Raw genomic sequence first — 56,933 nt, 5'->3', positions numbered from 1 at the left:
TCGCCGCCAGGTCGAGGACCGGGCGCACCTGGTCGGTCTCGTACATGTTGTCGACGCCCTGCTTGATGAACGCGATGCGCTCCAGGCCCATGCCGGTGTCGATGTTCTTCGCCGGCAGTTCGCCGACGATGTCGAAGTCGTACTTCGACCGCACGTTCGTGATCTCGTACTGCATGAACACGAGGTTCCAGATCTCGACGTAGCGGTCGTCGTCGGTCGCCGGTCCCCCGTCGATGCCGTAGGCGGGGCCGCGGTCGAAGAAGATCTCGGAGCACGGACCCGCGGGGCCCGGGAGCCCGGTCGACCAGTAGTTGGTGTCCTTGCCGAGACGCTGGATGCGCTCCTCGGGCAGGTCGGTGAGGCGCAGCCACAGGTCGTGCGCCTCGTCGTCCTCTTCGTAGACGGTGACCCACAGGTCCTTCGGGTCGAAGCCCAGGCCGCCCTCGGCATCCGGGGTCGTCAGCAGCTCCCAGGCGTAGCGGATCGCGTCTTCCTTGAAGTAGTCGCCGAACGACCAGTTGCCCAGCATCTGGAAGAAGGTGCCGTGGCGCGGGGTCTTGCCGACCTCTTCGATGTCGTTCGTGCGGATGCACTTCTGCACGTCCGCCGCGCGCGGGTAGGGCGGGGGCACGACGCCGCTCAGGTACGGGATGAACGGCACCATGCCGGCGACGGTGAAGAGGAGCGCCGGGTCGTCGGTGACGAGCGAGGCCGACGGCACGATGGTGTGGTTCTTCTTCTCGAAGTAGTCGAGGAAGCGCTGAGCGATCTCGGCGGTTTTCATGTGGGGTCTTTCCGTGGGCGTGCGGATCCGCCCCGTCGAGCGGGGCGGGATGCCGGGAGGTCAGTCGGTGGGGGCGGCCTTCTTCGCCGCGTCGGCGACCGTACCTGCGGCGTCGGCGGTCGCATCGACGGCGGCGGCCGCGACACCCTTGGCGTCGTCGAGGATGTCGGAGAGCCGCGTCTCCTGCTCGTGGTACGCGACGCTCATGCGGTCGGCGAACTCGCTGATGCGCGCATCGACCTGGGCGAGGAGCTCCTGGCCGCGGGGGTCCTTGTTGACCAGGTGCGCGGCGACGAAGCCTCCGGCGATGCCCAATACGAACCAGACGAGGCTTCTCACGATCACCACTTCTTCCTCGAGCGAGCGCCGCGGGCGCGGCATCCCTTCATCGTAGGCGACAGGGTCGCGCGAGCGCGCGCCCGGAGGGATGGATGCCACGCCCCCGGCATCCTTGCGCCCGCCCGTGCCGCATCCCTACCGGGTCTCCCGTCGTACACAGCGAAGGAGATCCGCGGCCGGAGAGAGCCGTGAACGCGGACGACTTCGCGCAGCGGCGGCCGGATTTCCTTCGTTGTGTCCCCGACGCTCGCCCGGGCGCGCAGCAATAGCGCCGGGTTGCGCGAGAGCGCGACCGCTAACAGCACTGGGCCGCGTGAGAGCGCGACCGCGAAACACACCGGGCCGCGCGAGAGCGCGACCGGCAATGACGAAGGGCGCCGGGAGAACCCGGCGCCCTTCGGCTCGTGAGTCGGGGACTCAGCGAGCGGCGTAGTACTCGACGACGAGCTGCACGTCACACGTGACGGGCACCTCGGCACGCTTCGGGCGACGCACGAGGCGCGCCTGCAGCGTCGAGAGGTCGACCTCGAGGTAGCCCGGAACCGGGGGCAGAACCTCGGCGTGTCCGCCGGCGGCCGCGACCTGGAAGGGCTCGAGGCCCTCGCTCTTGGGCTTGACGTGCACGAGCTGACCCGGCTTCACGCGGAAGGACGGGCGGTCCACGAGCTGGCCGTCGACCAGGATGTGGCGGTGCACGACGAGCTGACGGGCCTGGGCGGTGGTACGGGCGAAGCCCGAACGGACGACCAGGGCGTCCAGACGCATTTCGAGGAGCTCGACCAGGTTCTCACCGGTCAGGCCCTCGGTGCGGCGGGCCTCGTTGAACGCGATGCGCAGCTGCTTCTCGCGGATGCCGTACTGCTCGCGCAGACGCTGCTTCTCACGCAGACGCACGGCGTAGTCGCTGTCGGCCTTGCGCTTGGTGCGGCCGTGCTCGCCGGGAGCGTAGGGACGCTTCTCGAGGTAGCGGGCGGCCTTCGGGGTGAGCGCGACGCCGAGGGCGCGCGACAGACGGACCTTGCGGCGGTCCTGGGACTTCGTTGCCACGAAGTACTCCTTCCGATGACGTGGCCGCGCCTTTCGCGGCTCACGGACGTATCGCCCCCTTCCGCCCGATCCGAAGCGCACGCCGGGGCGCACCGGAAGGTGATCACAGGAAGGAGGGGATGCCCGAAAACCCTGTTTCGAGCCGATTCATGTTACCAGAGGCGGTCCCGCCGCCGTTTCAGCCGCCATCGAGGATGCGGCGAATCTTCTCCAACCGCGCGGAGACCTCGCGTTCTGCCCCGTGGGACGTCGGTTGGTAGTACTGCTTCCCTCGCAGTTCGTCGGGCAGATACTGCTGCGCGACGATGCCGATCTCGCTGTCGTGGGCGTACTTGTAGCCCTTGCCGTGCCCGAGGCGCTTGGCTCCGGGGTAGTGGGCGTCGCGGAGGTGCATAGGCACGCGGCCGAACCCGCCGACCCGGACATCGGCGATCGCGGCGTTGATCGCGTTGTACGCGGCGTTCGACTTCGCCGTCGTGGCGAGGTAGACGGTGGCCTCGGCGAGGGGGATGCGGCCCTCCGGCATGCCGATGAAGGCGACGGCGTCCGCCGCGGCGACCGCGATCTGCAGGGCCTGCGGGTCGGCGAGACCGATGTCCTCCGCGGCCGAGATCACCAGGCGCCGGGCGATGAACCGCGGATCTTCCCCGGCCTCGATCATGCGCGCGAGGTAGTGGATCGCGGCATCCGCGTCGGAACCGCGGATCGACTTGATGAACGCGCTGATGACGTCGTAGTGCTCGTCGCCCTGCCGGTCGTAGCGCAGCAGCGCGCGGTCGACGGCCTGCGCGATGTGGTCGCCGGTGATGACGGGGCGGGGGTCGTCGGCATCCGTATCGTCGTCGTCTTCGTCGTCCCCGGGTTCATCTTCGTCGTCGCGGGCCGCGTCGTCGGCGGCCACGGAAGCGGCGGCTTCGAGGGCGGTCAGGGCGCGGCGCGCGTCGCCGGAGGCCAGGCGCACGAGAGCCGCGCGCGCCTCGTCGCTGAGCACCACGCGGTCGGCGAGGCCCCGCGGATCGGTCACCGCGCGGTCGACCAACGCCCCGAGGTCGTCGTCGCCGAGCGGCCGCAGCGTGAGCAGGAGCGAACGCGACAGCAGCGGCGAGATGACGGAGAACGACGGGTTCTCGGTCGTCGCCGCGATGAGCACCACCCACCCGTTCTCGACGCCCGGGAGGAGCGCATCCTGCTGCGCCTTCGTGAAGCGGTGGATCTCGTCGAGGAACAGGATCGTCGACTGCCCGTACAGGTCGCGCTGGGTGAGAGCCTCCTGCATGACCTCGCGCACGTCCTTCACCCCGGCGGTGATCGCCGACAGCTCGACGAACCGGCGCCCCGACGAGCGCGCGATGGCCTGAGCGAGCGTCGTCTTGCCCGTGCCCGGCGGCCCCCACAGGATCACCGAGACGGCGGAACCGGATGCCGAGGACTCGGTGCCCGCGAGCGTGACCAGGGGGGAACCGGGGCGCAGCAGGTGACCCTGGCCGGCGACCTCGTCGAGGCTCGTCGGGCGCATCCGCACCGCGAGCGGGGTCTGGCCCTGGAAGAGGGCGGAAGCACTGGTCACCGACCCAGGCTAATCGCGACCCCCGACACCGGATCGAGCGGCTTTGTGGCCTCATCGCCTCGATGCGTAGGATCGGGGCGGTCCGCACGGTGAGAAGAGGTCGATGTGGCGACGGGTGGCAAGGATCGGCAGAGCCGCGAGCAGCGTGAGCGTGCGCGGGCGTATCAGATCCGGCAGGAGATCCACCGTCGTCAGGGACAGCGCCGCCGACGCGACAACGTCCTCGCCCTGGTCGTGGGCCTCCTTGTGATCGCCGGTGCCGCGGCGCTGCAGACCGTGTACTTCGTGAGCGGCCCCGGTGCCCCCGCGCCCGCCCCGACGGTGACCGACACCCCCGCGCCGAGTTCCACGTCGATCGACCCGCTGCTGCCCGACCCGAGCGCCAGCGATTCGACGTCCACCGACCCGCTCGCCCCCGTCCCGGACACCTCGCCCACGCCGTGAACCTGTGGCGACGGCATCCGTCGTACTAGGCTCGGGACCGTCCTTCTCCCCCAGGCGGCCCTGCCGCGATGAGGTGCTTCCCGTGACTTCCCTTCCCTCCTCCGACTCCCCCGACACCACCCCCGCCGTCGCCGACGACGTCGAGACGCCCGACGAGACCGTCGAGACCCCCGCCGACGAGGCGGTCGAAACCGCTGCGGATGCGGCTCCCGTGACCGATGAGCCCGTGGCGGAGACCGCCGCGGACGACTCTCCGGCGGCGGAGGAGACTCCCTCCACCGAAGCGGCCGATGAGGCCGGAGAGCCCGATGCCCCGGCCGCGGATGCCGAGGAGTCCGAGGCTTCCGCTACGGCCGAGGAGCCCGAGGAGTCCGAGGCTTCCCCGACGGCCGAGGAGCCCGAGGAGTCCGAGGCTTCCCCGACGGCCGAGGAGCCCGAAGCCCCGGTGGCAGCCCCGAAGGCTACGCCCGCCCCCGGTCCCCGTCCTGGGCCGCGTCCGGGTGCCCGCGTCGCCGCTCCCGTGGAGCCGTGGGGGCGTGTCGACGAGGACGGCACCGTCTCGGTGCGTGAGGGTGCCGAGTGGCGCGTCGTCGGGCAGTACCCCGACGGCACGCCCGACGAAGCCCTGGCGTACTACACGCGCAAGTTCGCCGACCTCGCGGGTGAGGTGACGCTCCTCGAGGTGCGTCACCGTCGTGGCGGCGCATCGGCGTCCGACCTGCGTTCCACCGCCGCGACCGTCCGCGCGAAGGTCGACGGCGCCGCGGCGGTCGGCGACCTCGCCGCCCTGCTCGAGCGCCTCGACGCCCTGACCGCAGAGCTGGCCGAGGCGACCGAGACCGAGGCCGCGGCGGCCAAGGAAGCCGTGGACGACGCCGTGCGCGAGCGCACCGAGATCGTCGAGCAGGCCGAGGCCCTCGCGGCGCGCGACCCGCAGTCGGTGCAGTGGAAGCAGATGACCACCGACATGTCGGCCCTGTTCGACCGGTGGCAGGCCCACCAGCAGAACGGCCCGCGTCTGCCGAAGTCGACCGCCCAGCAGCTGTGGCGCCGCTTCCGCGACGCTCGCGCGACGGTCGACCGTCACCGCCGCGAGTTCTTCTCCGCGCTCGACGAGACCCACAAGTCCGCCCGCGACGCCAAGACGCGTCTCGTGGAGCGGGCCGAGGCGCTCGCGCCGCGCGGGGAGGACGGCATCCCGGCGTACCGTGATCTGCTCGACGAGTGGAAGGCCTCCGGTCGCGCCGGCCGCAAGGTCGACGACGCCCTCTGGGCGCGTTTCAAGGCCGCGGGCGACGCGCTGTACGGTGCGCGGATCGAGCGCGAGACGGCGGATGCCGAGGCATCCAAGGAGAAGATCGAGCAGAAGCGCGCGCTCCTCGCCGAGGCCGCGCCGATCGTCGACGAGAAGAACCTCGCCACCGCGCGTCAGAAGCTGACCGCGATCCAGCGCCAGTGGGACGAGATCGGCCGCATCTTCCCGCGCGACAAGGAGCGCACCCTCGACGACGAGCTCCGTAAGATCGAGCAGAGCGTCCGCGCCCGCGAGGATGCCGACTGGAAGCGCAACGACCCCGAGCAGAAGGCGCGCGCCAATGACATGACGCGCCAGCTGACCGACGCGATCGAGAAGCTCGAGGCCGAGCTCGCCGCGGCCCAGGCCAAGGGCGACAAGCGCGCCGCGGCGCAGGCCTCCGAGGCCCTCGAGGCACGCCGCACCTGGCTGCGCGCGCTCGGCGGCTGAGCGTTCTCCACAGCCCGGCGTCTGCGGACGCGCGAGGGGAGATCATCCCGGCACACTGACGGGATGGTCTCCCCTTTCCTGTACTTCCCGGGCGAACGGCTCTCGCTGGCGGAGCTCACCGCCGCGTGTTTGGACGGCCTGCTCGCGCCGATCGGCGAGGGGTTCATGCCCGCGGATGCCGTGGAGACCGCCTGGATGCGCGCGCGAAGCCTCGCACCGCTCGTCGGCGACCGCTGGGCGGCGGTCCGCGTCAGTGCCGCGTGGGTGCACGGCGGCATCGACGCCGAGCCGCTCCGCCATCATGTGCAGCGGGCGGCTGCCGAGCGGCTGCGTCCGCTCCGGGAGCTGAGCGTCATCGCCCACGACGTGCGCATCCCGACGGACGACCTCGTCACGATCGCCGGCGTCCGCGTGTCGAGCCCGGCGCGGACGCTGGTCGATCTCGCCCGATCTCCGGATGCCGTCGACCTCGACGTCGCTCGGTCCTGGGCGCACGCCGCTCCCGACGCCCTCGCCGAAGCGCGGGCGTGGCTCGCGCGGCATCCGCGGTATCCGTACGGACGGCGGGCCGGGGACGTCCTGGGCGCCGTGGCGACGGAGTGAGCTGCGCGGGATCAGGACGAGGTGACGCGGTACACGTCGTAGACGGCGTCGATGCGCCGCACGGCGTTGAGGACGCGGTCGAGGTGGACGGTGTCGCCCATCTCGAACACGAACTTGCTCAGCGCCAGACGGTCGTTGGTCGTCGAGACCGTCGCCGACAGGATGTTGACGTGGTGCTCGCTCAGGACGCGGGTGACGTCGCTCAGCAGCCCGGAGCGGTCGAGCGCCTCGACCTGGATCTGCACGAGGAACACGCTCTTGGTCGTCGGCGCCCACTCGACGTCGATGAGACGCTCGGGGTCTTCCCGCAGCGACTTCACGTTGGTGCAGTCCGCGCGGTGCACCGAGACGCCGCTGCCACGCGTGACGAAGCCGACGATCTCGTCGCCCGGCACCGGCGTGCAGCACTTCGCGAGCTTGACCAGGATGTCGGGGGCGCCGCGGACCAGCACGCCGGAGTCGCCGCCGCGCGGAGCGCGACTGCGGCCGACCTGCGGGAGATCGATCGGTCCGGTCGACGTGTCGTCGGCGCTCACGAGGGCGGTGACCTTCTCGATCACCGACTGCGTCGAGACGTGGCCCTCGCCGACTGCGGCGTAGAGGGCGGAGACGTCCTCGTAGTGGAAGCCGCGGGCGACCTCGGCGAACGAGTCCTGGTTCATCAGGCGCTGGAGCGGCAGGTTCTGCCGGCGCATCGCCCGGGCGATGGAATCCTTGCCCTGCTCGATCGCCTCTTCGCGGCGCTCCTTCGTGAACCAGCCGCGGATCTTGTTGCGCGCGCGGGTGCTCTTGACGAAGCCGAGCCAGTCCTGGCTCGGGCCGGCGTCCGGGTTCTTCGAGGTGAAGACCTCGACGACGTCGCCCGACTGCAGCTCGGTCTCGAGCGGCACGAGGCGGCCGTTGACCTTGGCGCCCATCGTGCGGTGGCCGATCTCGGTGTGCACGGCGTACGCGAAGTCGACCGGGGTCGCGCCCTTCGGCAGGCCGATCACCCGGCCCTTGGGCGTGAAGACGTAGACCTCTTTCGCGCCGATCTCGAAGCGCAGCGAGTCGAGGAACTCCCCCGGGTCGGCGGTCTCGGCCTGCCAGTCCGAGATGCGCGCGATCCACGCCATGTCGGTGTCGGAGGCCTTGGCATCCGTCTTCCCGCCGGCCATCCGCTCTTTGTACTTCCAGTGCGCGGCGACACCGAACTCCGCCTGCTGGTGCATCTCGTGCGTGCGGATCTGGATCTCGACCGTCCGGCCGCTCGGACCGATCACGGTCGTGTGCAGCGACTGGTACAGGTTGAACTTCGGCGTGGCGATGTAGTCCTTGAAGCGCCCCGGCAGCGGCGTCCACCTCGCGTGGATCGCGCCGAGCACGGCGTAGCAGTCGCGCACCGTGCCGACGAGGATCCGGATGCCGATGAGGTCGTAGATGTCGTCGAACTCGCGGCCCCGCACGACCATCTTCTGGTACACGGAGTACAGCTGCTTCGGACGGCCCATGACGCGTCCACGGACACGGAGCTCGCGCAGGTCGGCGTCGATCGCGTCGATCACCGTCTGGACGTACTGCTCGCGCTGCGGCGTGCGCTGCCGGACGAGGCTCTCGATCTCGGCGTAGAGCTTGGGGTGCAGAACGGCGAACGAGAGGTCTTCCAGCTCGCTCTTGATCGCCTGGATGCCGAGCCGGTGGGCCAACGGCGCGTAGATCTCGAGCGTCTCGGTGGCCTTCTTCGCGGCCTTGTGCGGCGGGACGAACCCCCACGTGCGCGCGTTGTGCAGCCGGTCGGCGAGCTTGATGAGGAGCACGCGGATGTCGCGCGACATCGCCACGATCATCTTGCGGACGGTCTCGGCCTGCGCGCTCTCGCCGTACTTGACCTTGTCGAGCTTGGTGACGCCGTCGACGAGCATCGCCACCTCGTCGCCGAAGTCGGCGGCGAGCTGGTCGAGCGGGTAGTCGGTGTCTTCGACGGTGTCGTGCAGCAGCGCCGCGGCGATGGCTTTGGGGCCGAGGCCGAGCTCGGCGAGGATCTGCGCGACGGCGAGCGGGTGCGTGATGTACGGCTCGCCGCTCTGGCGCTTCTGACCGTCGTGGGCCTTGTCGGCCACCGCGTACGCGCGCTCGATGATGCCGAGGTCACCCTTGGGGTGGTGCGTACGGACGGTGCGCAGCAGCTTGTCGACGTCGTCGCGCCGGGCCGCGCGCGAGAAGATGCGCGGAACCAGGCGTCGGAGCGACGACGGCGGCGGCGCGGGGGACGTGGTCTCGGTCATCGATCCCCTCCCCCGGGTACTGCGATCAGTCTTCCCATCCTACGCCGCGTGGGACCGGTGCCCGCCGTCAGGCGGGAACACCGGCCTTCGCGCGCGCGGACACCACGCGGGCGTCCCGCGACTTGATCGCGGGCTCGCCCTCGCGCAGCAGCGCGTAGAGCGGAACGGCCACGAACAGCGTCGAGTAGGCGGCCACGATCGTGCCGACGAAGATCGACAGCGAGATGTCGCTGAGCGTGCGGGCGCCCAGCGGGACACCGATGAAGAGGATCGCGCCGACCGGCAGGATCGCGACCACGGTGGTGTTGATCGAGCGGATGAGCGTCTGGTTCGCGGCGAGGTTGACCGACTCCGCGAAGGTCCGGCCGGAGAGCTCGCCGTCCTGCCTCGTGTTCTCGCGCACCTTGTCGAAGACGACGGTGGTGTCGTACAGGGCGTAGGACAGGATCGTCAGGAAGCCGATGACCGCGGCCGGCGAGATCTCGAAACCGAACACGGCGTACACGCCGATGGTGATGACGAGCACGTCGACGAGACCGATGATCGCGGCGACCGACATCTTCCAGGTGCGGAAGTACAGGGCCAGGATGACGAAGGTCAGCGCGAGGAAGATCGCCAGGCCCCAGAGCGACTGGCGCGTGACGTCGGCACCCCACGTGGGTCCGATGAAGGAGTTCGTGACCTCGCTCGTCGGAACGCCGTAGCCCTGCGCGAGGGCGGCGGAGACGGCCTGTGTCTGCTGGTCGTCGAGCTGGTCGGTCTGCACGCGGACCGCCTGATCGCTGATGGTCGTGACGCGCGTCGTGGCCGCCGGGACCACCGAGGTCACGGCGTTCGTCGCGATCGCCTGGTCGAACGAGGTGGGGTTCGAGACGGTGAACTGCGAGCCGCCGGTGAACTCGATCGAGAACTGGACCGGGCGGAAGAGCGGCACCAGGGCCGCGCCGATGACGAGGACCGCGGCGATGATGAACCACAGGCGCCGACGCTGCACGAACGGGAAGGAGGTCTTCCCGGAGTAGAGGTCGTTGCCGAGCTGCGACATGGAGCGCATCAGTCGTCTCCCTCCTTCGTGGGGCGCGTACTGCCCTGGGCGGCGGCCAGCTCGGCGCGCTTGCGCTCGGCGATCGTCTGCCGGCGCTGGGCCTCGCCGCGAGAGCGGTTGGCGCGGCCTGTGGTGGCCGCGACCGGGGCGCGGAACTGCGCGCGACCGCGGTACACCGCGCCGAGCGCCTCGGGGTCCATGCCGGACAGCGGGTGGCCGGAGCCGAAGAAACGCGTCCGCGCGAGCAGCTGCATCACCGGGTGCGTGAACAGGATGAAGATCAGGACGTCGATCGCGGTCGTGAGGCCGAGCGTGAACGCGAAGCCCTTCACGGTGGCATCCGCGAGGATGTAGAGCACGACCGCGGCGAGGACGTTGATCGACTTCGAGATGTAGATCGTGCGCTTGGCGCGTGACCAGCCGTCCTCGACGGCGGCGGTGATCGACTTCCCGTCGCGCAGCTCGTCTCGGATGCGTTCGAAGTAGACGATGAACGAGTCCGCCGTGAAGCCGATCGTCACGATGAGGCCCGCGACACCGGCGAGCGACAGGCGGAAGCCCATGCGCCAGGCCAGGATGCACAGCGTGACGTAGGTCAGCACCGCCATGACCCCGAGCGAGGCGATGATCACCGTGCCCAGTGCGCGATAGACGATCAGCGAGTAGATCGCGACGAGACCGAGACCGATGAGGCCCGCGATGAAGCCGACCTGCAGCTGCTGCGATCCGAGCGTCGCCGAGACCGTGTCCGAGCTCACGACCGTGAAGCTCAACGGCAGCGCGCCGTACTTGAGCTGGTCGGCGAGGGCCTTCGACGTCGCCTGGGTGAAGCTGCCCGTGATGCTGGGGCGGCCGTCGACGATGATGCCGTTCATCGACGGGGCCGACAGCACCGAACCGTCGAGCACGAACGCGAACTGGTTCAGCGGAGCCTGCGCACCGTAGAGGCGCTGGCTGATCTCGGCGAACTTCTGCGTGCCCTGGTCGTTGAACACGAGGTTGACGGCCCACTGGCCGGTGTTCTGCTCCTGGCCGTTGGTGGCGTTGCTGATGTCGGTGCCGTCGAGCTCGACGGGGCCGAGGATGTACTTCACGGAACCGCTGTCGTCACAGGTGATGAGCGGCTGGTCGGCCGGTGCCTGAGCGGGGTTGTTGGCGGGGTTCGCGCAGTCGTACGCCAGGAACTGCGCCTGCAGGGCGGGCGTGATCCAGGACAGGTCGCTGCCGTTGGTCGGCGACGCGGTGGGCGTGGACGGAAGCGACGGGTCGGGGGTCGGGTACGGCGTGTTCTGGCCGTCCTGGCCGACGAACGAGGTCGCGGGCGAGCCGGTGTAGAGCACCGCGCGCAGCTGCAGCTGGGCCGAGCTCTGGATGCGCTGACGCGTCGCTTCGTCGGCCTGGCCCGGGATCTGCACGACGATGTTGCGGCCGCCCTCGGTCGCGACATCGGCCTCGCCGACGCCCGAGGCGTCGACGCGCTGGCGGATGATCGTCACGGCCTGCTGCATCTGATCGGTGTCGGGGTTGGCCCCGTCCGTCGTCTGTGCCGCGAGGATGATCTGCGTGCCGCCCTGCAGGTCGAGGGCGAGGTCGGGAGTCCAGGAGCTGGCCTGGAAGGCGTACACGCCGAGCGCGTTGATGCCGAACAGCACGCCGGTGATGGCGAGCAGTCCGGTCAGTACGCGCCAGGCGTGGCGGACGGGAGTCGAGGGCGCCACGGAGTCGGCTTTCTGTGCGGCGGTGAACGGAAGAGGCGGAGGCGTCAGGCCTGGGGGCGGTCCTTGTCGTCCCGGTCGGCTTCGGTCTGCTCGGCCTGGCGGGCGGCGCGGTGGTCGTCGCTGATCGAGGTGATGTCACCGTCGGCGACACCGGCGGCGTACTCGGCCTCGGACTCCTCGGCGGCGATGAACTCGTCCTCGGTCACAAAGCCCTGCGTGGGCTCCACGACCCGCAGCACGGCCTGGCTGTGCACCTTGATGACGACGCCCGGGGCGATCTCCACCTGGGCGGGCTTGTCGAGGTCTTCCGCGTCGTACTCGACGATCGTGCCGTAGAGGCCGCCCTGCAGCAGCACCTCGGCGCCGGCCACGGTCTGGCGCGCCTTCTCCTCCTGCTCGAGCTTCTGCTTCTGCATGCGGCGGCGCGAGCTGTAGAACATGAAGACCAACAGGCCGATCAGCAGGATGATCAGGCCGTACTGGCTGAAGAAGCTCGCGAAATCCATGGAGGCGGTGCACCTTTCGATTCAGGCGCGCCGTGCGGCACTGCCTAAGGGGTCGGGGAATCCCTCGCCGAGTATAGGTCATCCCCCTTGACTGAAACGGAGCAGCCCGTCGGGGTGGGGAGCGCCGAGGTGGTCGTACGCCTCGGGGGTGGCGACGCGGCCCCGCGGGGTGCGCCCCATGAAGCCGATGCGCACGAGATACGGCTCGACGACCGACTCGATCGTCTCGGGCTCCTCACCCACGGCCACGGCGAGCGTGCTGAGCCCCACGGGCCCGCCGCGGAATCTCCGCACGAGCGCGTCGAGCACCGCCCGGTCCAGGCGGTCTAGGCCGATGGCATCCACGTCGTACAGGTCGAGGGCGGCGTCGACGGTGCGGACGTCGGCGTCGCCGGCATCCGTCCCGCTGGAGGGGCCGTGGACGACGAGGTAGTCGCGCACGCGACGGAGCAGGCGGTTGGCGATGCGCGGCGTGCCGCGCGAGCGGCGGGCTATCTCGGCGCGCGCGGTGCCCGGAAGGCCGACGTCGAGCATGGATGCCGAGCGCGAGACGACTCGCTCGAGCTCTTCCGGCTCGTAGTACTCGAGGTGCGCCGTGAACCCGAAGCGGTCGCGCAGCGGGTTCGGCAGGAGCCCCGCGCGCGTCGTCGCGCCGACGAGCGTGAAGGGGGCGAGGTCGAGGGGGATGCTCGTCGCCCCGGCGCCCTTGCCGACCATGATGTCGATGCGGAAGTCCTCCATCGCGAGGTACAGCATCTCTTCCGCCGAGCGCGCCATGCGGTGGATCTCGTCGATGAACAGCACTTCGCCCGGGGTGAGCGAGGACAGCAGTGCGGCGAGGTCGCCCGCGTGCTGGATCGCGGGGCCGCTCGACAGGCGCAGGGGGCGGCCGCTCTCGTGCGCCACGATCATCGCGAGCGTCGTCTTGCCGAGGCCGGGAGGGCCCGAGAGCAGGATGTGATCGGGCGAGCGCTGCTGGATGCGCGCGGCGTCGAGCAGGAGCTGCAATTGGCCGCGCACCTTCTGCTGGCCGACGAACTCGCTGAGCGACGTGGGACGCAACGCCCCTTCGATCGCGAGCTCGGTCTCGTCGTCGGGCGTTCCGGCGTCGCGGACGACGTCATCCACCGACGGGCTCCTTCCGCGCGGGACCGAGCAGCGCGAGCGTGAGGCGCAGCAGCGCCTGCACCGAGGCCCGGTCGGACTCGGCGGCGTTCTCGGCGACGGACGCCACGGCCTCCGCCGCGACGCGCTCGCTCCACCCGAGCCCGATGAGGGCCTGGGTGACCTGCAGCGGGACCTGGCCGTGCGTGGCGACCGCGGCGGGAGCCTGCGCGGCGGGGACGGCGAGCTTGCCGGCGAGCTGCACGACGATGAGCTTCGCGGTCTTCGGCCCGATGCCCGAGACGCGCTTGAACGGGGCGTCGTCGTCGTCGGTGACCGCCTGCGCGATCTGCGGCACCGTCAGCGACGACAGCACTCCCATCGCCGACTTGGGTCCGACACCCGTGACGCCGATGAGTTGGGTGAAGACCGTCAGCTCTTCACGCGTCTCGAAACCGAAGAGCGAGAGAGCGTCCTCGCGCACCACGAGGTGCGTGTGCAGGTGCACCTGGTCGCCGACGTGAGTGGTCCGCGCCACCTGGGGCGTCACCGCGACAGACAGGCCCACTCCCCCGACGACCACGACGAGCGCATCGTCGCCGACGTGCGCGGCGACACCCTGCAGCGAAGAGATCATGCGACGAGCCTACGCGCCGGTTCGGACCTTTGTTCGAGCGACACGCGTCGCTGTGGATGGCTGCCGCTTCTCGGCATCCCGCCACGCCTTCTGGGCGGGAGTCAGCGCGCCTCCGGTCGGGGCTGTCGCCGCTCCCCCGCGCCACGCGTGGCACAGGGCGAGAGCGAGCGCGTCCGCGGCGTCGGCCGGTTGCGGGAGTGCGTCGAGCCGGAGCACGCGCGCGACCATCGTCTGCACCTGCAGCTTGTCGGCGGAGCCGTAGCCGGTGATCGCGGCCTTGACCTCGCTGGGCGTGTGCGTGGCGGCGGGGATGCCGTGCTCGGCCGCGAGGAGCAACGCGATGCCACTCGCCTGCGCGGTGCCCATCACCGAGTGCCGGTTGTTCTGCGCGAACACGCGCTCGACCGCGACCACGTGCGGATCGTGCGCGGCGAGGACCGAGCGGATGCCGGCCGCGATCGTCGCGAGGCGCTTCTCGATCGGATCCGTGACAGCCGAGCGGACCACCCCGACATGGACGAGGGATGCCGTGCGGTCGGGCGACACGTCGACCACGCCGATGCCGCAGCGCGTCAGGCCCGGGTCGATGCCGAGGACACGCAGAGAACGAGACACGGCCCCCACGCTAAGCGCGAGGGCCGTGTTCCGGCGAAGGGCGCGCCCTTACTCGTCGTTCTCGAGTTCGGCCGCCACCTCGGGGCTCATGTCGAAGTTCGTGTAGACGTTCTGCACGTCGTCGCTGTCTTCGAGCGCATCGATGAGGCGGAACACCTTGCGCGCGGTGTCGGCGTCGACCTCGACCTTGAGCGAGGGGACGAATTCCACGTCGGCCGAGTCGTACTCGATGCCGGCGTCCTGCAGCGCGGAGCGGACCGTCACCAGGTCGCTCGCCTCGGTGATGACACCGAAGCCGTCGCCGTGCGGCTCGACCTCTTCGGCACCGGCCTCGAGGACCGCGAGCATGACGTCGTCCTCGGTCGTGCCCTCGGACGGGACCACGATGACGCCCTTGCGGCTGAAGTTGTAGGCGACGCTGCCGGGGTCGGCGAGCGTCCCGCCGTTACGGCTGAGCGCGGTGCGCACCTCGGCCGCGGCACGGTTCTTGTTGTCGGTCAGACATTCGATGAGGAACGCCACGCCGTTCGGGCCGTAGCCCTCGTACATGATCGAGGCGTACTCGACGGCCTCGCCGCCGATACCCGCGCCGCGCTTGATCGCGCGGTCGATGTTGTCTTTGGGGACCGAGGTCTTCTTGGCCTTGAGCACCGCGTCGAAGAGCGTCGGGTTGCCCTGGAGGTCCGCCCCACCGAGCTTGGCGGCGACCTCGATGTTCTTGATGAGCTTGGCCCACGACTTGGCGCGGCGGGCGTCGACGACCGCCTTCTTGTGCTTGGTCGTGGCCCATTTGGAGTGTCCGGACATGCCTTCCAGTCTAGAGCGAGGGCGCCGCGGCCCCGGCGCGCGTGCGGACGCGGTCGAGGAACCGCGCGTGGAAGCGCGTCTCCCCCGTGGATTCGGGGTGGAAGGCGAGCCCGAGGAGGTTGTCCTGCTCCACCGCCACAACCCGTCCGTCGGGCAGAGTCGCCAGGGGGGTGGCATCCGGGCCCGTCTCGGTCACCACGGGCGCCCGGATGAACACGGCGTGCACCGGCGGATCCCCCAGGACGGGGACGGCGAGGTCGGTCTCGAACGACTGCGTCTGGGAACCGAAGGCGTTGCGCTGGACCCGGACGTCGAGGCCGCCGAAGGTCCGCTGACCGGCGATCGCGCCGTCGATCCGATCGGCGAGGAGGATCAGCCCCGCGCACGTGCCGAGGACGGGGAGACCGTCGGCGATGGCCGCGCGGATGGGGTCGAACAAGTCGAACGCGCGCGCGAGCTTGTCGATGACGCTCGACTCGCCGCCGGGGAGGACGAGTCCGTCCATCTCGGCGAGCTCCGACGCGCGCCGGACGGGCTGGGCATCGGCGCCCAGGTCCGCGAGCACGCGCAGGTGCTCGCGGACATCGCCCTGCAGGGCGAGGACGCCGACGCGGGGGCTGTTACCAGCCACGCTCGGCCAGGCGGTGCGGCGCGGGGAGGTCGGCGACGTTGATACCGACCATGGCCTCGCCGAGACCGCGCGAAGCCTCGGCCACGATCTTGGGGTCGTCGTGGAACGTGGTCGCCTTGACGATCGCGGCGGCGCGCTGCGCGGGGTTGCCCGACTTGAAGATGCCCGAACCGACGAAGACGCCGTCGGCGCCGAGCTGCATCATCATCGCCGCGTCGGCCGGGGTCGCCACGCCGCCCGCGGTGAAGAGGACCACGGGGAGCTTGCCGGTGTCGGCGATCTCGGCGACAAGCTCGTACGGGGCCTGGAGCTCCTTGGCCGCGACGTACAGTTCGTCCTTGGTCTTGGCGCGGAGCGCGTTGATCTCACCCGTGATCGTGCGGATGTGCTTGGTCGCCTCGGAGACGTCGCCGGTGCCGGCCTCACCCTTCGAGCGGATCATCGCGGCACCCTCGGTGATGCGGCGGAGCGCCTCGCCGAGGTTCGTGGCACCGCACACGAACGGCACGGTGAAGTTCCACTTGTCGATGTGGTTCACGTAGTCGGCGGGCGAGAGCACCTCGGACTCGTCGATGTAGTCGACGCCGAGCTCCTGCAGGATCTGCGCCTCCACGAAGTGGCCGATGCGGGCCTTCGCCATCACGGGGATCGAGACCGACGCGATGATGTCGTCGATGAGGTCGGGGTCGCTCATGCGGGCGACGCCGCCCTGCGCGCGGATGTCGGCGGGCACGCGCTCGAGCGCCATGACGGCGACGGCGCCGGCATCCTCGGCGATGCGGGCCTGCTCGGCGGTGACGACGTCCATGATGACGCCGCCCTTGAGCATCTCGGCGAGTCCGCGCTTGACGCGGGAGGTTCCGGTGTCGGTCATTACGATTCCCTTCGCGCTTCGGGGCGCTTCTTTTGGCTTAGGCCAAACCGTAGCATGACGCAGGACATAGGCTGGAGCGAGCGAGAGGGGGCGTATGTCGGTCGACATCACCGGGCGCTCGGCATCCGAGATCGCCGCGGACCTGCGGGAGCGCATCGAGCGCGGACAGCTGCAGCCGGGCGACGCACTTGCCCCCGTGCGCACCCTCGCCGCCGAGCTCGGCGTCAACCGCAACACCGTCGTCGCCGCCTACCGCCTGCTCGCGCAGGCCGGGCTCGTCGTCGCGCGGGGGCGCGGCGGCACCCGGGTCGCCGGCCTCGCGCCCGTGGCGCAGGAGGGGTACGCGGCCGGAACGGTGCTGCGCGACGTCGGCACGGGCAACCCCGACCCGACGCTCATCCCGGACCCCGCCGCCGCCCTCGCGCGGTCGGGTCGCCCGGTGCTGTATGGCGAGCCGGTCGTCGACCCGGGGCTGGAGGCGTGGGCCCGGGCCTGGATGTCCGAGCAGCTTCCCCACGCCGACCCCCGCATCACTGTGACGAGCGGCGCGAGCGACGCGATCGAGCGCCTGCTCGCCCAGGCGCTGCAGCGCGACGACGCCGTGGCGCTCGAGGACCCCTGCTTCCTCTCCGCGCTGCACACCGTGCGTCAGGGCGGCTACCGGGCGGTGCCGGTGGCGGTGGATGCCGAGGGGATGACGGTCGACGGACTCCGGGCCGCGCTGGCCGACGGCGTCCGGGCGGTCATCTGCACGCCGCGCGCCCACAACCCCACCGGCGCGAGCCTCACCGAGGAGCGCGCGGCGCGGTTGCGCGAGGTCCTCGCGGACCACCCGTACGTCCTCGTGATCGAGGACGACCATTTCTCGCTGCTGTCCCGCGTGCCGTTGCGCACCGTCATCGGTCCGGCGCAGCAGCGGTGGGCGCGCATCCGCTCGGTGTCGAAGTTCCTCGGACCCGACATGTGCCTCGCCGTCGTGGCATCCGATGACGAGACCGCCGACCGGCTCGCCCTACGACTCACCCCGGGGACGACCTGGGTGAGCCACATCCTCCAGCGGCTCACCCTCGCGCTCGTCACCGACCCCGAGGTGCGCAAGCGGATCGACGCAGCCGCGACGCACTACGCCGCGCGCAACGACGCGTTCGCCGCGTCCCTGGCCGCACACGGTCTGCCGACGCCCGTCGGCGACGGACTGAACCTGTGGGTGCCGCTCCCCGCACCCGCGGCGCGCGTCCGCGAAGACCTCATGCGCCGCGGGTGGCTCGTCCGCGACGGCGACCACTTCTTCCTCTCCCCCGACACCGCCGGCGACTACCTCCGGCTTACGGTGCACCAGCTCTCGGACGCGGAGGCGGTCGCGCTCGCCGACGACATCGCCAGCGCCGTCGCCGCGCTCCGGCCCGTGCCGCGAGGTGGGAGGATCGAAGGATGAAGGTCCTCTCGATCCAGTCGGCCGTGGCGTACGGCCACGTCGGAAACTCGGCCGCCGTCTTCCCGCTGCAGCGCATCGGCGTCGAGGTGCTGCCCGTCTACACGGTCAACTTCTCGAACCACACCGGCTACGGAGCGTGGCGCGGGCCGCTCATCTCCCCCGCCGACGTCGCCGACGTCATCACCGGGATCGAGGAGCGCGGGGTCCTCGGCGAGATCGACGTGGTCCTGTCCGGATACCAGGGCGGCGAGGGGATCGCCGACGTCATCATCGACGCCGTCGCGCGGGTGAAGAAGGCGAATCCGGATGCCGTCTACGCGTGCGACCCGGTCATGGGCAACGCCAAGTCCGGCTGCTTCGTGGCCCCGGCGATCCCCGACCTCCTGCGCGAGCGCGTGATCCCCGTCGCGGACATCATCACGCCCAACCAGTTCGAGCTGGGCTTCCTCACGGGCACGGAGCCGGGCAGCATCGAGTCCACGCTCGAATCCGCCGACCTCGCGCGTGCCCGCGGACCCCGCACCGTCCTCGTCACGAGCGTGGAACGACCCGACCGCGAGCCCGACACCATCGAGATGATGGTCGTCGACGACTCCGGCGCGTGGATCGTGCAGACGCCGCTCATCCCGATGAAGGCCAACGGCTCGGGAGATGTCACCGCGGCGCTCTTCACGGCCCACTATCGGCGGACCAAGGATGCCGCGGACGCGCTCGCGCGCACGGCATCCAGCGTCTTCGACCTGCTGTCGAACACCTACCAGGCGGGTTCGCGTGAGCTGCTGCTCATCGAGTCGCAGGAGGCGTACGCGCACCCGCGCCTGCAGTTCGCGGCACGGCAGGTGCGCTGACGCGAGCAGTCCGCGCCGGGTCTCGGCGTCAGCCGCCGTAGACGTCGGTGTAGGCGGCGAGCCACGCGTCGGCATCGTCGGGGCAGAGGAACGACGTGCCGTAGACCATCAGGCTCGCGATGGGCGCCTCGGCGTTCGCGCGCTCCGTCCCCTGCAGGTCGGCGGGGACGAGCTGGGCGAAGATCGGTGAAGTGGCCACGTGGGCCTGCAGGGTCGTGGCATCCACGTGGTGGTGGCTCAGAATGGCGGTCTCGCACGCGTCGGCGACCAGCGCGAGCGACAGGCTCTCGTCGCGATCCGTCCACTCGATGCCCTGCTGGGCCGCGTAGTCCTTCTGCTCCGCGACGAACTGCTTCTGCGCCGGAGTCACGGCGACGAGCGGCGTTCCGTCCAGCGGCAGTTGCTGCTCCTCGAAGAAGCGCTCCCGCTCCGCGAAGGCGGCATCCACGTCGTCGCCGGTGAGGGGATCCGCGGAATCATCCGGGGTGGCGAAGGGCGTCGGGGCAGCGGACTCGCCCGGAGCCGTCAGCGGTGCCCCCATCCCGTCGGGTCCGAGCGGGCTCGGCAGGCGGATGCACCCGGTCGTGGTACCGAGCGCCGTGGCGACGAGGAGAGTCAGGGCGAGGGGACGGAGGCGAGCCTTCATTCCCCCACGCTAACCGCGCGCCGGTGAGTGCCCCGTGGGCTTGCGGCGGAGCGGTCAGGCGTTCCAGGCGTCGGCGACCGTGCGGCGCACATCGCCGAGCAGCTGCGGCAGCGCCTTCGTCTTCGCGATGATCGGGAAGAAGTTCGCGTCCGACGCCCACCGCGGAACGATGTGCTGATGCAGGTGCGCGTCGACGCCGGCACCGGCGATCGCACCCTGGTTCATACCGAGATTGAACCCGTCGCAGCGCGAGACCGCCCGGAGCACCCGCATTCCCCGCTGCGTCAGCGCGCCGATCTCCGCGACCTCTTCGTCGGTCGCCTGGTCGTAGGTCGCGATGTGGCGGTACGGGCACACGAGCAGATGCCCGGAGTTGTACGGGAACAGATTCAGCAGCACGTACGCGCTCTTCCCCCGCGCGACGATCAGGCCGTCCTCATCGGACTTCCCCGGAGCCGCGCAGAACGGGCAGTTCTGCTCCATCGGCTCGCGCCCGGCCTGGATGTAAGCCATGCGGTGCGGGGTCCACAGGCGCTGGAACTCGTCGGGCACCCCCGGGAGGTCCGCGGCCGCGACGATTTCGACGTCGTCGGCCGCGGAGGCATCCGGTTCGGTCGTCACGCCAGATCCTCGGCGGTGTCGACGAGCGCCTTCGTCGCGATCGCGCCGGTGATGCGCGCGACGGCCTCGTCGACCGGGATGCCGTTGAGCTGCGTGCCGTCGCGGAAGCGGAACGACACCGTGCCACCGGCCCGGTCGGCCTCGCCCGCGATGAGCTGCAGCGGCACCTTCTGGGTGGTGTGCGTGCGGATCTTCTTCTGCATGCGGTCGTCGCTGTGGTCGACCTCGGCGCGCACGCCCTTCGCACGGAGCTCCGCGACGATGCCGTCGAGGTACTCGCCGTACTCCGCGGCCACGGGCACCGCCACGACCTGTACGGGCGAGAGCCACACCGGGAACGCACCGGCGTAGTGCTCGAGCAGGATCGCGAAGAAGCGCTCCACCGAGCCGAACAGCGCGCGGTGGATCATGACCGGGCGATGCTTCTCGCCGTCGGGTCCGGTGTACTCGAGCTCGAAGCGCTCGGGCTGGTTGAAGTCGAGCTGGATCGTCGACATCTGCCAGGTGCGGCCGATCGCGTCGCGCGCCTGCACCGAGATCTTCGGGCCGTAGAACGCCGCACCACCCGGATCGGGCACGAGCTCGAGGCCGGAGGCCTCGGCGACCTCGCGGAGGGTCTCGGTCGCCTCGGTCCACAGCGCGTCGTCGCCGATGAACTTGGGGTTGCCTTCCTCCTTCGTCGACAGCTCGAGGTAGAAGTCGTGCAGACCGTAGTCGCGCAGCGTCTGCAGGACGAAGTCGAGGCTGTGAGTCAGCTCGCCCTTCACCTGGTCCGCGGTGACGTAGATGTGCGTGTCGTCCTGCGTCATGCCGCGCACGCGGGTCAGGCCCGAGAGCGTGCCGCTCTTCTCGTAGCGGTAGACCGACCCGAACTCGCTCAGACGCAGCGGCAGCTCGCGGTAGCTGCGTCCGCGCGAACGGAAGATCAGGTTGTGGAACGGGCAGTTCATGGGCTTCAGGTAGTACTCCTGGCCCTCGCGCGTCACGTGGCCGTCGGCATCCACGACCTCGTCGAGCGTCATCGGGGGGTACATGCCGTCGGCGTACCACTGCAGGTGGCCGCTCGTGATGAACAGGTCGCCCTTGGTGATGTGCGGCGTGTTCACCACCTGGTAGCCGCTGGCGAGCAGCTGCTCGCGCATGTACCGCTCGATCTCGTAGCGGATGATTCCGCCCTTGGGGTGGAAGACGCTCAGGCCCGGGCCGATCTCGTCGGGGAACGAGAAGAGGTCGAGTTCCTTGCCGAGCTTGCGGTGGTCGCGCTTGGCGGCCTCCTCGAGTCGGTGCTGGTAGGCGCGCAGATCGTCCTTGGTCGCCCACGCGGTGCCGTAGATGCGCTGCAGCTGCGGGTTCTTCTCGCTGCCGCGCCAGTAGGCGCCGGCGATGCGGGTGAGGTCCCAGCCGTTGCCGATCAGGCGCGTGCCGGGGACGTGCGGTCCGCGGCACAGGTCTTTCCAGACGGTCTCGCCGTCGCGGTTCACGTTGTCGTAGATCGTCAGTTCGCCGGCGCCGACCTCGACGTTCGCACCCTCGGCGGCCTCGGCGGACCCGCCCTTGAGGCCGATGAGCTCGAGCTTGAACGGCTCGTCGGCGAGTTCGGCGCGGGCCTCGTCGTCGGTGACGACGCGACGCACGAAGCGCTGGTTCTCGCGGACGATCCGCTCCATCTCCTTCTTGATGACCTTCAGGTCTTCGGGAGTGAACGGGTCGTCGACCTGGAAGTCGTAGTAGAAGCCGTCGGTGACGGGCGGTCCGATGCCGAGGTTCGCCTGGGGCTTCACGCGCTGAACGGCCTGCGCGAGCACGTGCGCCGTCGAGTGCCGCAGGATCGACAGGCCCTCCGGGCTGTCGATCGTCACCGGCTCGATCCGGTCGTGCACGTGGACGGTCGTCGCGAGGTCTTTGAGCTCACCGTTCACGCGCAGGGCGACGACCGAACGGTCGGGGAAGAGGGCGAAGCCGTCGGCGGGGTAGGTCTGCTCCGACGGCAGGGCGGCATCAGTCAAGGCGGTCTCCTGGATGGGTCGATTCCAGGCTACCCGCCGGGCGTGGCCTCGACGGCACGCGCAGTGCCGCATAGTGGAGCGGTGACTCTGGCCATCATCGGCGGCGTGCTGTGGATCCTCGGCATCATCGCTCTTCTCGTCGGCATCTTCCCCGCCGACCAGGCTCTCGCCGTCGCCGACCGCGTCTGGCCCATCCTGCTGTTCGTCGTCGCGGTCACGATCGTGGCGGAGCTGGCATCCAAGGCGGGGTTGTTCGATGTCGTGGCCGCCCGCCTCGCCCGGATCGCCCGGGGGCGCACGGTCTGGCTGTGGGTGCTCGTGGTCGCGCTGGCCACCGTCGCGACAGCCTTCCTCTCCCTCGACACGACCGCGGTGCTCCTCACCCCGGTCGTGGTGGCCATGGCGGTCGCGCGCAAGCTCGACCCGCTGCCGTTCGCGTTCGTCACGGTGGTGCTCGCGAACACCGCGTCGCTCGTGCTGCCGGTGTCGAACCTCACGAACCTGCTGGCATCCGATGCTCTCGGCGGGCACGACCCCGTCGCCTTCCTCGCCCTGCTCGGGCCGTCGGCGCTGATCGCGATCGCGGTGTCGGTGGCGGTCCTGACGGCGGTGTTCCTCCGGAAGCTGCCGAAGACCTACCCGGATGCCGCCTCCCCCGCCGTCGCGGATCCGGTCCTGCTGCGCGTGTCCGCGATCGTCACCGTGGCGCTTCTGCCGTTGCTGGTGATCGGACTGGATCCGTGGATGCCGGCCCTCGCGGCCGCGGTGGTGCTCGTCGTCGCGTTCGCCGTTCGTGCGCCGCGGGCACTCGGCATCCGTCTCGTGCCCTGGTCGCTGCTGGTGTTCGCGGGCGGGCTGTTCCTCGCCGTCGGAGCGCTGGAGGCGCTGGGGATCGGGCGCGTGACGTCGGTGCTCGCCGGGTCCGGCGACGATCTCGTGTCGCTGTGGCAGCTGGCCGGCGTCGGCGCTCTCGCGGCGAACGGGATCAACAACCTTCCGGCCTACCTCGCGATGGAGTCGGTCGCGGGCTCGCCCGTCCGCCTCGCGGCGCTGCTGATCGGCGTGAACGCCGGGCCGATCGTGACGCCGTGGGCGTCGCTGGCCACGCTGCTGTGGCACGACCGTCTCGTCGCCGCCGGCGTCGAGGTGCGGTGGAGCCGGTTCATTCTGCTGGGTGCCGTCATCGCGCCGCTGATCCTCGTGCTGGCCGTCCTGCCGCTGACGCTCTGACGTCAGCTCTCGTACGCGCGACCCCGGGTTTTGCGACGTTCGATGAGCCGTGTCGTCATGCCCGAGTCACGCGCGGGAGACCAGCGGGGACTGCTCGTTCGGAACCTCACGGAAGACCATCTCCTCGCGGTGCGGGGTCTCACGCACCGTCGAGTCTTCGGGTTCGGGCACGACGTAGAGACCCCGACCCGAGTTCGCGTTGTACGTGAGGGCGTGCAGCCACGTATTGCTGAGCTGCGGATTGCGGCTGCCGTGGTACTTGAACACCATCGACACGTTCGGGTGGACATAGACCGTCGTGCGGCCGCCGCCGGTGCTGATGTCGTCCTTCCACGTGAACGGGAAGCTCTCGCCGCGCCGCACCTTGGCCATGATGACGGCCTGCAGGTGCGCGAGGAGACGGTCCTCGAAATCGACCTTGATGTTGCCGTCGTAAATGAACTTGCCCATGGAAACCTCCGAACGGCACCCCCGGAACCGCGCATTCCTGGCGAGAAATGACGAACGCGGGAAAGGGGGGATGCCGCCTCTGTCACCGGCAACATCTCGCGATTCGCCCCGAAACGCAAACCCACTTGCCTCCGGGACGTTTCGGGTCTATTCGCGCGCGTCAGGCTTCGCGGGAGATCCGGAGGATGACGCGATCGCCAGGGCGACGCTGGACGCGCCGCAGGAAAGCCTCGAATCCGGTGATGGCGCGGAACTGCCATCCGTACTTCCGACGGAGGGCGGCGTCGGCGGGGCGATCGTCGGTGCTCGGGCCGGCGATGCGCGCGTGCGCCTCCACCCGAATGGCATCCGGGGCCACCGCGCCCATGCGCGAGCAGGGGCGGAGCGTCACGCGAGCATCGTTACGCACGCGCTTGACCTTGCCGGTGTTCCGCTCGGTCGTCACGACGAGTTCGTCGCCGTCCCGGGCGATCCACACCGGTGTCGCCACCTCTTCCCCGTTTCTGCGGAACGTTCCGAGCGAGACGAAAGGCGAGGCGGCGATTTCGCGCCACAGGGTGTCGGAAACCGTCATTTCACTACCGTATCGGGCGCCCGGATTGCTGCATTGCAGCTTGCGACGCGTCGGTCCCAGCCTGCTCAGTGCTCACTCTTAGGAAACCGGGAGCATTGTTCACACGTTCGGAACACAGCGTACGTGTTTACTTCCGATGTACCTGTCACCCTCGGAACGAGGAGGTTCGCATGTCTCGCCGCCACATCGCGACCCACGCCTACGACTTTCGTCGGGGATGGGTCCGCGTCCCGCCGACCGGAGTCACGGCGGACTACGCCCTCCAGCTTCGCGATGAGGGTTTCACGATCGTGCGCTCCCGTCGAGGATGGTTCGGCATGCGGGAACTTCCGGTGAGCTGGTACATCCCGCGCTCAGACGCCGGTACCGCGAACGTGACCGAATCGGATGCCTCGCCCGAGGCGCCGTCGACCACGCTCCGCCAGCGCGTCGACCTCGGGACGGATGCCGCACCCGAGGCGACCGTGCCCGATCCCGCGACCCCGCCCACGCGGCGTGCACGGCAACGCGCGGACGACAGCGGCGAGTGAGTCGCGGCGGGGGTCCGGATACACGAAAACCCCCGGCCGGGCCGAGGGTTCCTGTGGTGGTGCGCGATACTGGGATCGAACCAGTGACCTCTTCCGTGTCAGGGAAGCGCGCTACCGCTGCGCCAATCGCGCCTATGAAAGGCTGTTCAGTTGTAGGCGAGGTGGCGACGGGATTCGAACCCGTGTAAACGGCTTTGCAGGCCGGTGCCTAGCCGCTCGGCCACGCCACCGTGTGTGGTTCGACCCACGTGTCGTGATCTCCCGGCCGAAGCCTGACGGTGATCTTCACACTCGAGCGGATGACGAGACTCGAACTCGCGACCCCAACCTTGGCAAGGTTGTGCGCTACCAACTGCGCTACATCCGCATTTCGTTCCCGGGGCTTGCCCCGAGCACTCGTAAGACATTACCCGATTTCGGGGCACGTGCAAAACCAGACGCGCCCCGCGCGTGTCCTCTCTCGCGGTCGGTGGAGCCCTCACGGATCGGGTAAGGTAGTCGAGTCCCGTTCGGGACGAGGGGCGATTGGCGCAGTTGGTAGCGCGCTTCCTTCACACGGAAGAGGTCGTCGGTTCGAGTCCGGCATCGCCCACCACCAGCCCCCGGTTCGCCGGGGGCTTCGTCGTTCTCCGGGATTCCCCGCAGCGAGACGGCATCCGCCTGACAACTTCCCCGCGGCGCGCGGCGGTTTCGTCACGCGCCTGCAGTCTCGCGGCCAGGCGGGCGCCGGAGTCAGCTCAGCGTCCAGCCGTAGCGGGACCGGAGAGCGGATGCCACGCCCTCGAAGCGACGCCGATCCAGTGCCGCGGCCTCGCGGCGCATACCGGCGTCGTGCACGAGGTAGAGCTGCTCGATGTCGACCCAGGACGGGCGGCCCTGCGGGTCCCACTCCCCCGTCCCCAGCGCCAGGTAGTCGCGGTCGCCGGCGTGCGGCTTGCTGGTCAGGCGCACGGCGTAGGAGCGGGTGGCATCCGCTCGTCCGATGATGAGCACCGGGCGGTCCTTGCCGCGGCCGTCGCGCTCCTCGTAGGGCACCCACGTCCACACGATCTCGCCGCCGTCGGGCGCACCGTCGCGCTGGGGCGCGTATGCGAGCGTCAGACGCCGCGGCGGGGCGATCTCGACGGTCGCCGTCTCACCGGAGCCCTCGCCGGGCCTGAGCGTCGTGGAGGCACCCGCGCCCTGGCTGGGCCTGAGCCTCGCGGAGGGGCTCCGCGGCGGCCGCGACGGGGTGGAGGGCCGGAAGGCGCGCAGCAGGGCGGACACGAGGCGTGAGGCGGTTCCCATACCCACACCCTAGGCATCGCGCCCACCGGTCCCCGCGCGCACGAAGAACGGGGCGCCACGGACGAATCCGTGACGCCCCGTTCTCTGGGGAGTGCGTATCAGCGGGCGTCGGTGAGGACGTAGCCCTCTTCACCGTGCACGACGGTGTCGATACCGGCGATCTCGTCTTCGTTCTTCACGCGGAAGCCGATCGTCTTCTCGATTGCGAAACCGATGACGAAGGCGAGCACGAAGGAGTAGATGAGGACCGTGAAGGCCGCGATCGCCTGCACGAGCAGCTGCGTGAACTGGCCGCTGTAGATGAGGCCCGTGCCGTTGGCGAAGAAGCCCAGGTACAGGGTTCCGATCAGACCACCGACGAGGTGGACGCCCACGACGTCGAGCGAGTCGTCGAAGCCGAGCTTGAACTTCAGGTCGACGGCCAGCGCGCAGACCACACCGGCGAGGAGTCCGAGGACGATGGCCCAGAACGGCGTCAGCGAACCGCAGGCGGGGGTGATGGCGACCAGACCGGCGACGGCACCCGAGGCGGCACCGACCGACGTGGGCTTTCCGTCGCGGATCTTCTCGACGATCAGCCAGCTGAGCAGCGCGGCCGCGGGAGCGGCGAGCGTGTTGACGAACGCGAGAGAAGCGGTGTTGTCGGCCGCGAGCTCCGAGCCGGCGTTGAAGCCGAACCAGCCGAACCACAGCAGACCCGCGCCGAGCAGGACGAACGGCGGGTTGTGGGGGACGTGGGCGCCCTTCTGGAAGCCGACGCGCTTGCCGAGGACGAGCGCGAGAGCGAGAGCAGCAGCACCGGCGTTGATGTGGACCGCAGTACCACCGGCGAAGTCGATCGCGCCGACGCCGAAGACGTCCTGCAGACCGTGGGTGATCCAGCCGCCGTACGAGAACGCACCGTCGGCGAGACCGAAGTTGAACACCCAGCTGGCGACCGGGAAGTAGACGATCGTCGACCACAGGAAGGCGAAGATCATCCACGAGCCGAACTTGGCGCGGTCAGCGATGGCGCCCGAGACCAGGGCGACGGTGATGATCGCGAACGTCGCCTGGAACGCGACGAAGGCCAGCGGCGGGTAGGCGGCGCCCTCGGGTGCCTCGAGCAGGCTGGCGAGGCCGAGCTCGTTCCAGTCGATCGTCCAGGGAGCGTTGGTCACGCCGACGTCCGTGGCCGGGAAAGCGATCGCGTAGCCATACAGCACCCACAGGACTCCGATGAGTCCCATGGCGCCGAAGCTCATCATCATCATGCTGATGACGCTCTTGGCCTTGACGAGTCCGCCGTAGAAGAACGCGAGTCCTGGCGTCATGAGCAGCACGAGTGCCGCTCCAATCAGGATGAATGCGGTGTTGCCTTGATCCATCTCGAAGAGAACCTCTCTGAAGGGACGCAGCTGTAGCGTCGGGTCCCCTCAGTGTTCCCAGCCCCGGTTTCCATCGGCGTGGGAATCGTGTTTCGAGCGCGTTACAGCGGCCGGAGTCATGTAAACATCACGTTTCGCGTCGCCGCGAAGCCGCGCTGAAACGGGCGTTCAGGCGTGCGTGAGCGCCACGAGACGTGACACGGCGCGGAGGTACTTCTTCCGATAGCCGCCCGCGAGCATCTCGTCGGAGAACACCGTGTTCAGCGGAATGCCCGTCGCGCGGATCGGGATCTGCGCGTCGTACGCGCGGTCGACGAACGCGACGAGCCGCAGCGCCGCCGACTGGTCGTGCAGCACGTGCACGTCGCGCAGGCCGATCGTGTCGACGCCATCGATGAGGCGGATGAAGCGCGACGGGTGCACGCGCGCGAGGTGCGCCACGACCTCGCCGAACGTGTCGTCGGTCGCGACGCCGCGGGTGGCGGCATCCTGGATCGCCTCCGCGTACTGCTCGTCGGAGAGGACGCGGGCCTCGCCGTCGATGGCGCGCTGGCGGAAGTCGGTGCCGTCGATGCGGATCGTGCGGAAGCTGTCGGCCATCGACTGGATCTCGCGCAGGAAGTCCTGCGCGGCGAAGCGTCCCTCGCCCAGGGCGTTGGGCGGGGTATTGGACGTCGCCGCGAGGCGGGTCCCGGATGCCACGAGCTCACCGAGCAGCCGCGTCATCACCATCGTGTCGCCCGGGTCGTCGAGCTCGAACTCGTCGATGCAGAGGAGATCGGAGCCGCGGAACAGCTCGACCGCCTTCGCGTACCCGAGGACGCCGACGAGCGCGGTGTACTCGATGAAGGAGCCGAAGTACTTCCGGCGGGCGGGCATCGCGTGGTAGATCGACGCGAGCAGGTGGGTCTTGCCGACGCCGAATCCGCCGTCGAGGTACACGCCGGGCTTCACCGGCGGCGTCTTCTCCGCGCGCCGGAAGAAGGCGCCCTTCTTGGCCGGTGCGCTGCGCAGGCTCGCGAACGCCTCGAGCAGCTCCTTCGCCTCCTGCTGCGACGGGTAGGCGGCATCCGCCCGGTACGACTCGAAGGTCGCTCCGTCGAACTGCGGCGGGGGCACGAGAGCGCTCACCATCTCGGCGCCGGAGATGGCGGGCTCGCGATCGACGAGGTGGACGACACCGGTCGTCGAGGGCGTGGAGGTCATGGCCGTCCTGTGTCGCAGTCTTACGGGAAGGTGCCTGCTTCGACGTGGCGGACCTAGGGTCGAAGTGCGGTTTCCACCCTACGCCGCCCGCTCCATCACCCCGACCGAGGAGACATCGTGACCGTCGAGTTCGACACCAGTTCTTCCAAGTTCGCCGCGTACGCCGAGCCCGGCCGTCTCGTGAGCGGCGACTGGCTGCAGGAACGCCTCGGTCAGCCGGGGCTCGTCGTCGTTGAGTCCGACGAAGACGTGCTGCTGTACGAGACGGGCCACATCCCCGGTGCCGTGAAGGTCGACTGGCACACCGAGCTCAACGACCCCGTCGTCCGCGACTACCTCGACGGCGAGGGTTTCGCCGAGCTCCTGAGCCGCAAGGGCATCGCGCGCGACGACACCGTCGTCATCTACGGCGACAAGAACAACTGGTGGGCCGCCTACGCGCTGTGGGTGTTCTCGCTCTTCGGGCACGAGGACGTGCGCCTCCTCGACGGCGGCCGCGACAAGTGGATCGCCGAGGGCCGCCCGATCACGACCGAGCCGACGACCCGCGAGCCGGTCGAGTACCCGATCGTCGAGCGCGACGACACGCTCATCCGCGCCTACAAGGACGACGTGCTCGCCCACCTCGGCAACCCGCTCATCGACGTCCGCTCCCCCGAGGAGTACTCGGGCGAGCGCACCTCCGCCCCCGCCTACCCCGAAGAGGGCGCGCTCCGCGCCGGACACATTCCCAGCGCGCAGAGCGTCCCGTGGGCCAAGGCCGTCGCCGAGGACGGCGGCTTCAAGTCCCGCGAGGAACTGGATGCCATCTACCGTGACGGCGCCGGCCTGAAGGACGGCGACAAGATCGTGGCGTACTGCCGCATCGGTGAGCGCTCGAGCCACACCTGGTTCGTCCTGAAGCACCTGCTCGGCTTCGAGGACGTCCGCAACTACGACGGATCGTGGACCGAGTGGGGCAGCGCGGTGCGCGTGCCGATCGTGTCCGGGTCCGAGCCGGGCGAGGTTCCCGCCCGCTGAGCCCGCGCGTCGCGGGCGTGGGAGACTGACGGTGATGTCCGAGAACACGCTCCCCGCCCGCCTCGCCGAGATCCGCGACGAGTTCCTCGAGCTCGACGAGCCCGACCGTCTGCAGCTCCTCCTGGAGTTCTCGCACGAGCTGCCCGACGTTCCGGCTCAGTACGCGGACCACCCCGAGATGTGCGAACGGGTCGCCGAGTGCCAGTCGCCGGTGTACATCGTGGTCGACGTCGATGACGCCGGCCGCGTGGCGATGCACGCGACGGCGCCGGCCGAGGCCCCCACGACGCGCGGCTTCGCGAGCATCCTGGCGCAGGGACTCACGGGCCTGTCCGCCGAGGAAGTGCTCGCGGTCCCCGACGACTTCCCGCAGAGCATCGGTCTGACGCGTGCGGTGAGCCCGCTGCGCATCGCGGGCATGACCGGCATGCTCATGCGCGCGAAGCGTCAGGTGCGCGCGAAGAGCGCTCGCTGAGGCGTCAGTCCTCCGTCGCGAGTCCCTGAGCGCGCACCCAGTCCTGGATCGCGCGGGTCCAGCGCGTCTCGTCGTAGTTCCACAGCTTGGTGTGGCGCGCGACCGCGAAGGTCTCCATCGTCACGAGATCGGGCCGCGCCTCGGCGAGGGCGTGCGACGCGTCGCTCGGGACGAAGCCGTCGTCGTCGCTGTGCAGGAGCAGGACGGGATGCCGCAGCTCGGCGGCGCGGGCGACGGCATCGAGGCCGTCCAGCGGGATGGCTGATCCGCTGCGCGTGAGGACCGCGCCCCAGTCGGAGCCGAGGATCTGTTGCGCGAACGCGAGGACGACGCCGGGCAGCCGCAGGAGGCGGCTCTGATACCGCAGCACGGTCCGCCAGTCGGCGACCGGCGACTCGAGGACGAGACCTGCGATCACGTCGCGGTGGGGCGACGAGAACTCGGTCTGGAGGACGATCGCGCCGCCCATGGACCACCCCATCAGCAGGATGCGGCGCGCGCCCTGGCGTCGGGCGTACCCGATCGCGGCATCCACGTCCCGCCACTCCGTCGCGCCGAGGGCGTACGTGCCCGTGCGGCTCCTCGGGGCCTCGCCGTCGTTGCGGTACGAGACGAGGAGGCTCGTGATGCCGAGCTCGTGGAACACCGGTACGGCGCGCAGGGCCTCGGAGCGCGTCGTCCCCCGGCCGTGCACCTGGATGACCCACACGTCGCTGTCGACCGCCGCCGGGAATTCCCACGCGGGGCACGGGCCGACCGGTGTGCCGATAAGTGCGTTCCGGTACGGGATCTGCAGATCCTCGGGTTTGTCGTAGTACCAGCCGCTGAAGGCCGCGGCGGGTGCGAGGTGCGCGTCGGCGGGGACGTGGGTCAAGAGCTTGCGGGTCACGCTCGTGCCGTCGTCCTTCACGACGGAGCCGAGTCGGAGGTAGTCGGCGCTCCCGGTGGTGAACAGGCCGTAACGACCGGGCAGAGCCGTGTCGTCGGTGCGGTCGAGGGTGATGGTCTGCGCGGCGGGGTCGAGCCCCCGCAGCCGCACGTCGGGCCGGCGTGCCGCCGGGGTGAGGACCGTGCGAGCCATGCGCAGCGAGACCGCGCCGAGGGCGGTCGCGCTCACCGCGAGAGCGGCGCTGAGGGCGGTGACGGCGATCCGCAGCGGTGCGGCCGCGGGGTGCGGGGCACGGCGCCTCGCGGCGCGCCTGGGAGCGTTCATCGAGGCCTCACTCTAGTCTGTCGGCGTGACTGACCCCCGCTCTCCCGAGGCGGCGACCGCCTTCGCCCGGGCGGCCGACGAGTTGCGCGCGACCGAGTTCCGCGACGATTTCGTCGTGCGCGAGATCCCCTCGCCGTCGGGACTGGCGCCGCAGTCGCTCGCGCTGGCGGGTGACGTGCGCCCGGATGCGCACGCGACGGACTCGCCGTTCGGCACGGGCCGTTTCATCCTGCTCCACGACCCGGAGGAGCCGGAGCCGTGGGGCGGAGCGTGGCGCGTCGTGTGCTTCGCGCAGGCGCCGCTCGAGCCGGAGATCGGAATCGACCCTCTGCTGGCCGAGGTCGCGTGGTCGTGGCTCATCGACGCCCTGGATTCGCGCGGCGCCGAGCGCCACTCCGAATCGGGGACGGCGACCAAGACGCTGTCGACCGGCTTCGGCGCGCTCGCGGCGCAGGGCGAAGGGTCACAGATCGAACTCCGCGCGTCGTGGTCGCCGCGCGGTCCGTTTCGCCCGCACCTGGAGGCGTGGGCTGAGTTGGTCTGCATGCTCGCCGGACTCCCCCCGGGGTCCGAGGGCGTCGCGGTCCTCGGAGCCCGGAGGCCCCCGCGTGGTTGAGTACACCGTCATCGAGGATGCCGCCGGTCTCGCCGCGGCGTCGGAGTCGCTGGCATCCGGGACCGGTCCCGTGGCCGTCGACGTCGAACGCGCGTCGGGGTTCCGGTACTCGCAGCGCGCGTATCTGATCCAGGTCTTCCGGCGCGAGTCCGGGGTGTTCCTGTTCGACCCCTCGACGATCGAGGACTTCTCCCCGCTGCAGGACGCGATCGGCGACGCGGAGTGGGTCTTCCATGCCGCGAGCCAGGACCTTCCGTCACTGCGCGAGCGCGGTCTCGAGCCGCCGGTCATCTTCGACACCGAGCTGGGCGCGCGCCTGCTCGGACACGAGCGCGTCGGTCTCGGCGCGGTCGTCGAGGAGACGCTCGGCATCACGCTCGCCAAGGCGCATTCCGCGGCCGACTGGTCGACGCGTCCGCTGCCGCCGTCCTGGCTCGAGTACGCCGCGCTCGACGTCGAGCACCTCGTCGACGTCCGCGACAAGCTCGCCGCCGAACTCGACGAGCAGGAGAAGTCGGAGTTCGCGCGGCAGGAGTTCCAGGCCGTGCTCGAGCGGCTCCCGAAGCCGCCGCGCGACGACCCGTGGCGTCGCCTCAGCGGGCTCCACACCGTGCGCGGTCGTCGCTCGCTCGCGGTCGCCCGGTCCCTGTGGCAGGCGCGCGAGGACTACGCGCGCGAGCAGGACGTCGCCCCCGGCCGCCTCGTGCCCGACCGTGCGCTGGTCGCGGCGGTGCTGGCGGATCCGCAGAGCAAGCAGGCGCTCGCGGGCGTCAAGGAGTTCAACGGACGCGCGAGCCGCACGCAGCTCGACCGCTGGTGGAACGCGATCGTCGCCGGGCGCGAGTCCACCGACCTGCCGCCGGACCGCGTCCCCAGCGACACGCTGCCGCCGCCCCGCGCGTGGGCCGACCGCAACCCCGAGGCCGACCGCCGGCTCAAGGCCGCGCGACCGGCGGTGGAGGCGCGGGCGGAAGAGCTCCGGATGCCGACCGAGAACCTCCTCACCCCCGAGACGCTGCGCCGCGTGGCGTGGACTCCCCCGACCGAGGTCACCGCCGAGTCGATCTCGGGCGCCCTCGCGGAGCTCGGTGCCCGCCCGTGGCAGATTGAGCAGACTGCACAGGTGATCGCGGATAGCTTTGTAGCTTCCCTCAACGCCGATCCCGACGAGTCGGAACCGACTTCGTAGGTTCGGACAACCGATTCTTCGCGCCGCTGCGCGTTTCCTAGGCTGGCTGCATCCCAAACAATGGAGGCAGAGTGGCCGAGATGTCGGACGTCTTCTTCGTCGACGGTATGCGTACCCCCTTCGGGCGCGCCGGCGAGAAGGGCATGTACTGGAACACCCGCGCGGACGACCTGGTCGTCAAGGCGATCATCGGGTTGATGGAGCGCAACGGCGACGTGCCGAAGGACCGGATCGACGACGTGGCGATCGCCGCGACGTCGCAGACCGGTGACCAGGGCCTCACCCTCGGACGCACGGCGGCGATCCTCGCGGGTCTCCCGATGACGGTGCCGGGACTCGCGGTCGAGCGCATGTGCGCCGGTGCGATGACGAGCGTCACCACGATGGGCGCCTCGATCGGTGTCGGCATGTACGACCTCGCCCTCGCGGGTGGTGTCGAGCACATGGGTCGGCACCCCATCGGGGCCAACGCCGACCCGAACCCGCGCTTCGTCGCCGAGAAGCTCGTCGACCCGGGCGCGCTCAACATGGGCGTGACGGCCGAGCGCATCCACGACCGCTTCCCGCACCTCACGAAGGAGCGTGCGGACCGGTTCGGCATGGCCAGCCAGCATAAGGCGCAGGCCGCGTACGAGGCCGGCAAGTTCCAGCCCGACCTCGTCCCGGTCGCGATCAAGGATGCCGAGGGCGCGTGGGGCCTCGCCACCGAGGACGAGGGACGCCGCCCCGAGACGACCCTCGAGGGTCTGGCATCCCTCAAGACGCCCTTCCGCCCGCACGGTCGCGTGACCGCCGGGACGTCCTCGCCGCTCACGGACGGCGCGACGATCAGCCTGCTCGCGGGCTCCGACGCCGTGAAGGAATTCGGCCTCACGCCCAAGATGCGGATGGTGTCGTTCGCCTTCGCCGGCGTGCAGCCCGAGATCATGGGCATCGGCCCGATCCCCTCGACCGAGAAGGCGCTGAAGAAGGCCGGGCTCACGATCGACGACATCGGTCTGTTCGAGCTCAACGAGGCGTTCGCGATCCAGGTCATCTCGCTGCTCGACCACTTCGGCATCGCCGACGACGACCCGCGCGTGAACCCGTGGGGCGGCGCGATCGCGCTCGGCCACCCGCTCGCGGCATCCGGTGTCCGTCTCATGATCCAGCTCGCCGCGCACTTCGCCGAGCGTCCCGACGTGCGGTACGGCCTCACGGCCATGTGCGTCGGTCTCGGCCAGGGCGGTTCGGTGATCTGGGAGAACCCGTTCTTCGACGGAAAGAAGAAGCGCAAGTGACCGACTACTCCGCGATCGATTTCTCGCCCCTCGACGGACTCAGCGCCGACGAGGTCGTCACCCACTCCCCCGTGCGCGACGTGCGCCTGCCCTCGGGCAACGTGGTCGCGCTCGTGACGCTCGACAACGGCCGCGACCACACCCGCCCGAACACGCTGGGCCCCGCGACCCTCGCCGAGCTCGGGCGTACGCTCGACACGCTGAAGCAGCGGGCCGCGGCCGGAGAGATCCACGCCGTCGCGATCACCGGGAAGCAGTACATCCTGGCCGCCGGCGCCGACCTCTCCGAGGTGGCGAACCTGCCGTCGAAGGACATCGCGCGCCTCATCGCCCAGCGCGGGCACCAGGTGCTCGGCTCGCTGTCCGACCTCGGCGTCCCGTCGTTCGCGTTCGTCAACGGCCTCGCGCTCGGCGGCGGTCTCGAAATCGCGCTGAACTCGACGTACCGCACCGTCGACGCCTCCGCCGCCGCGATCGCGCTGCCCGAGGTCTTCCTCGGCATCATCCCCGGCTGGGGTGGCGCGTACCTGCTGCCGAATCTCATCGGCATCGAGAACGCGCTCGAGGTGGTGGTGTCGAACCCGCTCAAGCAGAACCGGATGCTCAAGCCCCAGCAGGCCTTCGACCTCGGGATCATGGATGCCATCTTCCCGGCGGCGTCCTACCTCGAGGACTCGCTGCGCTGGGCCGACGGCGTCCTTACGGGCCGCGTCAAGGTCGAGCGGGAGAACGAGCCGGGCAAGATCGAGCGCCTCACGAAGTGGCCGATCGCGATCAAGGTCGCGCGCGGCATGCTCGAGTCCAAGATCGGCACGGTCCCCCGCTCCCCCTACGTCGCGCTCGATCTGCTCGACAAGGCCAAGAGCGGCACGAAGGCCGAGGGCTTCGCGCGCGAGGACGAGGCTCTCGCCGACCTCATCGCGGGCGACCAGTTCGCGGCATCCATGTATGCCTTCGACCTCGTCCAGAAGCGTGCGAAGCGGCCGGTCGGCGCCCCCGACAAGACCCTGGCGAAGAAGGTCACGAAGGTCGGCGTGATCGGTGCGGGCCTCATGGCCTCGCAGTTCGCGCTGCTGTTCGTGCGGAAGCTGCGGGTGCCCGTCGTCATCACAGACCTCGATCAGGGACGCGTCGACAAGGGCGTGGCATCCATCCGCGAAGAGATCGGGAAGCTCGAGGCGAAGGGGCGACTCGACGCCGACACCGCGAACCAGTTGCGCGCGCTCGTGCACGGCACGACCGACCGCGGAGAGTTCGCCGACTGCGACTTCGTCATCGAGGCCGTGTTCGAAGAGGTGGGCGTCAAGCAGGAGGTGTTCTCGGCGATCGAGAAGATCGTCGCCGAGGACACGATCCTCGCCACCAACACCTCGTCGCTGTCGGTCGCCGAGATCGGTTCGGCGCTCGAGCACCCCGAGCGGCTCGTCGGCTTCCACTTCTTCAACCCCGTCGCGGTCATGCCGCTCATCGAGGTCGTGAGAACGGATGCCACCTCCGACGCCGCGCTGTCCACGGCGTTCGTCGTGGCCAAGGGCCTCGGCAAGAACGCGGTGCTGACCGCGGACGCGCCCGGGTTCGTCGTCAACCGACTGCTGGCGAAGGTCATGGGCGAGGCCGCGCGCGCGGTGTACGAGGGCACGCCGATCACGGTCGTGGAGAAGGCGTTCGCGCCGCTCGGGCTGCCGATGGGGCCGTTCCAGCTCATCGACCTCGTCGGCTGGAAGGTCGCCGCGCACGTGCAGGACACGATGGCGGGGGCGTTCCCGGATCGCTTCTTCGCGTCCGAGAACTTCCACGAGCTCGCGGCGCTGCCCGAGGTCGTCGAGAAGGACAAGGGCGGCCGCGTCACCGGCTGGACGAAGGCGGCGCAGAAGGTGCTCGTCACCGGCAAGACGCCGGTCGCGCCCGAGACGATCCTCGGCCGCGTGCAGGACGGTCTCGCGCAGGAGATCAAGATCATGCTCGACGAGGGCGTCGTCCCCGAGGTGCAGGACATCGACCTGTGCCTCATCCTCGGCGCGGGCTGGCCGTTCATCGACGGAGGTGCCTCGCCCTACCTCGACCGCGAGGGGGCGTCGGAGCGCGCCTTCGGCGACACGTTCCACCACCCGCCGATCCGCGGCATCGGAGGCTGACAGACCGACACACGACAGCGGCGCCGTCCCCGAGGGGGCGGCGCCGCTGTCGTTGATGCAGGGCCTACGGGCGGGTCTTCTCCCACTCCTCCAGCGTCGGGATCGCGCCCGTGGGCGACTGCCGCGCCATCGGGATGCGCGTGCCGAGCACCTGGGCCACGACGTCATGGGCGATCTTGGATGCCGTGAGTCCGGCATCCTCCAGGATCTGCTCGCGCGTGGCGTGGTCGATGAACTCGTCCGGGATGCCGAGCTCGTCGACGGCCGTGTCGACGCCGGCCTCGCGCAGGACCTGGCGGACGCGGGTGCCGACGCCGCCGACGCGGATGCCGTCCTCGATCGTGATCACGAGCCGGTGCTCGCGGGCGAGGTCGACGATGGACGGCTGCACGGGGATCGCCCAGCGCGGGTCGACGACCGTGGCGCCGATGCCCTGGGCGCGGAGCCGCTCGGCGACCTCCATCGCGAGGTGGACCATCGGGCCGATGCCGACGAGCAGCACGTCGTCGGACGTGCCGCGCGCCAGGACGTCGACGCCGTCGGGGAGGCGCTCGATCGCGTCGAGGTCGGCGGGCACGCCGCCCTTCGGATACCGCACGACCGTCGGGGCGTCACCGACGGCGACGGCCTCGCGGAACTCCTCGCGCAGGCGCGTCGCGTCGCGCGGAGCAGCGATCCGGATGCCGGGGACCAGCTGCAGCATCGCGAGGTCCCAGATGCCGTGGTGGCTCGGGCCGTCGGGGCCGGTCACGCCGGCGCGGTCGAGCACGAACGTGACGCCGGCCTTGTGCAGGGCGACGTCCATCATGACCTGGTCGAACGCGCGGTTCATGAAGGTCGCGTAGATCGCGACGACCGGGTGCAGCCCGCCGAACGCCAGACCGGCAGCGGAGGCGACGGCGTGCTGCTCGGCGATGCCCACGTCGTAGACGCGCTCTGGGAAGCGCTCGGCGAAGGACTGCAGGCCCGTGGGGCGCAGCATCGCGGCCGTCATCGCGATGACGTCGTCGCGCTCGGCCCCCACCGCGGTCAGTTCCTCGGCGAACACGTCGGTCCACTGGGGGCCACCGCCCGATCCTAGGGCTTCGCCCGTGATCGGGTCGATCTTGCCGACCGCGTGGAACTGGTCCGCCTCGTCGCTGAGCGCCGGGGCGTAGCCGCTCCCCTTGTCGGTGATCGCGTGCACGATGACAGGGGCGCCGTACGACTTCGCGAGTTCGAGCGTCTCGATGAGCGACTCGAAGTCGTGCCCGTCGATGGGGCCGAGGTACTTGATGTCGAGGTTGCTGTATAGCGCCTCGTTGTTCGTGAAGCGGGACAGGAAGCCGTGAGTGCCGCCGCGGACGCCGCGGTAGACGGCGCGCGCCGCAGGCCCGAGGCGTCGGAACAGCGTGTCGGAGCTGCGGTGCAGGTGCCGGTACGCCTCGTTCGTGCGCACGCGGTTGAGGTAGCGGGCCATGCCGCCGATCGTCGGCGCGTAGGAACGGCCGTTGTCATTGACGACGATGACGAGGTTGCGGTCGTTGTCGTCGCTGATGTTGTTCAGCGCCTCCCACGTCATGCCGCCGGTGAGCGCGCCGTCGCCGACGACGGCGATGACGTGGCGGTCCTTGCGGCCCGTGCGCGTGAACGCCCGGGAGACGCCGTCGGCCCAGCTCAGCGAGCTCGACGCGTGCGAGGACTCGACGATGTCGTGCTCGCTCTCGGAGCGCTGCGGGTAGCCGGCGAGGCCGCCGCGCGACCGCAGGTTCGCGAAGTCCTGACGGCCGGTGAGGATCTTGTGCACGTACGACTGGTGGCCGGTGTCGAAGATGATCGGGTCGGCCGGCGAGTCGAAGACGCGGTGGAGGGCGATCGTCAACTCGACGACGCCGAGGTTGGGGCCGAGATGACCGCCGGTGCGGGCGACGTTCTCGACGAGGAACGAACGGATCTCGGCCGCGAGCTGGCGCAGCTGATCGGGGGTGAGACCGTCGAGGTCACGGGGACCGTGGATGCCGGGTAGGAGAGCCATGTGACTCCTCTCGTGCGGTGCGCACAGAGGTCTGCGCGTCTGTCGATTCTAGTCTCGGCGCCCGGAAGAGGCCCGGCAATGGCTTGCCAGCGAGCGATCGATGGTGTCGGGAAACGCAACCGCGCCCCGGGGGCCGAGGCTCCCGGGGCGCGGTCGATGCGGGGTCAGACGAGCGAACGCAGCACGTACTGCAGGATGCCGCCGTTGCGGTAGTAGTCGGCCTCACCGGGGGTGTCGATGCGGACCACGGCGTCGAACGTCACGGTCTGCTTGCCCTCGGGCGAGAACTCGCTCGGCTCGGCGGTGACCTTCACCGTCTTGGGGGTCACGCCCTCGTTGAGCTGCTCGAGGCCCTCGATCGAGACGATCTCGGTGCCGTCGAGACCCAGCGACTTCCAGCTCTCGCCGGCGGGGAACTGCAGCGGGACGACGCCCATGCCGATGAGGTTCGAGCGGTGGATGCGCTCGAAGCTCTCGGTGATGACGGCCTTCACGCCGAGCAGGTTCGTGCCCTTGGCCGCCCAGTCGCGCGACGAGCCGGAGCCGTACTCCTTACCGCCGAAGATGACCAGCGGGGTGCCCTGCGCCTGGTAGTTCTGGCTCGCGTCGAAGATGAACGACTGCGGGCCGCCGGGCTGCGTGAAGTCACGGGTGTACCCGCCCTCGACGACCTTGCCGTCGTTGACCGCGGCGGTCAGTTCGTTCTTCAGGCGGATGTTCGCGAACGTGCCGCGGATCATGACCTCGTGGTTGCCGCGGCGCGAGCCGTAGGAGTTGAAGTCCTTCTGCGCGACGCCGTGCTCGGTGAGGTACTGCGCGGCGGGCGTGCCCGCCTTGATGTTGCCGGCCGGGCTGATGTGGTCGGTCGTGACCGAGTCACCGAGGGTCGCCATGACCCGTGCGCCGCTGATGTCGGTCACCGGCGACGGCTCCATCGACATGCCGTCGAAGTACGGGGCCTTGCGGACGTAGGTGGAGTCGGCATCCCACTCGAAGATCGGGCCGGTCGGGGTCGGCAGATTCTTCCAGCGCTCGTCGCCCTCGAACACGGTTGCGTACTGCTGGATGAACTGCTCGCGCGAGATCGACGCGTCGATGATCGACTGCACCTGGTCGGGCGCCGGCCAGATGTCCTTCAGAAAGACGTCGTCGCCGTTCTGGTCCTTGCCGAGCGGGTCGGTCTCGAAGTCGAAGTTCATCGAGCCGGCCAGCGCGTAGGCGACCACCAGCGGCGGGGAGGCCAGGTAGTTCATCTTCACGTCGGGGCTGATGCGCCCCTCGAAGTTGCGGTTGCCGGAGAGGACGGCCGTGACGGCGAGGTCGTTCTCGTTGATCGCCGCGGAGACCTCCTCGATGAGGGGGCCGGAGTTGCCGATGCAGATCGTGCAGCCGTAGCCGACGGTGTAGAAGTCGAGACCCTCGAGCGCCTTGTCCAGGCCCGACTTCTCGTAGTAGTCGGTGACGACCTTCGAGCCGGGGCCGAGCGTCGTCTTGACCCACGGCTTGCGCTTGAGGCCCTTGTCGACGGCGTTCTTGGCGAGCAGACCCGCCGCGATCATGACCGAGGGGTTCGACGTGTTCGTGCACGAGGTGATCGCCGCGAGCGTGACGGCACCGTTGTCGAGCAGATACGACTGGCCCTCGGGTGTCGTGACCTTGATCGGCTTCGACGCGTTGGCCGGGTGACCCGAGGAGATCAGGACCTCGCCGGTGTGGGTGTGCTCGTCTCCCGGCACGGGGCCGGGGTCGGACGCCGGGAACGACTGGTCGCTCTCGAGGTCGACGATCGAGTCCGAGGTCACGGCGGCGTAGTTGACAATGTCCTTCTCGAACTGCGACTTCGCCTCGGACAGCAGGATGCGGTCCTGCGGACGCTTCGGGCCGGCGATCGAGGGGACGACCGTCGAGAGGTCGAGTTCCATGTACTCGCTGAACACGAGCTCGCGGGCCGGGTCGTGCCAGAGCTTCTGCTCCTTGGCATACGCCTCGACGAGGGCCACGGTCTGCTCATCGCGACCGGTGAGACGCAGGTACTCGAGCGTGACGTCGTCGATCGGGAACATCGCCGCGGTCGAGCCGAACTCGGGGCTCATGTTGCCGATGGTCGCGCGGTTCGCGAGCGGGACGGATGCCACGCCCTCGCCGTAGAACTCGACGAACTTGCCCACGACGCCGTGCTTGCGGAGCATGTCGGTGATCGTGAGGACGACGTCGGTCGCGGTGACGCCGGCGGGGATCTCGCCGCTCAGCTTGAAGCCGACGACGCGCGGGATGAGCATCGACACGGGCTGGCCGAGCATCGCGGCCTCGGCCTCGATGCCGCCGACGCCCCAGCCCAGGACGCCCAGGCCGTTGACCATCGTGGTGTGCGAGTCGGTGCCGACGCAGGTGTCGGGGTAGGCGCGCAGGACGCCGTCGACGGTGCGGTCGTAGACGACCTTGGCCAGGTGCTCGATGTTGACCTGGTGGACGATGCCGGTGCCCGGCGGGACGACCTTGAAGTCGTCGAAGGCGGTCTGGCCCCAGCGGAGGAACTGGTAGCGCTCACCGTTGCGCTCGTACTCGATCTCGACGTTGCGCTCGAGGGCGTTCTCGCTGCCGAAGAGGTCGGCGATGACGGAGTGGTCGATGACCATCTCGGCCGGGGAGAGCGGGTTGATGCGGTTGGGGTCGCCGCCGAGTGCCGTGACCGCCTCGCGCATGGTGGCGAGGTCGACGATGCAGGGGACGCCAGTGAAGTCCTGCATCACGACGCGTGCGGGCGTGAACTGGATCTCGGTGTCGGGCTCGGCATCCGGGTTCCAGGAGCCGAGGGCGCGGATCTGCTCCGCGGTGACGTTGGCGCCGTCCTCGGTGCGGAGGAGGTTCTCGAGCAGCACCTTGAGGCTGAACGGGAGCTTCTCGTACCCGGCGACGGTGTCGATGCGGAAGATCTCGTAGTCGGTGCTGCCGACTGTCAGGGTGCTCTTGGCACCGAAGCTGTCAACCGTGGACACGATCGTCTCCTTCGTCGGCGAATGCGCAGGCGTCGGCCCGCCATCCCCATCTTCCCCTCGCGGTTCGGAGGATGCCAGGAAGGCCGACCTAACCGTGCGGGGAGGGGGATTTATCTTGATATCAAGATAAATATATCAGGATTCGCGCTTCGGGGAGAGTGCGCGCACGGCGAGCCACGTGACCGCGACCATCGGCGCGAACAGCGGCAGACCCATGATGATCTTGAGCGTTCCGAGCGCCGTGACGTCGCCGGCGAAGTAGAGCGGCAGCTGCACGACGAGGCGCGCGGCGAACAGCGCCGCCCACCCCAGCGACAGCAACGAGTACACGCGCCGCTTGCGCTTGTCGGTGCGCCAGGCCGTCCCCTCGCCGAGCAGGTATCCCGCGATGAGACCGATCAGCGGCCAGCCCACGAGGACCGACACGAGGAACGCCGCACCGTAGGCGCCGTTCGTGAAGAACCCGAAGACGAAGTTGTCCTGCCCGCGGCCGGTGAACAGCGTCAGGACCGCCGCGGCCACGGTCGCGAGGAGCCCGCCGATCGCGGCGCTCGGCGGCGACTTGGCCACCAGCCGCGCGATCGTGAAGACGAGCGCGAGGCCCCCCGAGACCCCGAGGCTCAGGGGCAGATTGCCCTGGTGGGTCTCGGGGTCGCTCGTCACGGTGAAGAGCACGACGAACGCGAGCGACGGCAGGACGGATTCCAGGATGCCGCGCCACCCGCCCATCGCGGCCCACACGGCCGCGCCGGTCGAGGAGTGCTTCGACGGGTCCAGGCCCGCGCGGCGGGCGGCATCGCCGAGCGCCGCCGAGAGGCTGTCGGCCGCGGAGGGCGGCTCGAGCGGGACGCGGTCGGCGTCGTCGGGTCGCGCCGGCTCGGTCATGCCGTGCCGGGGGTGGTCGGCATCCGGAGGGGGATCAGATCGCGCGGGGGCATGGGCGATCCGCCACGCACGACGACGATCGAGCGGAACAGGTCTTCCACCGCCGCGGCGGCCTCGACGTCGGAGGTCGCCGCTCCGCCGATCACGCCGCGGAGGAACCACCGCGGGCCGTCCACGCCGACGAACCGGGCGAGACGCTTGGTGGCGCCGTCAGGGCCGGCCACGACCGGAACCTCGGCGAGGAGTTCGGGGCCGAGGGGGCCCTCGCGCTCCTCGACGCGCCCTCCCTGCTGCTTCACCTGCTGCCGGATCTGCTCGCGGGTCTCCTCCCACAGGCCGCTCGAGCGCGGCGCGGCGAAGGGCTGCACCTGCAGCGTGGAGTCCGCGTAGTCGAGGCCGACGGCGACGATGCGCTTGGTCTGCTCCTCGACCTCGAGGCGGAGGTTCAGGCCCTCGCGCGGGAGGATCTTGATGCCGCCCAGATCGATGTACGGGCGGACGGCGTTCGCCTCGGACTCGTCGAAGGGTCCGGTCGTCTCGCGATCCACCGGCCCGCTCTTGGGGGCAGGCGCCGCCTCGATCTCCTGATCGGTCTGCGGCTGGGCGTCGTCGGTCATCGGGTGCTCCCTGAAGGGGTCTGGTAGCCGCTGGATCCGAATCCGCCCTCGCCCCGCACGCTGTCGGGAAGGTCGTCGACGGGGAGGAAGCGAACGGGCGGGACGGGCATGACGATGAGCTGCGCGATGCGGTCGCCGACCGCGATCTCGTAGGCCTCGTCGAGGTCGGTGTTCAGCAGCGCCACCTTGATCTCCCCGCGGTAGCCCGCGTCGATCGTTCCCGGGGAGTTCACGATCGTGATGCCGTGCTTGGCGGCGAGGCCGCTGCGGGGGACGACGAACGCGGCGTACCCGTCCGGCAGCGCGATGCGGACTCCGGTGGAGACGAGGGCGCGCCGACCGGGCTCCAGTCGGACCGCTTCAGCGGCCACGAGGTCGGCTCCGGCGTCGCCGGGGTGGGCGAAGACCGGGGGCTCGGATGCGACAATGAGGACGTCCACCGTTTCGGTCACCCCACGAGGGTAATGCAGAAGAGGGGGTGCGGCATCCGCACCGGAATCGAGTACCGCGAACGCCTGAGCCCGTCGCTCTGGGCGCTCGTCGCGGCGGCGGTCTGCGGGCCGATGGCGGCCCTCGTGTTCACGCCCGTCGACACGACGCTGGCGCTCGTGATCGGGCTGCTGGTGTCCGTCGGGATCGTGGCGGCGCTGGTCGCCCTCTCCCCCGTAGTCGAGGTGCGCGACGGGGAGTTGCGGGCAGGCCGCGCGCACATCCCGGTGGATCTGCTGGGGGTGCCCTCGGGAGCCGTGGCCGAGGAGGCGCGTACGGCTCGCGGGAGTGGTCTCGACCGGCGCGCCTGGCACCTCATCCGGGGTGGGATCGACGGGATCGTCACGATTCCCGTGACCGATCCCGATGATCCGACCCCGTCGTGGGTGGTGTCCACCCGGACGCCGGACCGCCTCATCGCGGCGATCCAGCGCGCTCAGGTCAGGCTGCGCACTCCACGCAGATGAAGCCGTTGCCGCTCTCTTCGGCGATCTGAGAGCGGTGCTTGACGAGGAAGCAGTTCATGCACGTGAACTCGTCTTCCTGAGGGGGCAGCACGACGACGTCCAGTTCGATGTCGGACAGGTCGGCCCCGGGCAGTTCGAAGCCCGAGGGGTTGTCGGCATCCTCGTTGTCGATCGACCCCGACGTCTTGTCGGGCACGCGCTCCTTGAGGGCCTCGATCGACTCGCTGTCGTCCTCGGTCTTGCGCGGTGCGTCGTAATCGGTGGCCATGCGTGAGGGTCTCTACTTCCGGTTTTTCGTGGTGCATCGCCCGAACGGGCGGCCATAGTTTGCATGACCCGACCCCGATAAGCAAATGCTCTTCACGGGGTGTCGGCGGGGTGGCCGTGGGCTGCAGCGCGTGAAACTCGCGGCGCGCCCGCGTTATTCCCTGGTTCGGAGGCGGGGCCGTGACAGCATGGGCGTCGACCGCAGATCGGAGGGGTGTTTCGCATGGAACAGCTCAAAGTCATCGGAACCGAGGATGACGTCCTCGTCGTCGCGACCGAGACGGGCGAACGTTTCGCCCTGCCGCTCGACGAGGTGCTGCGCGCGGAGGCGCGCCGTGCGCGCCGTGGGCGCGAGCACGACGGCGAGCGTGCGCCCCGTCCGAGCCCGCGCGAGATCCAGGCGCACATCCGCGCCGGCCTCTCTGCGCGCGAGGTCGCGACGCTGCTGAACGCGCGCGTCGAGGACGTCGAGAGGTTCGAGGGCCCCGTGCTCGCCGAGCGCGAGCACATCGTCGCGCAGGCCCTCGCCGTGCCCGTGCTCCTCGGGGGCGCGCTCGAGCACGACGGTCCGATCACGTTCGGTGCCGCCGTGCGGGCCAAGCTCACCGAGGCCGGTGCGTCGTCCGAGCGCTGGACGAGCTGGAAGGAATCCTCCGGCTGGATGGTGAAGCTCGAGTTCACCGCGAACGGCATCGATCACGATGCGCGCTGGGGCTTCGACCCGCGTCGCAGCACGCTGTCGCCGCAGAACTCGGACGCGATCCAGCTGTCGCGTCAGGGCTCGCTCCCCGAGGGACTGATCCCGCGCCTCCGCGCGCTCGACACTCCCCTGCCCAAGGACGACTCCCGTTTCGACAGCGGCGCCTTCGGCCCGCGTCGCCTCGACATCGAGGACGAGCCCGGCGTCGAGGCCACCGGTCCCGTCGCGGCCGCCGTGCAGGCGGCGGCGATCAAGCGGGCGCCCGACGCTCCGGTCACCTCGTCGGAGACGGCCGACCTCCTCGAGGCGCTGCGTCGTCGACGCGGGCAGCGCGAACCGCTCCCGGGCGCCGCCGAGGCGCGCGAGCCCGAGCAGCGGACGCCCAGTGCGCCCGTCGCGCTGTTCGACGCCCTCGAGCCCGAGTACCGGGCCGAAGAGCCCGAGGCCGAGCCCGAGCGCACCCCCGCTCCCCCGGCATCCACCGATTCCGGTCGGCGCGCGAAGGGGCGACCCTCGATGCCGTCCTGGGATGAGATCGTCTTCGGGGCCCGCACCGACGAGAGCTGACGCGCGGCGTCAGGCGAATGCGCCGAGGCGCAGGAGGGGCACCGTGCGCTCCTCGTCGGTGAGCGAGCCGTGCTGGCCCACCATGCGCTGAGGGCGCTTGTCGCTCTCGCGGTCGTCGTAGTACGCGAATCGTCCGCGCGCGGCGACGAGCACGTCGCCGATGCGTTCGCGCACCTCGGGCGCGACGTGGCCGAACAGCCCTTCCGCGATCGCCTCGTCGCGTGTCAGCACCCAGGCCCGCGCCTGCTCCCGTTCGCGCCAGCGTGAGGCCACGGCATCCACTGTTCCGGGCGCGGTGTACAGGTGCAGCATGCGGGGCTCGCCGCCGACGATCTCGACGTCCTCCACGAGCGGATCGCCGTGCGTGAGCAGCACGTGCTTGCGCGCGGGGACGTCCACCATGCCGTGATCCGCCGTCACCAGCACGCCGGTGGCGGGGTCGATGGCGCCGGCGAGGTCGCGGGCGGCCGCGTCGACGCGCTCGAGGGCGTCTGTCCAGCGGTCGGACTCCCATCCGTCGCGGTGTCCGGCGCTGTCGAGGTCGGGCGCGTACAGGTAGACGAGGGCTCCGGGATGCCGGGCGGTGAGGTCGGCGGCGATGGCCGCGCGCTCGCGCACGTCGGTGGCGGACACGAACTCGGCGCCGCGCAACGTGGCTGTCGTGAAGCCGGTGCCGGTGTAGTCGGGCCGGGAGACGACGAAGACGGGACGCCCGCGCTCGGCCTCGATCTCGAACAGCGGACGGCTGCGCTGCCACGTCCGCGGGTCGAGGCCGTCGGTCTCCCAGCCGTGCAGCTGGTTCGCGGCGACGTTCGTGGCGGGGATCAGGGTGCGGTACCCGACGATCCCGTGCTCGCCCGGCTCGGTGCCGGTCAGCAGGCTCGTGAGGGCCGCGGCGGTCGTGGACGGGAACACGGTGCGGGCGACGTCGCGGCGCGAGCCGGCGGAGCCGAGGAACCGCGCGTGACCGCGGCGTTCGGCGAGATTGTGCGATCCGAGACCGTCGACGACGAACACCACGGCGCTGCGAGCGGGGGCGAACCACTCCGACCGGCCGTCGAGGGCGGCGATCGCCTCGGTCACCACACCGGTGAGGCTCCGGGCGCGCGGCGGGCCCGCCGGTAGGCTGAAAGACATCGGGGCCAGTCTTCCATACGACTTTCCGCCCCCGTCGAGATCGACGACCGCCCGACCCGAGGCCGCATCCATGCCCGATTCCCGTTCCGCCGCTTCCCCCGCACCCGAGCGCATCGAAGACGTCGATGTCTCGGCCGAGATGCAGGGGTCCTTCCTCGAGTACGCGTACTCCGTCATCTACTCGCGTGCGCTCCCCGATGCCCGCGACGGGCTGAAGCCCGTCCAGCGTCGCATCCTGTACCAGATGGCCGAGATGGGCCTGCGGCCCGACCGCGGCCACGTCAAGAGCGCCCGTGTCGTGGGCGAGGTGATGGGAAAGCTGCACCCGCACGGCGACGCCCCGATCTATGACGCGCTCGTGCGGCTCGCGCAGCACTTCTCGCTGCGCGTGCCCCTCATCGACGGTCACGGCAACTTCGGCTCGCTCGACGATGGCCCCGCCGCCCCGCGGTACACCGAGGCTCGCCTCGCCCCACCGGCGCTCGCTCTGACCGAGAACCTCGACGAGGACGTCGTCGACTTCGTGCCGAACTACGACGGGCAGTTCCAGCAGCCCGACGTGCTGCCGGCGGCGTTCCCGAACCTGCTGGTGAACGGCGCGACCGGCATCGCGGTCGGCATGGCGACGAACATGGCGCCCCACAACCTCATCGAGGTCGTGGGCGCCGCGACGCACCTCCTCCAGAATCCGGATGCCACGGTCGACGAGCTCATGGAGTTCGTGCCGGGCCCCGACCTGCCCTCCGGTGGCATCATCGTCGGCCTCGACGGCATCAAGGACGCCTACACGAACGGACGCGGGTCGTTCCCGGACGCGGGCGAAGGCGTCGATCGAGTCGCTCGGCCCCCGCCGCACCGGCATCGTCATCACGGAGCTTCCGTACCTCGTCGGCCCCGAGCGGGTGATCGAGAAGATCAAGGATGCCGTGCAGTCGAAGAAGCTCGCGGGCATCGCCGACGTCACCGACCTCAGCGACCGTCAGCACGGCCTGCGGCTCGTCATCGGCATCAAGACCGGGTTCGACCCGCAGGCGGTGCTGGAGCACCTGTACCGGCTGACCCCGCTCGAGGACTCCTTCGGCATCAACAACGTCGCGCTCGTCGACGGACAGCCGCAGACCCTCGGCCTGCGCGAGATGCTGCGGGTGTACCTCGACCACCGCATCCGCGTCGTCACCCGTCGCAGCGAGTACCGGCTGGCTCGCAAGCGGGAGCGGCTGCACCTCGTCGAGGGCCTCCTCATCGCGATCCTCGACATCGACGAGGTCATCCAGGTCATCCGCTCCTCGGACGACGGCGAGCAGGCGCGCACGCGCCTGCAGGAGGTGTTCGACCTCTCCCACCCGCAGGCCGAGTACATCCTCGAGCTGCGTCTGCGACGCCTGACGAAGTTCTCGCGCATCGAGCTCGAAGCCGAGCGCGACCAGTTGCAGGCCGAGATCGACCAGCTCGTCGAGCTCCTCGCCAGCGACGTCCTGCTGCGCGGCCAGGTGGCCAGCGAGCTCGAGTCCGCGGCCGAGGCGTACGGCACTCCGCGTCGCACGATGCTGCTGAACGGCGGACCGGTGCAGCCCCGGTCGGCCAAGGCCGCCGCGGCCGCCGACCTGCAGATCGCCGATGCCCCCTGCCGCGTGTTCCTGTCGGCCACGGGGCGCATGGTGCGCGCCGAGCTCACCGCCGATGCCCCGGGCGGCGGGGTCGTTCCGCCGACGCGGCGCGCCAAGCACGACGCGATCCGCTCCTCGGTCGACACGACGACCCGCGGCGACATCGGCGCGGTGACCTCCGCCGGACGCCTCGTCCGCTTCTCTCCCCCGTCGACCTGCCGTCGGTGCCCGGGAACGCGGTACAGCTGGCCGCCGGAACCAAGGTCGAGCAGTACCTCACCCTCGGCAAGGGCGAGCAGGTCGTCGCGCTCGTGCCGTTGACCGACGGCCCGCCCCTCGCGCTCGGCACGGCTCAGGGCATCGTGAAGCGGGTGGCTGCGAGCGAGCTCGGCACGAAGCCCGAGATCGAGATCATCGCCCTTCGCGACGGCGACCGCGTGGTCGGGGCGGCCCCGGCCTCGGACGCCGCGGAGCTCGTGTTCATCGCCGACGACGCGCAGCTGCTGCGGTTCGACGCCTCGTCCGTGCGGCCGCAGGGTCGCTCGGCCGGCGGCATGGCCGGCATCCGGCTGTCCGACGGTGCGCACGTGATCGCGTTCGCCGTCGTCGGCGGCTCGGCGTTCGACGCTGTCGTGGTCACGGTCGCGGGATCCACCGCCGCGCTGGCGGGGACGGATGCCGGGAGCGCCAAGGTCTCGGCCTTCACCGAGTTCCCCGCCAAGGGGCGTGCCACCGGCGGCGTGCGCGCGCAGCGCCTGCTGCGCGGCGAGGATGCCCTGACGCTCGCGTGGGTCGGGTCCGACCCGCGGGCCGTCGGCACGGACGGATCCGTGCGGACCCTCCCCGAGCCCGGCGCCAAGCGCGACGCCTCGGGTCAGCCGCTCGACGCGGTCGTGGTCGCGATCGGCACCGCCATCCGCTGACGTGCGGCGGCCGGGGCCGCGGTCTGCCGTCGTGCGCGGTTCGTTGGTGACACGCCGTGCGGGGGTGGGTGGGGCCGGCGTGTCGCCGGCGGACCCCGCGGGACGGTTCGGGCGGTGGGCCGTGGCATCCGGGTGCCGTTGTGCGGAGTTCGTTGCTGACACGCCGACCGGGGGCGGGTGGGGCCGGCGTGTCGCCGGTGGACTCCGCGGGACGGTTCGGCCGAGACCGACATTCCCGGGCGGACGGATGCCACGACCCGGGAGCTGTCGCCCGAATGAGGCCGCGGCGTCAGACGTCGATGCGCTCGCGGGCCAGACGGTCGCTGGAGTCGACGATGAACTCGCGGCGCGGAGCGACGTCACTGCCCATCAGCAGGTCGAAGACCTTCGCGGCCTCTTCGATGTCGCGGACCTGCACGCGGCGCAGCGTGCGCCCGGCGCGGTCCATCGTGGTGGTCGCGAGCTGGTCGGCATCCATTTCGCCCAGGCCCTTGTACCGCTGGATCGGCTCCTGCCAGCGCTTGTTCGCCTTCTTGAGCTTCGCGAGGAGGGCGTGCAGTTCCTGCTCGCTGTAGGTGTAGATCGTCTCGTTCGGCTTGGAGCCGGGGTTCATCACGATCACGCGGTGCAGCGGCGGCACGGCGGCGAACACACGCCCGGCCTCGACGAGCGGGCGCATGTAGCGGAAGAAGAGCGTCAGCAGCAGCGTGCGGATGTGCGCGCCGTCGACGTCGGCGTCGCTCATCAGGATGATCTTCCCGTAGCGCGCGGCGTCGAGATCGAACGAGCGGCCGGAGCCGGCGCCGATGACCTGGATGATCGAGGCGCACTCGGCGTTCGACAGCATGTCGCTGATCGACGCCTTCTGCGTGTTGAGGATCTTGCCGCGGATCGGGAGCAGCGCCTGGTACGCGCTGTTGCGGGCGTCGCGGGCCGTGCCGAGCGCCGAGTTGCCCTCGACGATGAACAGCTCGGAGTCGGCGACATCGTTCGAGCGGCAGTCGACGAGCTTCGACGGAAGCGACGAGGACTCGAGCGCGTTCTTGCGGCGCTGCGTCTCTTTGTGGGTGCGCGCGGAGATGCGCGCCTTCATTTCGGAGACGACCTTCTCGAGCAGCAGCGCCGTCTGCGCCTTGTCGTCGCGCTTGGGTGAGGCGAAGCGCTCGGTCAGCTCCTTGGCGACGACCTGCGACACGATCTGCCGCACGGCCGGGGTGCCGAGGACTTCCTTGGTCTGGCCCTCGAACTGCGGCTCGGGGAGCCGGACCGTGAGGACAGCCGTGAGGCCGGCGAGGATGTCGTCCTTCTCGATCTTGTCGTTGCCGACCTTGAGCTTGCGCGCGTTCTGCTCGACCTGGGTGCGCAGGATCTTCATGAGTCCCTGCTCGAAGCCCTGCTGGTGCGTGCCGCCCTTGGGCGTGGCGATGATGTTGACGAACGAGCGGGTGGTCGTGTCGTAGCCGGTGCCCCAGCGCACGGCGATGTCGACCTCGCACTCGCGCTGCACCTCGGTCGGCACCATCGAGCCGCCGGGCTGCAGGACCGGCACCGTCTCGGTGAACGTCCCTGTGCCGGTGAGGCGCCAGGTGTCGGTGATCGCGGCGTCGGGCGCGAGGAAGTCGGCGAACTCGGAGATCCCGCCGTCGAAGCGGTAGCTCGTCTCGACCGGCTCGTCGCCGCGCTCGTCGGTGATGACGATCTCGAGCCCCGGAACGAGGAACGCGGTCTGCCGCGCGCGCTGCACGAGCTCGTCGAATCCGAACGCGGCATCCTTCGTGAAGATCTGCCGATCGGCCCAGTACCGGATGCGGGTACCCGTCGCACCGCGCGCGGCCTTGCCGACCACCCGCAGCTCGCTGCTCGCGTCGTACGGAGTGAAAGCCGAGTCGGGGCCGTCGCCCGCGAACACCCCGGGCTCGCCGCGGTGGAAGGACATCGCGTACGTCTTGCCGCCGCGGTCGACCTCGACGTCAAGACGCTCGGACAGCGCGTTGACAACGGACGCGCCGACACCGTGCAGACCGCCGGACGCCGCGTACGAGCCGCCGCCGAACTTGCCGCCGGCGTGCAGCTTCGTGAAGACGACCTCGACGCCCGTGAGACCGGTGCGCGGTTCGACGTCGACGGGGATGCCACGGGCCCGGTCACGCACCTCGACACTGCCGTCGCGATACAGCAGGACGTCGATGCGCGTCCCGTGCCCGGCGAGGGCTTCGTCGACGGAGTTGTCGATGATCTCCCACAGGCAGTGCATGAGACCCCGGGAGTCGGTGGAGCCGATGTACATGCCCGGGCGCTTGCGCACCGCTTCGAGTCCTTCGAGGACCTGGAGATGATGGGCGGAATACTCGGACGTCACGATCTCCCAGCGTAATCGGGGGCTCCGACATCGGCTTGCAGACACACAGCGAGGTCGGGTCACCGTACGCGCACAGCGAAATGTGATCAAGCCGCGGCATAGGGGAAACATCCGCGTGGTTGTATATGGAGACTCGCCCACGATCACCCGAGGAGGGCACCCGACATGACCACCACGACTGCACCCGACGCGTCCGCCGTCCTCGATCACCGCCTCACGGCAGCGGATCGCTGCGACTCCTGCGGAGCGCAGGCCTACATCGCCGCCGAGGTCAACGGCAGCGAACTCCTCTTCTGCGCCCACCACGGACGCAAGTACGAAGAGAAGCTCCGCAGCATCGCCACCTCCTGGCACGACGAGACCGCGCGTCTCACGGCCGGCGACTGACCGACTTCGTCCGAACGGGCTCCGCGCCGCTCTCACCGAGCGGAACGGGGCCCGTTCGACGTATAGCGGCGGGGCAGGGCCGGTGAGACGCGCAGCGCGATCTCCTCGCCGATCGTGTCGATGAGTTCGGCCAGATCCGTCGCGGATGCCACTCCCCCGCGCCCGAACACGATCACGTCGTCGCCGACGGCGGCATCCGTCCATCCCTCGACGAGCAGGAAGTCCGGCCCGATGCGCTGCACGAGGCGCGGACCCGCCGGGGTCGCCACGGAGAAACGCCCCTCGAGCGCGGACGGCTGCCCGTGCAGGCTGCCGAGGTCGAGACGCACGGCATCGCCCTCGACCGCGACGACCGAGGCGATCAGCGACGAGATGGGCTCGATCCCGAGCTCCGCCTCGTCCGGACCTCCCGCGGGACGGATGCCGTACGAGAACGCGCCGACCCGCACGATGTCCTCGCGGAACGGCTCGCGCGCGAACCCGGCCGCGCTGGCGGCGAGGTGCGAGAACCGCGGGGTGAGTCCCGCGTCGACGGCGGCAGCGCGCGCGGCGAGGAAGAGGGCGCGGGCGTCGTCGTCGTCGGCATCCGAGGCTTCCGAGATGTGCGACCACACACCCTCGAAGCTCGCGCGGCCATCGTCGACGAGGCGCGAGAGGCTCTCCAGCGCCGCGCCCCACCGCTCGGGTCGGATGCCGTTGCGGTGCAGGCCCGTGTCGATCTTGAGGTGGACGCGCGCCGGCGTCGGGAGGTCGGGAAGCGCCGCGAGGTCGGCGAGGAGCGCCTCGTCGCCGATGCCGAGGTCGAGATCCGCCGCCACTCCCGCGGCGAGGTCGTCGGCCCCGCCCAGGAGCCAGACGAAGATGCGCGCGTCGGGTCCGGTCATCTCGCGCACGGCGCGGCCGGTCTCGACGTCGAACGCGCCGATCCACGTCACGCCCTCGGCCGTGGCCCGGCGGATGATCGCCTCGAGACCGTGCGCGTAGGCGTCGTCCTTCACGACGAGCATGTGCTGCGCCGGGGCGACCGTTTCCCGCACACGCGCGAGGTTGCGGGCGAACGCGTCGAGATCGACGCGGTACTCGGCGCTCACGCGACGACCGTCCGCACGGCCCGGGTGCCGACGGCGGCGACGATCTCGCCGGCGCTCCAGCCCGTGGCATCCGTCCACTCGCTCAGCGACGGGTGCCCGGCGCCGGGATCGCCGAAGAACACCGCGCCCGTGCCCCATTCGGGCCGGGCGTCGGTGACGTCGACGACGCACACGTCCATCGCCACGCGCCCGACGATGCGGTACCGGTGCCCGGCGATCACGACGTCGGCGACGTTCCCCAGGGACCGCACGACACCCTGGGCGTAGCCGCCCGTGACGAGGGCGACGGTCGTGTCGCTCGGGGCGCGGTGGATGTACCCGTACGACACGCCCTCGCCCGCAAGGAGCGGCTTCGTTCCGAGCACACGCCCGTGCAGCGACAGCACGGGCTTCGCGCGCGGATCGCCGCCGGGGAGCCCGTACAGCGACGCCGCGTCGACGTCGCCCGGGTCGATGTCGAGCGCCGAGAGAACGGATGCCACCCACTCCGCGCCGTGGCCCCAGGCATCGACCGCGAGGGCGTCGCCGTCGCGCGGGCCGTCCGCAGTGCGTGCGGCGGCGAGGAGCGCGTTCGCGCGCAGATTCCGCTCCGACAGGCGGGCCACCGGAGCCACTCCCCCCGCGTCGGCGCGGACGGGGAGCGTGGAGGTCACGCCATCTAGACTATCCGGGTCCCCCGTCGCCGACCCCGGAGCCTCAATGCCTCAGCAGGGTTTCTCCCTCGTCCCCCGCCTGCGCTACCTCGCCGGACGTGCCCGCCGCATCGACGTCGGGTCGGTCATCGAGCGTGCGAAGGAGGCGTCGGAGCAGCACGGCAAGGCGCTCCCGCTCGTCGTCGCCGACATGCTGTACCAGGCGGGCGTGAAGAACGTCGGCTTTCAGGACTACATCGACTACGACTTCGCGATCCTGAGCCCCGCCGAGCGGGCGACGTACATGACGCACACCCGTGTCGAACCAGATCTCGCAGAAGTTCGACCACCCCGACTACCGGTACATCTTCCAGGACAAGGTCGAGTTCGACCGTCGCTTCAGCGAGTTCCTGCGCCGCGAGTGGATGGTCGTCGACGACGCGAACGCCGACGAGTTGCGCGCGTTCACCGAGCGCCTCGGCACCATCGTGACCAAGGAGCCCGTGGGTCAGGCCGGCACCGGCGTGCACCGCTATCACGCGGCCGAGGTCGAGGACTGGACGGCGTTCCACCGCGGTCTGCTCGAACGCGGCGAGATCCTGGTCGAGGAAGTCATCCGCCAGCACGACGACCTCGCGGCGGTCTGCCCCGGGACCGTCAACACCACGCGCGTCACGGCGTTCTTCGACGGCCAGAAGACCCACGTCCTCGCCATGGCGCAGAAGTTCGGTCGCGGCGCGGTCAGCGACCAGATGACGTTCGGCGGCTTCTACACGATGCTCGACGAGAACGGCCACGCGCTCGGCGCCGGATACGACTCGCACGGCCACGTGCACGAGTTCCACCCCGAATCGGGCGTGCGGATCGGCGACTTCCAGCTGCCGTTCGTCGACGAGGTGAAGGCCTTCGTCGACCGTGTCGCCCGCGTCGTCCCGCAGGTGCAGTACGTCGGTTGGGACATCGTCGTCGGCCCCGACGGCCCCGTCCTCGTCGAGGGCAACTGGGGTGCCGGCGTGTACGAGAACAAGCCCAGCGTCACCGGCATCCGCACCGGTCACAAGCCGCGTTACCGCGCCGCGATCGGATTCTGATCCCGGATGCCATGAGGCCCGCTCCCGTGTGGGGCGGGCCTTTCGCGTGCCGGCGGCGGGTGCGGCTCGCGTCCCTGGCTCGAGGGCTGCGGGCGAAACTCCTGAGAAATCGGGCGGTCGGCGGGTCGTGCCGCCGAAGAAGGTCGGCGCTCCCGGATTTCTCAGGAGTTCGGCTCGGGGCGTCCCGGATGCCCCGGATGCCGAGAAGGCCCGCCCCCGATGAGGGAGCGGGCCTTCTGCGTGAGCCGTGTCAGGCGGGGCGGACGATGCCGAGCGGCGTCGACTCGTGTCCCTGACCGAGCGGGTTGTCCTTGAGGATCGCGACGAGACGCTTCTCGCCGGCCTTGTCGAGCGTCGACCCGAGAATGTTGCCACCCAGGTCGTTGATGTCGACGACGGCCACGTCGAGGTCGATGCCGAGCAGCGCCTTGAGACGGGCGGCCACCTCGCGCGGACGCTCGGGTCCGAGCACGACGGCCTGGTTGTACGGCGGGATCGTGCCCTTGGTGGGGCCGTCGATCGCGCGCGCCTTGTCACCCGCGATGCGGTAGAAGTCGCCCTTGCGACCGAACGTCTTGGTCACGGCGGAGACGGCCGCGGCGAAGAGGATGCGGGGCGTCCCGCACTCGCGCAACGCCATCTCCATCGTTTCGGGCATGCCGAGCCCGATGCCGTACGGCGTCCGGGTCACGTACTTCGACAGGAACAGCGCGAGCTTGCGGGGCTTGATGCTGTCCAGCTTGAACGAGCGGCCCTGCGTGATCGCGACGATCTTCTCGGTGACGAACAGCAGGTCGCCCGGCTGCACGGCATCCTTCGCGTACTCGAGGATGAACGTGTCGAGGTCGTCGCCCGGCATGACGACCCGCGTGCGGATCGGGATGCGGGCGAACGTCGTGCCCTCGACGGTGCGGGTCAGCGCCTTCCCGGCGTTGGCTTCGGCGCTCATTCGAGGTAGTCCCGCAGCGACTGCGACCGGCTGGGGTGCCGGAGCTTGGCCATCGTCTTCGACTCGATCTGGCGGATGCGCTCACGCGTCACGCCGAACGTGTCACCGATCTGGTCGAGCGTCTTGGGCTGCCCGTCACCGAGGCCGAAGCGCATACGGATGACACCCGCTTCGCGCTCGCTGAGCGAGTCGAGGAGCGACTCGAGCTGGCGCTGGAGCATCGTGAAGCCCACCGCGTCGGCCGGGACGACCGCCTCGGTGTCTTCGATCAGGTCGCCGAACTCGCTGTCGCCGTCCTCGCCGAGCGGGGTGTGCAGCGAGATGGGCTCGCGGCCGTACTTCTGCACCTCGATGACCTTCTCGGGGGTCATGTCGAGTTCGCGGCTCAGCTCCTCGGGCGTGGGTTCGCGGCCGAGGTCCTGCAGCATCTGGCGCTGGACGCGCGCGAGCTTGTTGATGACCTCGACCATGTGCACCGGGATGCGGATGGTGCGGGCCTGGTCGGCCATGGCGCGCGTGATCGCCTGACGGATCCACCAGGTGGCGTACGTCGAGAACTTGAAGCCCTTGGTGTAATCGAACTTCTCGACCGCACGGATGAGGCCCAGGTTGCCCTCCTGGATGAGGTCGAGGAACTGCATGCCGCGACCGGTGTAGCGCTTGGCGAGCGAGACGACCAGGCGGAGGTTCGCGCCGAGGAGGTGGCTCTTCGCGCGCTGACCGTCACGGGCGACCCACTGCAGGTCGAGACCGAGCTGGCTCGTCTTCTCGGCCGGCGACATGTTCGAGAGCTTCTCTTCGGCGAAGAGACCCGCCTCGATGCGCATCGCGAGCTCGACCTCTTCGGCCGCGTTGAGGAGCGGGACCTTACCGATCTGCTTCAGGTAGTCCTTGACGG

At 70.1% G+C, this 56,933-nt stretch carries 52 protein-coding genes, 4 tRNA genes and 1 pseudogene (2 of these 57 running past the window's edge); 19 read left to right on the top strand and 38 right to left on the bottom strand.

Annotated features, from left to right (window positions below; translation table 11 throughout):
* The 4 genes from alaS to RKD05_RS15660 all read right to left on the bottom strand — a co-directional run.
* A protein-coding gene (gene alaS, locus RKD05_RS15675; RefSeq protein ID WP_424711267.1) for an alanine--tRNA ligase crosses the window boundary here: on the bottom strand, positions 1-784 show its start. 1,886 nt of this gene lie to the left of the window's left edge; only the first 784 of its 2,670 coding nucleotides appear in the window; its start codon is at positions 782-784; its stop codon lies beyond the left edge, outside the window.
* Between the two features lie 60 nt (positions 785-844).
* Positions 845-1,165, bottom strand: a complete 321-nt coding sequence (locus tag RKD05_RS15670) for a hypothetical protein (protein WP_022879924.1) — start codon at positions 1,163-1,165, stop codon at positions 845-847.
* 375 nt (positions 1,166-1,540) lie between these two features.
* Positions 1,541-2,170, bottom strand: coding sequence for a 30S ribosomal protein S4 (rpsD, locus tag RKD05_RS15665; RefSeq protein ID WP_022879926.1), 630 nt, complete (start codon positions 2,168-2,170; stop codon positions 1,541-1,543).
* Between the two features lie 178 nt (positions 2,171-2,348).
* Positions 2,349-3,737, bottom strand: a complete 1,389-nt coding sequence (locus tag RKD05_RS15660; protein ID WP_424711265.1) for a replication-associated recombination protein A — start codon at positions 3,735-3,737, stop codon at positions 2,349-2,351.
* A 105-nt stretch (positions 3,738-3,842) separates the two neighbouring features.
* Between RKD05_RS15660 and RKD05_RS15655 the strand changes: the two genes are divergently transcribed.
* The 3 genes from RKD05_RS15655 to RKD05_RS15645 all read left to right on the top strand — a co-directional run bounded on the left by RKD05_RS15655 (position 3,843) and on the right by RKD05_RS15645 (position 6,528).
* Entirely contained in the window at positions 3,843-4,181 is a 339-nt protein-coding gene (locus RKD05_RS15655) for a dioxygenase (RefSeq protein WP_424711263.1), read from the top strand.
* A 520-nt stretch (positions 4,182-4,701) separates the two neighbouring features.
* Positions 4,702-5,925 carry a DUF349 domain-containing protein gene (locus RKD05_RS15650; protein ID WP_424711872.1) on the top strand — a complete coding sequence of 408 codons (1,224 nt, stop codon included), beginning with the start codon at positions 4,702-4,704 and terminating at the stop codon, positions 5,923-5,925.
* A 63-nt stretch (positions 5,926-5,988) separates the two neighbouring features.
* Complete coding sequence (locus RKD05_RS15645) at positions 5,989-6,528, top strand: type IV toxin-antitoxin system AbiEi family antitoxin (RefSeq protein ID WP_424711261.1); 540 nt, start codon at positions 5,989-5,991, stop codon at positions 6,526-6,528.
* Positions 6,529-6,539: 11 nt separating this feature from the next.
* On the opposite strand, the gene RKD05_RS15640 is transcribed toward RKD05_RS15645, so the two are convergent.
* The 10 genes from RKD05_RS15640 to pdxS all read right to left on the bottom strand — a co-directional run bounded on the left by RKD05_RS15640 (position 6,540) and on the right by pdxS (position 16,729).
* The gene (locus RKD05_RS15640; RefSeq protein WP_063258721.1) at positions 6,540-8,792 is read right to left on the bottom strand and encodes a RelA/SpoT family protein; all 2,253 of its coding nucleotides are present in this window, start codon (positions 8,790-8,792) and stop codon (positions 6,540-6,542) included.
* Positions 8,793-8,859: 67 nt separating this feature from the next.
* Positions 8,860-9,846 (bottom strand): protein translocase subunit SecF, encoded by a 987-nt coding sequence (secF, locus tag RKD05_RS15635; RefSeq protein ID WP_424711260.1) that lies wholly within the window; start codon positions 9,844-9,846, stop codon positions 8,860-8,862.
* Positions 9,846-11,555 (bottom strand): protein translocase subunit SecD, encoded by a 1,710-nt coding sequence (gene secD, locus RKD05_RS15630; protein WP_424711258.1) that lies wholly within the window; start codon positions 11,553-11,555, stop codon positions 9,846-9,848. The genes secF and secD overlap by 1 nt, the downstream gene beginning before the upstream one ends.
* Positions 11,556-11,599: 44 nt before the next feature.
* Positions 11,600-12,061 (bottom strand): preprotein translocase subunit YajC, encoded by a 462-nt coding sequence (locus RKD05_RS15625; RefSeq protein ID WP_424711257.1) that lies wholly within the window; start codon positions 12,059-12,061, stop codon positions 11,600-11,602.
* A 78-nt stretch (positions 12,062-12,139) separates the two neighbouring features.
* On the bottom strand, positions 12,140-13,189 hold the full coding sequence (gene ruvB / locus RKD05_RS15620) for a Holliday junction branch migration DNA helicase RuvB (protein ID WP_424711255.1): 1,050 nt from the start codon (positions 13,187-13,189) through the stop codon (positions 12,140-12,142).
* Entirely contained in the window at positions 13,182-13,802 is a 621-nt protein-coding gene (ruvA, locus tag RKD05_RS15615) for a Holliday junction branch migration protein RuvA (RefSeq protein WP_424711253.1), read from the bottom strand. Before ruvA ends, ruvB begins: the two co-directional genes overlap by 8 nt.
* Before the next feature lie 9 nt (positions 13,803-13,811).
* Complete coding sequence (gene ruvC / locus RKD05_RS15610; protein ID WP_424711251.1) at positions 13,812-14,417, bottom strand: crossover junction endodeoxyribonuclease RuvC; 606 nt, start codon at positions 14,415-14,417, stop codon at positions 13,812-13,814.
* Between the two features lie 48 nt (positions 14,418-14,465).
* Complete coding sequence (locus RKD05_RS15605) at positions 14,466-15,224, bottom strand: YebC/PmpR family DNA-binding transcriptional regulator (RefSeq protein ID WP_063258727.1); 759 nt, start codon at positions 15,222-15,224, stop codon at positions 14,466-14,468.
* 10 nt (positions 15,225-15,234) lie between these two features.
* Entirely contained in the window at positions 15,235-15,855 is a 621-nt protein-coding gene (gene pdxT, locus RKD05_RS15600) for a pyridoxal 5'-phosphate synthase glutaminase subunit PdxT (protein ID WP_424711250.1), read from the bottom strand.
* Positions 15,845-16,729, bottom strand: coding sequence for a pyridoxal 5'-phosphate synthase lyase subunit PdxS (gene pdxS / locus RKD05_RS15595; RefSeq protein WP_424711248.1), 885 nt, complete (start codon positions 16,727-16,729; stop codon positions 15,845-15,847). The genes pdxT and pdxS overlap by 11 nt, the downstream gene beginning before the upstream one ends.
* 94 nt (positions 16,730-16,823) lie before the next feature.
* On the opposite strand from pdxS, the gene RKD05_RS15590 reads away from it, so the two are divergent.
* Together RKD05_RS15590 and pdxY are read left to right on the top strand one after the other, a co-directional pair.
* Positions 16,824-18,164, top strand: coding sequence for an aminotransferase class I/II-fold pyridoxal phosphate-dependent enzyme (locus tag RKD05_RS15590; RefSeq protein ID WP_424711247.1), 1,341 nt, complete (start codon positions 16,824-16,826; stop codon positions 18,162-18,164).
* Complete coding sequence (pdxY, locus tag RKD05_RS15585) at positions 18,161-19,012, top strand: pyridoxal kinase PdxY (RefSeq protein WP_424711245.1); 852 nt, start codon at positions 18,161-18,163, stop codon at positions 19,010-19,012. Before RKD05_RS15590 ends, pdxY begins: the two co-directional genes overlap by 4 nt.
* A gap of 28 nt (positions 19,013-19,040) precedes the next feature.
* On the opposite strand, the gene RKD05_RS15580 is transcribed toward pdxY, so the two are convergent.
* Genes RKD05_RS15580 through thrS form a run of 3 tightly spaced genes read right to left on the bottom strand, consistent with a single transcriptional unit; the run spans position 19,041 to position 22,285 of the window.
* The gene (locus RKD05_RS15580) at positions 19,041-19,658 is read right to left on the bottom strand and encodes a hypothetical protein (protein WP_424711244.1); all 618 of its coding nucleotides are present in this window, start codon (positions 19,656-19,658) and stop codon (positions 19,041-19,043) included.
* Between the two features lie 54 nt (positions 19,659-19,712).
* Positions 19,713-20,279 carry an HIT family protein gene (locus RKD05_RS15575; RefSeq protein WP_424711243.1) on the bottom strand — a complete coding sequence of 189 codons (567 nt, stop codon included), beginning with the start codon at positions 20,277-20,279 and terminating at the stop codon, positions 19,713-19,715.
* Positions 20,276-22,285, bottom strand: coding sequence for a threonine--tRNA ligase (gene thrS / locus RKD05_RS15570; RefSeq protein ID WP_424711241.1), 2,010 nt, complete (start codon positions 22,283-22,285; stop codon positions 20,276-20,278). Before thrS ends, RKD05_RS15575 begins: the two co-directional genes overlap by 4 nt.
* Positions 22,286-22,366: 81 nt before the next feature.
* Between thrS and RKD05_RS15565 the strand changes: the two genes are divergently transcribed.
* A complete protein-coding gene (locus tag RKD05_RS15565) occupies positions 22,367-23,515 on the top strand; it encodes an SLC13 family permease (protein ID WP_424711239.1) in 1,149 nt (382 codons plus the stop codon).
* 66 nt (positions 23,516-23,581) lie between these two features.
* On the opposite strand, the gene RKD05_RS15560 is transcribed toward RKD05_RS15565, so the two are convergent.
* Positions 23,582-23,965 carry an ATP-dependent DNA ligase gene (locus tag RKD05_RS15560; protein ID WP_424711237.1) on the bottom strand — a complete coding sequence of 128 codons (384 nt, stop codon included), beginning with the start codon at positions 23,963-23,965 and terminating at the stop codon, positions 23,582-23,584.
* 160 nt (positions 23,966-24,125) lie between these two features.
* The gene (locus RKD05_RS15555) at positions 24,126-24,539 is read right to left on the bottom strand and encodes a PPOX class F420-dependent oxidoreductase (protein WP_424711235.1); all 414 of its coding nucleotides are present in this window, start codon (positions 24,537-24,539) and stop codon (positions 24,126-24,128) included.
* 170 nt (positions 24,540-24,709) lie between these two features.
* On the opposite strand from RKD05_RS15555, the gene RKD05_RS15550 reads away from it, so the two are divergent.
* Positions 24,710-25,069 (top strand): hypothetical protein, encoded by a 360-nt coding sequence (locus tag RKD05_RS15550; protein WP_424711234.1) that lies wholly within the window; start codon positions 24,710-24,712, stop codon positions 25,067-25,069.
* A gap of 57 nt (positions 25,070-25,126) precedes the next feature.
* Here the strand turns inward: RKD05_RS15550 and RKD05_RS15545 are convergent.
* The 3 genes from RKD05_RS15545 to RKD05_RS15535 form a co-directional block, all read right to left on the bottom strand.
* Positions 25,127-25,201, bottom strand: a tRNA-Val gene (locus RKD05_RS15545).
* 27 nt (positions 25,202-25,228) lie between these two features.
* Positions 25,229-25,299, bottom strand: a tRNA-Cys gene (locus RKD05_RS15540).
* A gap of 64 nt (positions 25,300-25,363) precedes the next feature.
* Positions 25,364-25,436 (bottom strand) — tRNA-Gly (locus RKD05_RS15535).
* Between the two features lie 152 nt (positions 25,437-25,588).
* Between RKD05_RS15535 and RKD05_RS15530 the strand changes: the two genes are divergently transcribed.
* A tRNA-Val gene (locus RKD05_RS15530) sits at positions 25,589-25,664 on the top strand.
* A gap of 137 nt (positions 25,665-25,801) precedes the next feature.
* Here the strand turns inward: RKD05_RS15530 and RKD05_RS15525 are convergent.
* The 3 genes from RKD05_RS15525 to zapE all read right to left on the bottom strand — a co-directional run bounded on the left by RKD05_RS15525 (position 25,802) and on the right by zapE (position 28,929).
* Entirely contained in the window at positions 25,802-26,356 is a 555-nt protein-coding gene (locus tag RKD05_RS15525) for a type II toxin-antitoxin system PemK/MazF family toxin (protein ID WP_424711233.1), read from the bottom strand.
* 98 nt (positions 26,357-26,454) lie between these two features.
* Positions 26,455-27,723: an ammonium transporter gene (locus tag RKD05_RS15520; protein WP_424711232.1), complete on the bottom strand. Its 1,269-nt coding sequence runs from the start codon at positions 27,721-27,723 to the stop codon at positions 26,455-26,457.
* A gap of 168 nt (positions 27,724-27,891) precedes the next feature.
* The gene (zapE, locus tag RKD05_RS15515; protein WP_424711230.1) at positions 27,892-28,929 is read right to left on the bottom strand and encodes a cell division protein ZapE; all 1,038 of its coding nucleotides are present in this window, start codon (positions 28,927-28,929) and stop codon (positions 27,892-27,894) included.
* 117 nt (positions 28,930-29,046) lie between these two features.
* On the opposite strand from zapE, the gene RKD05_RS15510 reads away from it, so the two are divergent.
* Entirely contained in the window at positions 29,047-29,949 is a 903-nt protein-coding gene (locus RKD05_RS15510) for a sulfurtransferase (RefSeq protein ID WP_424711228.1), read from the top strand.
* A gap of 34 nt (positions 29,950-29,983) precedes the next feature.
* Positions 29,984-30,424 (top strand): SufE family protein, encoded by a 441-nt coding sequence (locus RKD05_RS15505; protein WP_424711226.1) that lies wholly within the window; start codon positions 29,984-29,986, stop codon positions 30,422-30,424.
* 4 nt (positions 30,425-30,428) lie between these two features.
* Here RKD05_RS15505 and RKD05_RS15500 read toward each other — a convergent pair whose 3' ends face one another.
* Positions 30,429-31,637, bottom strand: coding sequence for an alpha/beta hydrolase family protein (locus RKD05_RS15500; protein WP_424711225.1), 1,209 nt, complete (start codon positions 31,635-31,637; stop codon positions 30,429-30,431).
* Positions 31,638-31,662: 25 nt separating this feature from the next.
* Between RKD05_RS15500 and RKD05_RS15495 the strand changes: the two genes are divergently transcribed.
* The 4 genes from RKD05_RS15495 (at position 31,663) to RKD05_RS15480 (ending at position 36,857) form a co-directional block, all read left to right on the top strand.
* Positions 31,663-32,253 (top strand): DUF3000 domain-containing protein, encoded by a 591-nt coding sequence (locus tag RKD05_RS15495; RefSeq protein WP_022879072.1) that lies wholly within the window; start codon positions 31,663-31,665, stop codon positions 32,251-32,253.
* Entirely contained in the window at positions 32,246-33,442 is a 1,197-nt protein-coding gene (locus RKD05_RS15490; RefSeq protein ID WP_424711223.1) for a ribonuclease D, read from the top strand. The genes RKD05_RS15495 and RKD05_RS15490 overlap by 8 nt, the downstream gene beginning before the upstream one ends.
* Before the next feature lie 71 nt (positions 33,443-33,513).
* Positions 33,514-34,722, top strand: a complete 1,209-nt coding sequence (locus RKD05_RS15485) for a thiolase family protein (RefSeq protein ID WP_424711222.1) — start codon at positions 33,514-33,516, stop codon at positions 34,720-34,722.
* Positions 34,719-36,857 (top strand): 3-hydroxyacyl-CoA dehydrogenase NAD-binding domain-containing protein, encoded by a 2,139-nt coding sequence (locus RKD05_RS15480; protein WP_424711221.1) that lies wholly within the window; start codon positions 34,719-34,721, stop codon positions 36,855-36,857. The genes RKD05_RS15485 and RKD05_RS15480 overlap by 4 nt, the downstream gene beginning before the upstream one ends.
* Positions 36,858-36,921: 64 nt before the next feature.
* Here RKD05_RS15480 and dxs read toward each other — a convergent pair whose 3' ends face one another.
* From dxs to dut, 5 genes are all read right to left on the bottom strand, one after another.
* On the bottom strand, positions 36,922-38,871 hold the full coding sequence (dxs, locus tag RKD05_RS15475) for a 1-deoxy-D-xylulose-5-phosphate synthase (protein WP_424711219.1): 1,950 nt from the start codon (positions 38,869-38,871) through the stop codon (positions 36,922-36,924).
* Between the two features lie 164 nt (positions 38,872-39,035).
* Positions 39,036-41,867 (bottom strand): aconitate hydratase AcnA, encoded by a 2,832-nt coding sequence (gene acnA / locus RKD05_RS15470; RefSeq protein ID WP_424711217.1) that lies wholly within the window; start codon positions 41,865-41,867, stop codon positions 39,036-39,038.
* A 135-nt stretch (positions 41,868-42,002) separates the two neighbouring features.
* The gene (locus RKD05_RS15465) at positions 42,003-42,752 is read right to left on the bottom strand and encodes a DUF3159 domain-containing protein (protein ID WP_424711215.1); all 750 of its coding nucleotides are present in this window, start codon (positions 42,750-42,752) and stop codon (positions 42,003-42,005) included.
* Positions 42,749-43,369, bottom strand: a complete 621-nt coding sequence (locus RKD05_RS15460) for a DUF3710 domain-containing protein (protein ID WP_424711213.1) — start codon at positions 43,367-43,369, stop codon at positions 42,749-42,751. The genes RKD05_RS15465 and RKD05_RS15460 overlap by 4 nt, the downstream gene beginning before the upstream one ends.
* A complete protein-coding gene (gene dut, locus RKD05_RS15455) occupies positions 43,366-43,821 on the bottom strand; it encodes a dUTP diphosphatase (protein WP_022880324.1) in 456 nt (151 codons plus the stop codon). The genes RKD05_RS15460 and dut overlap by 4 nt, the downstream gene beginning before the upstream one ends.
* A gap of 12 nt (positions 43,822-43,833) precedes the next feature.
* Here dut and RKD05_RS15450 point away from each other — a divergent pair, with 12 nt between their 5' ends.
* Entirely contained in the window at positions 43,834-44,325 is a 492-nt protein-coding gene (locus tag RKD05_RS15450) for a DUF3093 domain-containing protein (RefSeq protein WP_424711212.1), read from the top strand.
* Here the strand turns inward: RKD05_RS15450 and RKD05_RS15445 are convergent.
* Positions 44,300-44,593 carry a DUF4193 domain-containing protein gene (locus RKD05_RS15445; protein ID WP_022880322.1) on the bottom strand — a complete coding sequence of 98 codons (294 nt, stop codon included), beginning with the start codon at positions 44,591-44,593 and terminating at the stop codon, positions 44,300-44,302. The genes RKD05_RS15450 and RKD05_RS15445 overlap by 26 nt on opposite strands.
* Positions 44,594-44,815: 222 nt before the next feature.
* On the opposite strand from RKD05_RS15445, the gene sepH reads away from it, so the two are divergent.
* A complete protein-coding gene (gene sepH / locus RKD05_RS15440) occupies positions 44,816-45,859 on the top strand; it encodes a septation protein SepH (RefSeq protein ID WP_424711211.1) in 1,044 nt (347 codons plus the stop codon).
* A gap of 9 nt (positions 45,860-45,868) precedes the next feature.
* On the opposite strand, the gene RKD05_RS15435 is transcribed toward sepH, so the two are convergent.
* Positions 45,869-46,996: an alkaline phosphatase family protein gene (locus tag RKD05_RS15435; protein WP_424711210.1), complete on the bottom strand. Its 1,128-nt coding sequence runs from the start codon at positions 46,994-46,996 to the stop codon at positions 45,869-45,871.
* 70 nt (positions 46,997-47,066) lie between these two features.
* Here RKD05_RS15435 and RKD05_RS15430 point away from each other — a divergent pair.
* A pseudogene (locus RKD05_RS15430) lies at positions 47,067-49,526 on the top strand (DNA gyrase/topoisomerase IV subunit A).
* A gap of 289 nt (positions 49,527-49,815) precedes the next feature.
* On the opposite strand, the gene RKD05_RS15425 reads toward RKD05_RS15430, so the two are convergent.
* Positions 49,816-51,888: a DNA gyrase/topoisomerase IV subunit B gene (locus tag RKD05_RS15425; protein ID WP_148286426.1), complete on the bottom strand. Its 2,073-nt coding sequence runs from the start codon at positions 51,886-51,888 to the stop codon at positions 49,816-49,818.
* 162 nt (positions 51,889-52,050) lie between these two features.
* Here RKD05_RS15425 and RKD05_RS15420 point away from each other — a divergent pair, with 162 nt between their 5' ends.
* Positions 52,051-52,272 (top strand): DUF7455 domain-containing protein, encoded by a 222-nt coding sequence (locus tag RKD05_RS15420; RefSeq protein ID WP_063258652.1) that lies wholly within the window; start codon positions 52,051-52,053, stop codon positions 52,270-52,272.
* A 32-nt stretch (positions 52,273-52,304) separates the two neighbouring features.
* On the opposite strand, the gene RKD05_RS15415 is transcribed toward RKD05_RS15420, so the two are convergent.
* Together RKD05_RS15415 and RKD05_RS15410 are read right to left on the bottom strand one after the other, a co-directional pair.
* On the bottom strand, positions 52,305-53,363 hold the full coding sequence (locus RKD05_RS15415) for an alanine racemase (RefSeq protein WP_424711208.1): 1,059 nt from the start codon (positions 53,361-53,363) through the stop codon (positions 52,305-52,307).
* The gene (locus RKD05_RS15410; protein WP_424711206.1) at positions 53,360-54,016 is read right to left on the bottom strand and encodes an alanine racemase C-terminal domain-containing protein; all 657 of its coding nucleotides are present in this window, start codon (positions 54,014-54,016) and stop codon (positions 53,360-53,362) included. Before RKD05_RS15410 ends, RKD05_RS15415 begins: the two co-directional genes overlap by 4 nt.
* A gap of 296 nt (positions 54,017-54,312) precedes the next feature.
* Here RKD05_RS15410 and RKD05_RS15405 point away from each other — a divergent pair, with 296 nt between their 5' ends.
* The gene (locus RKD05_RS15405; RefSeq protein ID WP_424711204.1) at positions 54,313-55,086 is read left to right on the top strand and encodes a sugar-transfer associated ATP-grasp domain-containing protein; all 774 of its coding nucleotides are present in this window, start codon (positions 54,313-54,315) and stop codon (positions 55,084-55,086) included.
* A gap of 250 nt (positions 55,087-55,336) precedes the next feature.
* Here RKD05_RS15405 and RKD05_RS15400 read toward each other — a convergent pair whose 3' ends face one another.
* The gene (locus RKD05_RS15400; protein WP_424711203.1) at positions 55,337-56,035 is read right to left on the bottom strand and encodes a coenzyme F420-0:L-glutamate ligase; all 699 of its coding nucleotides are present in this window, start codon (positions 56,033-56,035) and stop codon (positions 55,337-55,339) included.
* Positions 56,032-56,933 carry the 3' portion of an RNA polymerase sigma factor gene (locus RKD05_RS15395; RefSeq protein ID WP_424711202.1) on the bottom strand. Its footprint extends 430 nt past the window's final position, so only the last 902 of its 1,332 coding nucleotides appear in the window; its start codon lies off the right edge, out of view; it ends in the stop codon at positions 56,032-56,034. The genes RKD05_RS15400 and RKD05_RS15395 overlap by 4 nt, the downstream gene beginning before the upstream one ends.

Source organism: Microbacterium sp. SLBN-111 (assembly GCF_049739645.1).
Lineage (GTDB): Bacteria > Actinomycetota > Actinomycetes > Actinomycetales > Microbacteriaceae > Microbacterium.
This window is presented reverse-complemented; position numbering and strand designations above follow the sequence as displayed.

Coding starts and splice junctions, on each gene's coding strand:
- pdxS (WP_424711248.1), bottom strand. CDS start 16,729: ATGACCGACACCGGAACCTCCCGCGTCAAGCGCGGACTCGCCGAGATG.
- RKD05_RS15645 (WP_424711261.1), top strand. CDS start 5,989: ATGGTCTCCCCTTTCCTGTACTTCCCGGGCGAACGGCTCTCGCTGGCG.
- RKD05_RS15550 (WP_424711234.1), top strand. CDS start 24,710: ATGTCTCGCCGCCACATCGCGACCCACGCCTACGACTTTCGTCGGGGA.
- pdxY (WP_424711245.1), top strand. CDS start 18,161: ATGAAGGTCCTCTCGATCCAGTCGGCCGTGGCGTACGGCCACGTCGGA.
- RKD05_RS15420 (WP_063258652.1), top strand. CDS start 52,051: ATGACCACCACGACTGCACCCGACGCGTCCGCCGTCCTCGATCACCGC.
- RKD05_RS15450 (WP_424711212.1), top strand. CDS start 43,834: ATGCAGAAGAGGGGGTGCGGCATCCGCACCGGAATCGAGTACCGCGAA.
- RKD05_RS15505 (WP_424711226.1), top strand. CDS start 29,984: ATGTCCGAGAACACGCTCCCCGCCCGCCTCGCCGAGATCCGCGACGAG.
- RKD05_RS15525 (WP_424711233.1), bottom strand. CDS start 26,356: ATGGGAACCGCCTCACGCCTCGTGTCCGCCCTGCTGCGCGCCTTCCGG.
- RKD05_RS15640 (WP_063258721.1), bottom strand. CDS start 8,792: ATGACCGAGACCACGTCCCCCGCGCCGCCGCCGTCGTCGCTCCGACGC.
- RKD05_RS15625 (WP_424711257.1), bottom strand. CDS start 12,061: ATGGATTTCGCGAGCTTCTTCAGCCAGTACGGCCTGATCATCCTGCTG.
- ruvA (WP_424711253.1), bottom strand. CDS start 13,802: ATGATCTCTTCGCTGCAGGGTGTCGCCGCGCACGTCGGCGACGATGCG.
- RKD05_RS15670 (WP_022879924.1), bottom strand. CDS start 1,165: ATGCCGCGCCCGCGGCGCTCGCTCGAGGAAGAAGTGGTGATCGTGAGA.
- sepH (WP_424711211.1), top strand. CDS start 44,816: ATGGAACAGCTCAAAGTCATCGGAACCGAGGATGACGTCCTCGTCGTC.
- zapE (WP_424711230.1), bottom strand. CDS start 28,929: ATGACCTCCACGCCCTCGACGACCGGTGTCGTCCACCTCGTCGATCGC.
- RKD05_RS15465 (WP_424711215.1), bottom strand. CDS start 42,752: ATGACCGAGCCGGCGCGACCCGACGACGCCGACCGCGTCCCGCTCGAG.
- RKD05_RS15590 (WP_424711247.1), top strand. CDS start 16,824: ATGTCGGTCGACATCACCGGGCGCTCGGCATCCGAGATCGCCGCGGAC.
- RKD05_RS15500 (WP_424711225.1), bottom strand. CDS start 31,637: ATGAACGCTCCCAGGCGCGCCGCGAGGCGCCGTGCCCCGCACCCCGCG.
- RKD05_RS15520 (WP_424711232.1), bottom strand. CDS start 27,723: ATGGATCAAGGCAACACCGCATTCATCCTGATTGGAGCGGCACTCGTG.
- RKD05_RS15460 (WP_424711213.1), bottom strand. CDS start 43,369: ATGACCGACGACGCCCAGCCGCAGACCGATCAGGAGATCGAGGCGGCG.
- RKD05_RS15435 (WP_424711210.1), bottom strand. CDS start 46,996: ATGTCTTTCAGCCTACCGGCGGGCCCGCCGCGCGCCCGGAGCCTCACC.
- RKD05_RS15605 (WP_063258727.1), bottom strand. CDS start 15,224: ATGTCCGGACACTCCAAATGGGCCACGACCAAGCACAAGAAGGCGGTC.
- dxs (WP_424711219.1), bottom strand. CDS start 38,871: ATGGCTCTCCTACCCGGCATCCACGGTCCCCGTGACCTCGACGGTCTC.
- RKD05_RS15400 (WP_424711203.1), bottom strand. CDS start 56,035: ATGAGCGCCGAAGCCAACGCCGGGAAGGCGCTGACCCGCACCGTCGAG.
- RKD05_RS15445 (WP_022880322.1), bottom strand. CDS start 44,593: ATGGCCACCGATTACGACGCACCGCGCAAGACCGAGGACGACAGCGAG.
- RKD05_RS15555 (WP_424711235.1), bottom strand. CDS start 24,539: ATGACGGTTTCCGACACCCTGTGGCGCGAAATCGCCGCCTCGCCTTTC.
- RKD05_RS15560 (WP_424711237.1), bottom strand. CDS start 23,965: ATGGGCAAGTTCATTTACGACGGCAACATCAAGGTCGATTTCGAGGAC.
- RKD05_RS15580 (WP_424711244.1), bottom strand. CDS start 19,658: ATGAAGGCTCGCCTCCGTCCCCTCGCCCTGACTCTCCTCGTCGCCACG.
- secF (WP_424711260.1), bottom strand. CDS start 9,846: ATGCGCTCCATGTCGCAGCTCGGCAACGACCTCTACTCCGGGAAGACC.